Origin of the sequence: Streptomyces vulcanius (assembly GCF_042653945.1) — a bacterium.
Lineage (GTDB): Bacteria > Actinomycetota > Actinomycetes > Streptomycetales > Streptomycetaceae > Streptomyces > Streptomyces mangrovi.
In genome coordinates, this window is sequence record NZ_JBHSFK010000059.1 from 1 (window position 1) to 55,965 (window position 55,965).

General features: G+C 72.4%; 52 protein-coding genes (1 of these 52 only partly in view). 16 read left to right on the plus strand and 36 right to left on the minus strand.

Translation table 11 applies throughout. The annotated features are described in order from the left end of the window. From ACFPIH_RS50855 to ACFPIH_RS50870, 4 genes are all read right to left on the minus strand, one after another. On the minus strand, window positions 1-1,630 hold a 1,630-nt coding region (locus ACFPIH_RS50855), incomplete at its 3' end, for an AAA family ATPase (RefSeq protein ID WP_385879136.1). 237 nt (window positions 1,631-1,867) lie between these two features. Then, window positions 1,868-4,723 (minus strand): BTAD domain-containing putative transcriptional regulator, encoded by a 2,856-nt coding sequence (locus ACFPIH_RS50860; RefSeq protein ID WP_381179455.1) that lies wholly within the window; start codon window positions 4,721-4,723, stop codon window positions 1,868-1,870. Window positions 4,724-4,891: 168 nt separating this feature from the next. After that, complete coding sequence (locus ACFPIH_RS50865) at window positions 4,892-6,631, minus strand: HAD-IA family hydrolase (RefSeq protein ID WP_381179458.1); 1,740 nt, start codon at window positions 6,629-6,631, stop codon at window positions 4,892-4,894. Beyond that, window positions 6,628-7,791 carry a DegT/DnrJ/EryC1/StrS family aminotransferase gene (locus ACFPIH_RS50870; RefSeq protein ID WP_381179461.1) on the minus strand — a complete coding sequence of 388 codons (1,164 nt, stop codon included), beginning with the start codon at window positions 7,789-7,791 and terminating at the stop codon, window positions 6,628-6,630. Before ACFPIH_RS50870 ends, ACFPIH_RS50865 begins: the two co-directional genes overlap by 4 nt. 187 nt (window positions 7,792-7,978) lie before the next feature. Here ACFPIH_RS50870 and ACFPIH_RS50875 point away from each other — a divergent pair, with 187 nt between their 5' ends. Further along, the gene (locus tag ACFPIH_RS50875) at window positions 7,979-8,413 is read left to right on the plus strand and encodes a type II 3-dehydroquinate dehydratase (RefSeq protein WP_381179464.1); all 435 of its coding nucleotides are present in this window, start codon (window positions 7,979-7,981) and stop codon (window positions 8,411-8,413) included. Window positions 8,414-8,460: 47 nt separating this feature from the next. Here ACFPIH_RS50875 and ACFPIH_RS50880 read toward each other — a convergent pair whose 3' ends face one another. Both ACFPIH_RS50880 and ACFPIH_RS50885 read right to left on the minus strand, forming a co-directional pair. After that, entirely contained in the window at window positions 8,461-9,513 is a 1,053-nt protein-coding gene (locus ACFPIH_RS50880) for a 3-dehydroquinate synthase family protein (RefSeq protein ID WP_381179920.1), read from the minus strand. 161 nt (window positions 9,514-9,674) lie between these two features. Beyond that, window positions 9,675-10,466 carry a hypothetical protein gene (locus tag ACFPIH_RS50885; RefSeq protein WP_381179467.1) on the minus strand — a complete coding sequence of 264 codons (792 nt, stop codon included), beginning with the start codon at window positions 10,464-10,466 and terminating at the stop codon, window positions 9,675-9,677. Window positions 10,467-10,675: 209 nt separating this feature from the next. Between ACFPIH_RS50885 and ACFPIH_RS50890 the strand changes: the two genes are divergently transcribed. Both ACFPIH_RS50890 and ACFPIH_RS50895 read left to right on the plus strand, forming a co-directional pair. Then, the gene (locus ACFPIH_RS50890; RefSeq protein ID WP_381179923.1) at window positions 10,676-11,848 is read left to right on the plus strand and encodes a 3-deoxy-7-phosphoheptulonate synthase; all 1,173 of its coding nucleotides are present in this window, start codon (window positions 10,676-10,678) and stop codon (window positions 11,846-11,848) included. 134 nt (window positions 11,849-11,982) lie between these two features. Then, window positions 11,983-13,458, plus strand: a complete 1,476-nt coding sequence (locus tag ACFPIH_RS50895; protein ID WP_381179470.1) for an MFS transporter — start codon at window positions 11,983-11,985, stop codon at window positions 13,456-13,458. A gap of 209 nt (window positions 13,459-13,667) precedes the next feature. On the opposite strand, the gene ACFPIH_RS50900 is transcribed toward ACFPIH_RS50895, so the two are convergent. Further along, window positions 13,668-14,453: a thioesterase II family protein gene (locus ACFPIH_RS50900; protein ID WP_381179473.1), complete on the minus strand. Its 786-nt coding sequence runs from the start codon at window positions 14,451-14,453 to the stop codon at window positions 13,668-13,670. 146 nt (window positions 14,454-14,599) lie between these two features. Between ACFPIH_RS50900 and ACFPIH_RS50905 the strand changes: the two genes are divergently transcribed. Further along, window positions 14,600-15,559 (plus strand): ROK family protein, encoded by a 960-nt coding sequence (locus ACFPIH_RS50905; RefSeq protein WP_381179477.1) that lies wholly within the window; start codon window positions 14,600-14,602, stop codon window positions 15,557-15,559. A gap of 101 nt (window positions 15,560-15,660) precedes the next feature. Here the strand turns inward: ACFPIH_RS50905 and ACFPIH_RS50910 are convergent, their stop codons facing one another. From ACFPIH_RS50910 to ACFPIH_RS50990, 17 genes are all read right to left on the minus strand, one after another. Then, window positions 15,661-15,870 carry a DUF5988 family protein gene (locus tag ACFPIH_RS50910; RefSeq protein WP_381179480.1) on the minus strand — a complete coding sequence of 70 codons (210 nt, stop codon included), beginning with the start codon at window positions 15,868-15,870 and terminating at the stop codon, window positions 15,661-15,663. A 111-nt stretch (window positions 15,871-15,981) separates the two neighbouring features. Then, entirely contained in the window at window positions 15,982-17,199 is a 1,218-nt protein-coding gene (locus tag ACFPIH_RS50915) for a cytochrome P450 (protein WP_381179483.1), read from the minus strand. Between the two features lie 31 nt (window positions 17,200-17,230). Further along, window positions 17,231-17,941, minus strand: coding sequence for a DsbA family oxidoreductase (locus tag ACFPIH_RS50920; protein ID WP_381179486.1), 711 nt, complete (start codon window positions 17,939-17,941; stop codon window positions 17,231-17,233). A gap of 65 nt (window positions 17,942-18,006) precedes the next feature. Then, the gene (locus tag ACFPIH_RS50925; protein WP_381179489.1) at window positions 18,007-18,384 is read right to left on the minus strand and encodes a MarR family winged helix-turn-helix transcriptional regulator; all 378 of its coding nucleotides are present in this window, start codon (window positions 18,382-18,384) and stop codon (window positions 18,007-18,009) included. 547 nt (window positions 18,385-18,931) lie between these two features. Next, window positions 18,932-20,359 (minus strand): MFS transporter, encoded by a 1,428-nt coding sequence (locus tag ACFPIH_RS50930; RefSeq protein WP_381179492.1) that lies wholly within the window; start codon window positions 20,357-20,359, stop codon window positions 18,932-18,934. Window positions 20,360-20,503: 144 nt separating this feature from the next. Continuing rightward, on the minus strand, window positions 20,504-21,715 hold the full coding sequence (locus ACFPIH_RS50935; protein WP_381179495.1) for an acyltransferase family protein: 1,212 nt from the start codon (window positions 21,713-21,715) through the stop codon (window positions 20,504-20,506). Window positions 21,716-21,761: 46 nt separating this feature from the next. Next, entirely contained in the window at window positions 21,762-22,733 is a 972-nt protein-coding gene (locus ACFPIH_RS50940) for a PDR/VanB family oxidoreductase (protein WP_381179498.1), read from the minus strand. Then, a complete protein-coding gene (locus ACFPIH_RS50945) occupies window positions 22,730-23,620 on the minus strand; it encodes a fumarylacetoacetate (FAA) hydrolase (RefSeq protein WP_381179501.1) in 891 nt (296 codons plus the stop codon). The genes ACFPIH_RS50940 and ACFPIH_RS50945 overlap by 4 nt, the downstream gene beginning before the upstream one ends. Before the next feature lie 13 nt (window positions 23,621-23,633). Next, window positions 23,634-24,929 (minus strand): pyridoxal phosphate-dependent aminotransferase, encoded by a 1,296-nt coding sequence (locus tag ACFPIH_RS50950; protein WP_381179504.1) that lies wholly within the window; start codon window positions 24,927-24,929, stop codon window positions 23,634-23,636. 136 nt (window positions 24,930-25,065) lie between these two features. Further along, window positions 25,066-26,742 carry an AMP-binding protein gene (locus ACFPIH_RS50955; RefSeq protein ID WP_381179507.1) on the minus strand — a complete coding sequence of 559 codons (1,677 nt, stop codon included), beginning with the start codon at window positions 26,740-26,742 and terminating at the stop codon, window positions 25,066-25,068. After that, on the minus strand, window positions 26,739-27,881 hold the full coding sequence (locus ACFPIH_RS50960) for a Glu/Leu/Phe/Val dehydrogenase dimerization domain-containing protein (protein ID WP_381179510.1): 1,143 nt from the start codon (window positions 27,879-27,881) through the stop codon (window positions 26,739-26,741). Before ACFPIH_RS50960 ends, ACFPIH_RS50955 begins: the two co-directional genes overlap by 4 nt. A 36-nt stretch (window positions 27,882-27,917) precedes the next feature. Further along, window positions 27,918-28,481, minus strand: a complete 564-nt coding sequence (locus ACFPIH_RS50965) for a type 1 glutamine amidotransferase (RefSeq protein WP_381179513.1) — start codon at window positions 28,479-28,481, stop codon at window positions 27,918-27,920. Between the two features lie 34 nt (window positions 28,482-28,515). Further along, the gene (locus tag ACFPIH_RS50970) at window positions 28,516-29,319 is read right to left on the minus strand and encodes an amino acid kinase family protein (RefSeq protein ID WP_381179516.1); all 804 of its coding nucleotides are present in this window, start codon (window positions 29,317-29,319) and stop codon (window positions 28,516-28,518) included. Next, window positions 29,316-30,380, minus strand: a complete 1,065-nt coding sequence (gene argC / locus ACFPIH_RS50975; protein WP_381179518.1) for an N-acetyl-gamma-glutamyl-phosphate reductase — start codon at window positions 30,378-30,380, stop codon at window positions 29,316-29,318. The genes ACFPIH_RS50970 and argC overlap by 4 nt, the downstream gene beginning before the upstream one ends. Beyond that, window positions 30,377-31,225, minus strand: a complete 849-nt coding sequence (locus ACFPIH_RS50980; RefSeq protein WP_381179521.1) for an ATP-grasp domain-containing protein — start codon at window positions 31,223-31,225, stop codon at window positions 30,377-30,379. Before ACFPIH_RS50980 ends, argC begins: the two co-directional genes overlap by 4 nt. Window positions 31,226-31,256: 31 nt before the next feature. Further along, window positions 31,257-31,442 (minus strand): lysine biosynthesis protein LysW, encoded by a 186-nt coding sequence (locus ACFPIH_RS50985; RefSeq protein ID WP_381179523.1) that lies wholly within the window; start codon window positions 31,440-31,442, stop codon window positions 31,257-31,259. Between the two features lie 71 nt (window positions 31,443-31,513). Further along, window positions 31,514-32,638: an isopropylmalate synthase gene (locus ACFPIH_RS50990; RefSeq protein ID WP_381179526.1), complete on the minus strand. Its 1,125-nt coding sequence runs from the start codon at window positions 32,636-32,638 to the stop codon at window positions 31,514-31,516. 263 nt (window positions 32,639-32,901) lie between these two features. Here ACFPIH_RS50990 and ACFPIH_RS50995 point away from each other — a divergent pair, with 263 nt between their 5' ends. After that, entirely contained in the window at window positions 32,902-33,660 is a 759-nt protein-coding gene (locus ACFPIH_RS50995) for a maleate cis-trans isomerase family protein (protein ID WP_381179529.1), read from the plus strand. A gap of 157 nt (window positions 33,661-33,817) precedes the next feature. Here ACFPIH_RS50995 and ACFPIH_RS51000 read toward each other — a convergent pair whose 3' ends face one another. Further along, window positions 33,818-34,453 carry a TetR family transcriptional regulator gene (locus ACFPIH_RS51000; RefSeq protein WP_381179532.1) on the minus strand — a complete coding sequence of 212 codons (636 nt, stop codon included), beginning with the start codon at window positions 34,451-34,453 and terminating at the stop codon, window positions 33,818-33,820. A 432-nt stretch (window positions 34,454-34,885) separates the two neighbouring features. Here ACFPIH_RS51000 and ACFPIH_RS51005 point away from each other — a divergent pair, with 432 nt between their 5' ends. The 4 genes from ACFPIH_RS51005 to ACFPIH_RS51020 all read left to right on the plus strand — a co-directional run bounded on the left by ACFPIH_RS51005 (window position 34,886) and on the right by ACFPIH_RS51020 (window position 39,046). Next, entirely contained in the window at window positions 34,886-36,187 is a 1,302-nt protein-coding gene (locus tag ACFPIH_RS51005) for an IS701 family transposase (RefSeq protein ID WP_381179535.1), read from the plus strand. A gap of 130 nt (window positions 36,188-36,317) precedes the next feature. After that, on the plus strand, window positions 36,318-37,079 hold the full coding sequence (locus ACFPIH_RS51010; protein WP_381179538.1) for a response regulator transcription factor: 762 nt from the start codon (window positions 36,318-36,320) through the stop codon (window positions 37,077-37,079). A gap of 135 nt (window positions 37,080-37,214) precedes the next feature. Further along, window positions 37,215-37,829 carry a sigma-70 family RNA polymerase sigma factor gene (locus ACFPIH_RS51015; RefSeq protein ID WP_381179541.1) on the plus strand — a complete coding sequence of 205 codons (615 nt, stop codon included), beginning with the start codon at window positions 37,215-37,217 and terminating at the stop codon, window positions 37,827-37,829. A 5-nt stretch (window positions 37,830-37,834) separates the two neighbouring features. Further along, window positions 37,835-39,046 carry an MFS transporter gene (locus ACFPIH_RS51020; RefSeq protein WP_381179544.1) on the plus strand — a complete coding sequence of 404 codons (1,212 nt, stop codon included), beginning with the start codon at window positions 37,835-37,837 and terminating at the stop codon, window positions 39,044-39,046. A gap of 96 nt (window positions 39,047-39,142) precedes the next feature. Here the strand turns inward: ACFPIH_RS51020 and ACFPIH_RS51025 are convergent, their stop codons facing one another. The 3 genes from ACFPIH_RS51025 to ACFPIH_RS51035 all read right to left on the minus strand — a co-directional run bounded on the left by ACFPIH_RS51025 (window position 39,143) and on the right by ACFPIH_RS51035 (window position 41,572). Next, window positions 39,143-39,913, minus strand: coding sequence for an SDR family NAD(P)-dependent oxidoreductase (locus ACFPIH_RS51025; protein ID WP_381179547.1), 771 nt, complete (start codon window positions 39,911-39,913; stop codon window positions 39,143-39,145). Window positions 39,914-40,047: 134 nt separating this feature from the next. Beyond that, complete coding sequence (locus tag ACFPIH_RS51030) at window positions 40,048-40,830, minus strand: SDR family oxidoreductase (RefSeq protein WP_381179550.1); 783 nt, start codon at window positions 40,828-40,830, stop codon at window positions 40,048-40,050. A 103-nt stretch (window positions 40,831-40,933) separates the two neighbouring features. After that, complete coding sequence (locus ACFPIH_RS51035) at window positions 40,934-41,572, minus strand: ScbR family autoregulator-binding transcription factor (RefSeq protein ID WP_381179553.1); 639 nt, start codon at window positions 41,570-41,572, stop codon at window positions 40,934-40,936. 120 nt (window positions 41,573-41,692) lie between these two features. Here ACFPIH_RS51035 and ACFPIH_RS51040 point away from each other — a divergent pair, with 120 nt between their 5' ends. After that, window positions 41,693-42,640 (plus strand): ScbA/BarX family gamma-butyrolactone biosynthesis protein, encoded by a 948-nt coding sequence (locus tag ACFPIH_RS51040; RefSeq protein WP_381179556.1) that lies wholly within the window; start codon window positions 41,693-41,695, stop codon window positions 42,638-42,640. A gap of 46 nt (window positions 42,641-42,686) precedes the next feature. Here ACFPIH_RS51040 and ACFPIH_RS51045 read toward each other — a convergent pair whose 3' ends face one another. Together ACFPIH_RS51045 and ACFPIH_RS51050 are read right to left on the minus strand one after the other, a co-directional pair. After that, window positions 42,687-43,040 (minus strand): MazG-like family protein, encoded by a 354-nt coding sequence (locus tag ACFPIH_RS51045; RefSeq protein ID WP_381179559.1) that lies wholly within the window; start codon window positions 43,038-43,040, stop codon window positions 42,687-42,689. A gap of 26 nt (window positions 43,041-43,066) precedes the next feature. Further along, a complete protein-coding gene (locus ACFPIH_RS51050) occupies window positions 43,067-43,609 on the minus strand; it encodes a DoxX family membrane protein (protein WP_381179926.1) in 543 nt (180 codons plus the stop codon). A 113-nt stretch (window positions 43,610-43,722) separates the two neighbouring features. On the opposite strand from ACFPIH_RS51050, the gene ACFPIH_RS51055 reads away from it, so the two are divergent. Continuing rightward, the gene (locus ACFPIH_RS51055) at window positions 43,723-44,049 is read left to right on the plus strand and encodes a nuclear transport factor 2 family protein (protein ID WP_381179562.1); all 327 of its coding nucleotides are present in this window, start codon (window positions 43,723-43,725) and stop codon (window positions 44,047-44,049) included. 70 nt (window positions 44,050-44,119) lie between these two features. On the opposite strand, the gene ACFPIH_RS51060 is transcribed toward ACFPIH_RS51055, so the two are convergent. Continuing rightward, window positions 44,120-44,845 carry an ABC transporter ATP-binding protein gene (locus tag ACFPIH_RS51060; protein WP_381179565.1) on the minus strand — a complete coding sequence of 242 codons (726 nt, stop codon included), beginning with the start codon at window positions 44,843-44,845 and terminating at the stop codon, window positions 44,120-44,122. A gap of 53 nt (window positions 44,846-44,898) precedes the next feature. Beyond that, window positions 44,899-46,383 (minus strand): ABC transporter permease, encoded by a 1,485-nt coding sequence (locus ACFPIH_RS51065; RefSeq protein ID WP_381179567.1) that lies wholly within the window; start codon window positions 46,381-46,383, stop codon window positions 44,899-44,901. A gap of 235 nt (window positions 46,384-46,618) precedes the next feature. Between ACFPIH_RS51065 and ACFPIH_RS51070 the strand changes: the two genes are divergently transcribed. Beyond that, window positions 46,619-47,764: a D-alanyl-D-alanine carboxypeptidase family protein gene (locus ACFPIH_RS51070; protein WP_381179570.1), complete on the plus strand. Its 1,146-nt coding sequence runs from the start codon at window positions 46,619-46,621 to the stop codon at window positions 47,762-47,764. A gap of 221 nt (window positions 47,765-47,985) precedes the next feature. On the opposite strand, the gene ACFPIH_RS51075 is transcribed toward ACFPIH_RS51070, so the two are convergent. Then, window positions 47,986-48,756: an SDR family oxidoreductase gene (locus ACFPIH_RS51075; RefSeq protein ID WP_381179573.1), complete on the minus strand. Its 771-nt coding sequence runs from the start codon at window positions 48,754-48,756 to the stop codon at window positions 47,986-47,988. 161 nt (window positions 48,757-48,917) lie between these two features. On the opposite strand from ACFPIH_RS51075, the gene ACFPIH_RS51080 reads away from it, so the two are divergent. Then, a complete protein-coding gene (locus ACFPIH_RS51080; RefSeq protein WP_381179576.1) occupies window positions 48,918-50,558 on the plus strand; it encodes an alkaline phosphatase D family protein in 1,641 nt (546 codons plus the stop codon). On the opposite strand, the gene ACFPIH_RS51085 is transcribed toward ACFPIH_RS51080, so the two are convergent. From ACFPIH_RS51085 to ACFPIH_RS51095, 3 genes are read right to left on the minus strand one after another with little or no spacing between them, the layout of a single operon-like run. Continuing rightward, window positions 50,555-51,547, minus strand: coding sequence for a small ribosomal subunit Rsm22 family protein (locus tag ACFPIH_RS51085; RefSeq protein WP_381179579.1), 993 nt, complete (start codon window positions 51,545-51,547; stop codon window positions 50,555-50,557). The genes ACFPIH_RS51080 and ACFPIH_RS51085 overlap by 4 nt on opposite strands. A gap of 34 nt (window positions 51,548-51,581) precedes the next feature. Then, window positions 51,582-52,751, minus strand: coding sequence for a serine hydrolase domain-containing protein (locus tag ACFPIH_RS51090; protein ID WP_381179582.1), 1,170 nt, complete (start codon window positions 52,749-52,751; stop codon window positions 51,582-51,584). After that, entirely contained in the window at window positions 52,706-53,998 is a 1,293-nt protein-coding gene (locus tag ACFPIH_RS51095; RefSeq protein ID WP_381179585.1) for a multidrug effflux MFS transporter, read from the minus strand. The genes ACFPIH_RS51090 and ACFPIH_RS51095 overlap by 46 nt, the downstream gene beginning before the upstream one ends. An 87-nt stretch (window positions 53,999-54,085) precedes the next feature. On the opposite strand from ACFPIH_RS51095, the gene ACFPIH_RS51100 reads away from it, so the two are divergent. From ACFPIH_RS51100 to ACFPIH_RS51110, 3 genes are all read left to right on the plus strand, one after another. After that, a complete protein-coding gene (locus ACFPIH_RS51100; RefSeq protein WP_381179588.1) occupies window positions 54,086-55,081 on the plus strand; it encodes a Gfo/Idh/MocA family protein in 996 nt (331 codons plus the stop codon). A gap of 54 nt (window positions 55,082-55,135) precedes the next feature. Further along, entirely contained in the window at window positions 55,136-55,768 is a 633-nt protein-coding gene (locus ACFPIH_RS51105; RefSeq protein WP_381179592.1) for a TetR/AcrR family transcriptional regulator, read from the plus strand. 101 nt (window positions 55,769-55,869) lie between these two features. Further along, on the plus strand, window positions 55,870-55,965 hold the 5' portion of the coding sequence (locus tag ACFPIH_RS51110; RefSeq protein WP_381179595.1) for a bifunctional DNA primase/polymerase. Its footprint extends 630 nt past the window's final position; 96 of the gene's 726 nt are visible here — the first part of the coding sequence; the start codon lies at window positions 55,870-55,872; its stop codon lies beyond the right edge, outside the window.

Sequence of the window (55,965 nt, forward strand, 5' to 3'; positions counted from 1 at the left end):
GGGTCGGTGTCGGGGGTTCGGTGGGGTGGGTCGGTGTGGGGGGTTCGGTGGGGTGGAAGGTGGGTTCGGTTGTCGTCGGGGGGCCCGGCGTGAGCCGTGCCGGGGGTCCCGGCCAGGGGCGTGCGCCGGGTTCGGCCGCCGGGGCGGGGCCGGGGGTGCCCCGCGTCGGCGTCAGGGCCGACCCGTGGCGGGCGAGCCCGGGGTAGGTGAACCTCAGCCAGGAGTCCAGGCCCCGGGTCTCCGCCTGGAGCGCGGGGTCGGCCGCGGTCGCCTCGCGCAGGCGGGCGAGCACGGTCTCGGCGTCGGCCTGGCGTCCGTGCCACAGCAGCCGCCGGACCAGGCCGGGCAGCCGCTCGGGGCTCAGCAGACCGGTCTGCGCCGCGGCCACCAGCGCGGGGAGCCGGCGCAGCGCGGCGGACGGATTGAGCCGCCACTCCGCCTCGGCGAGCTGGTCGAGGAGCACGGCGCGCCCGGCGGGGTCCGGGCACGCCTCGTGGGCGAGTTCGAAGTAGCGGGCCGCACGGTCGCCGTACCCGGCGAGCACCTCCTGCTCCGCCGCCTCCGCCAGCACCGGCACCGCCCACGCCTCCACACGCTGCCGGGACTCGGCGAGATGCCGGGCCACGGCCGGGGCGCTCTCGCCGAGGGCGTGCAGCAACTGCGCCGCGCGTCGGTTCAGCGCCGCGCGCTCGGCCCCGGCGACCGTGCCCGCCACGGCCGCCGCGGCGACCGGGTGCGGGAACCTGCCGCCGTGCAGCACGCCCGCCGAGGTCAGCACGGCCAGGGTGCGCTCCACGGCCCCGGCGCCCGAGTCCCGGTCGAGTCCGGCCAGGGCGGCCACCCGGTCCGGCGTGCCGTGCTCCCCGAGCACCGCCAGCGCCCGTGCGATTCGCAGCACCCCCGCGTCCCAGCGCCGCAGCAGATCCACCACGGCGCCCCCGTACCCCTGCTCGGTGACGGTCCCGCCGTGCCGCCAGTCGTCCACGAGTGCCTTGAGCAGCGCCGGGCTGCCGCCGCTGAGCCGGTGGAACTCCGCCGTGAGCCCGGCCTCGTCCGGGACCTCGCCGAGCCGCTCCGCCACCAGCCGGGCCGTGCCCGCCGCGGACAGCGGCGCCACGTCGAGCCGGTGTACCCGGGGGTCGGACAGCAGCGCGGTGGCGAAGTCCTCGGCGAAGCCGCCGTCGTCCCGGCGGGAGGCCGCCACCAGCAGCACCCGCGCGGTGCCCAGCCGGCGGGCGAGGTAGAGCAGCCCCTGCACGGAGGCGGCGTCGGCGTGGTGCACATCGTCCACCGCGATGACCAGAGGGGTTCGTGCCGCCGCCCGTAGAACCGCTCGGCAGAACGCGTGATAGTCGGGAACCGCGGCCTCGGCCAGCTCACCGGGGTCCGGCAGACCGTGCACGAGCTGGCTCAGCACACTGCCCGTCAGCTCGCTCTCCAGGGGTGAGCAGGCCACTCGCAGTGTGAGCAGCCCGGCCCGCTCGGCCTGCGCCACCGTCTCGGCCAGCAGCGCCGTACGGCCGCCGGCCGCCACTCCCTCCAGGAGCAGCACCTGGCCCCGTCCGGCCAGGGAGTCACGGATCAGCGACCGGATCAGGGCCTGGTGGTCGTCTCGCTCGATCAAACGCATGAGTACTCTCCACAGCAATCCAGGTAAGCGAACTCGCCGTCGGCAAGAAGGAGTTGGTGCGCGACGACGAAGCTACGGAGCGGTGGATCGCTGATTCAACGGGCACTTGACGGCGAGTGGACCGGCGATTACCGGCCGGTTGGCGCGGGCGCCGACCGGTGCCGGGCAGTGGGCGTCACCGGACGTCCGCCGAAGGTGGAGGGGAGACAACGACGGGGCGAAGGGCGACGGGGGCCGTCAGGCGGGCGACTTCACCTCGTGCGGCCGGCGCAGCTGAAGCAGCCTCTGGGGGCGGCCCACGGCGGAGAACTCCTGGGCCACCTGGTAGTAGTACTCCGCGGCAGCCGCCGCCCCGCGCTCCCGGGCCAGTTGCCCTGCCTCCAGGAGCAGCGTGGCGGCCCGCCCGGAGACCTCGCCGGCGGGACGCCGGGCCGCCGCCGCGTGGTGCACCGCCCGGCGGCAGTGGTGCAGCGCCAGGGTGGGCGACCGGTCCGGCCGCCCGGCCAGCCAACGGGCGGCCCGCAGATGCCGGTCGGCCCGCACGGTGTGCGGCAGCCGCGCGTACGCGACCTCGGCGACCAGGTCGTGCACGAACTGGTACTCCACGGCGCTCAGTTCGGGGCAGCGTCGGCACCTGCGGAGAAAGCCGCGCCGCTCCAGCACCTCCAGACCGGCACGGACCCGGCTCTCGTCCCCGTCGCCGAGCGCGGTCAGTTCCTGGTCGAGGAAGCCGCCCTCGAACAGCGACGCGTCGTAGAGCAGCGACTTCTCCGCCTCGGGCAGGGTGTCGATCCGGGCCGAGACGACCGAGTGCACCACCGCGGGCACGGGCACCCGAGCCCCCGGACGGGGCCCGTCCTCGCCGGGACGCGGGGCGAGCGCACGGGCGTACTCGACGGCGAACAGCGGGTTCCCGCCCGCCTTCTCCGCGAGCGTCGCGTGCAGTTCCGCCGCACGGGCGTCCCGGGGCTCGGGCAGCAGCGCGGCCAGCAGGGCGTGGGTCGCCGGGCGCGGAAGCGGCTCCAGGGCGAGGACGGTGGTGTCCCGGCGGCCGGCGGCCCAGTAGGCGGGCCGGTCGGCGAGTTCCGGCCGGGCCGTGACCATTACGAGCAGCGGCAGCTCGCCCACGGCCTCGACCAGACCCCCGGCGAAGGCGAGCAGCGCGTCGTCGGCCCGCTCCAGGTCCTCCAGCACGACCACCAGGGGTTCCCGCGCGGCGAGTTCCTCCACGAATCCGCGCCAGGCGGCGAACACCGTGTCGTCCCCCTGCGAGGGGACCGCACGGCACGCCTGGCCCTCCGGACGGCCGAGCAGCCGCCGCAGCCCCTCGGTCAGCCGGTCGGCGACGCGTCCCGGCCCCGTGAGCCCGGTCACCGCCTCCCGCAGGCCCCGGTCCCGGCCGACCTCCGAGTCGCCGTCCACGACACCGGTGTACGAACGCACCACCTCGGCCAGTGAGACGTACGGGTCCTCGGGCGCGAGGCCCCGGGCGGCGCCGACCAGACAGCGCGGCCCGCCCTCCTCGGCCAGCCGGCGCCGGAACTCCCGCACGAGCCGGCTCTTGCCGATCCCCGCCTCGCCGAGCACGGTCACCAGGTGCGGCCGCCCACTGCGCCGTACCTCCCGCGCCCACCAGGCGAGTTGGTGCAGTTCACGGTCGCGGTGCACGAAGGGCGGTTCGGTACGAGCGTCCGGCGCCTGCGGCGGGTCGAGCCGCGCCACGGCGATGTCGTGGCCGCCGGACGCCTCCGTGGCCGGGACGAGGCCGAACCGCTCCCCGCACAGCTCCCGTGTCATGTCGCACACCCGGACCGTGTTCGGCGTCGCGGCGAACAGCAGGTCGAGCCCGGTCTGGAACAGCCGGCCCGTGACACCGGGGGGTTCGTCGTCCGTCGCGCCGTCCGCCACCAGCGCCTCCCCGGTGGCGACCGCGACCCGCAGCCGGAAGCCCGGCGTGCCGTGCCCGGCCAACTCGCCCCCGGCGCGGACCGCCCGCCGCGCGTCGTCCTCCCGGACCCGGTCGGCCCCGAACACGCACAGGGTGAGGGGGCCCAGCTGCCCCAGGGCGCGCCCCCCGGCCCGGCGCGCCCGGTCCCTTACGACCGCACGCGCCTCGGCGAGCACCTGCTCGACCACTTCCGGCGCGGTGACCCCGGCAGGGGTCTCGGTACGCACGAACAGCACGGACACCCGTTTCTGTTCGCGGTGTCCCGGGTCGGCGGAGGGCTCCTCGCGAGGAGCGGGGAGGGATGCCGGAGGGTCCGCGACGGTCCGCGCCGGCTCCGGCGCGCTCCCGGCGGACGCGGTGAGCCGTAACGGCGCCCCGCCCGACGGCAGGAGCGCCGGGTCGTGGTCGAGGATCGCCCGTTCCAGTTCCTGCAGTTCGGGACCGGGGTCGAGGCCCAGCTCCGCCACGAGCGCGGCGCGCGCGCGCCGGTACACGCCGAGCGCCTCGGCCTGCCGCCCCGAGCGGTACAGCGCCAGCATCAGCTGTCGGCAGAGGCGCTCGCGCAGCGGCTCGGCGCTGACGACGGCCTCCAGTTCGCCGAGGATGCCGAGATGGCGGCCGGCGGCGAGCGCGGCCTCCATGCGGTCCTCCAGGACGGTGGAGCGGTCGTTCCGCAGCGCGGTGAGCTCCGGCCAGTCGTAGCCGCCGTCGGCCAGGTCGGCGAGCGCCGGACCGTTCCAGAGCGCGAGCGCCCGGCGCAGTTGGTGGTCGGCCTCGTCCCAGCGGCCGAGGGCGAGCGCGCTCTGCCCGCGCCGGGCCAGCTCACGGAACTCGCACAGGTCGACGGCGGAGGGGTCGGCGCGCAGCAGATAGCCGGGGGCGTGGGTGAGGAGCACCTGCGAGCCCGTCCCGCCCGAGGCGGCGGTCAGGGTCCGGCGCAGACCGGACACGGCGTTCTGCAGGATCTTGCGCGCGGTGGGCGGCTGTTCCTCGCCCCACAGCGCGTGCAGCAGCTGCCCGGTGGAGACGACGTCGTTGGTGTGGAGGAGCAGATAGCCGAGTGCCGCACGCCGGCTCATTCCGCCCAGGGGAATGGGGACGTCGTTCCGCAGCACGTGCAGGGGACCGAGCACGCGAAACCTCATGACGGTGACTCTAACGCGCACGGGTTTGTTCCTCAACGGCCGTGGAATTCAGCGTCCCCCGAAAGCGAAGTCCATTTCTGGTTTTCTTCAGAATTTGTAAATCCATGACATTCCGCTGAGATATTCCGGGCGGAGCGGAAGGCGGATCGCACTCCGCTCCGCCCGGGCTCAGCGCAGCGCCGAACCGGCCGGCAGGCAGAACTCGGCCAGTTCCGCCGGCTTGCGTGCCACGAGGTCCGGTCCGGCCGCCAGCAGGGCCTGTTCGTCCGTCTCGCCCCACAGCGCGGCGATCGCCGGGACGCCCGCCCCGTGGGCCGCGGCCAGGTCGGTCACCGCGTCGCCGACCATGACCGCGTCGTCCGGGCCGACGTCCAGCAGCCGCAGGGCGCGCAGCACGATGTCCGGCGCGGGCTTGGCCCGGGGTACCTCGTCGGAGCCGATGACGTGGTCGAACATACCGTCGACGCCGAGCCGCGCCAGCAGCTGACGGGCTCGCCAGCCGGCCTTGCCGGTGGCCACCGCGGTCCCGATCCCGTGGTCCCGCAACTGCCGCAGCAGCGCTTCCACCCCGGGGAAGAGCGTGACCTCGCCGGCCAGTCGGGTGCTCTCCCGGACGAAGGGCTCCTCCATCTCCGGCGGCAGGCCCATGATCCGCATGATGTCCGGGAAGTAACGGCCCAGGTGGCGGTTGTACTCGGCGAACGGGGGCTCGCCCGCGCCGACCACCTCGCGGTAGGCGTGGGTGAAGGCCTGCCGCATCACACCGAAGCTGTCGACCAGGACGCCGTCGAGGTCGAAGACCACGGCCCGCAGCGGCCTTCGGGTCCGCCGCGCCGCCGGTGCGGGCGGGGCCACGGATGCGTACAGGCGTTCGATTGTGTCGACGGTGCGGCGCGCCTCGCCGATCGCCGCGCCCCGTACCGCCCGGTCCGACCAGCGGTTCGCGATGTCGTCGAGCAGCCGGTCGTACTCGGCGCCGACCGGTTCCCCGGCCACCGGCACCGCCTCCGTCGTACCGCGTCGGGTCAGGGTCAGGACCGGACCGCCCCGCCGGTCGGGGCTGAAGCCGAAGGTGCAGGTCAGAGACAGGACACCGGTACTGCCCTCGACGACCACGGTGGTGGCGTCGCTCGGCTGGTGCGAGGCCCAGCCCGCGGTGAGGGACACCGACACGCCCTGCTCGGTCACCAGGAACCCGCGTGCCGTGTCCTCGACGTCGCCCCGGCTCCCGGCGGCCGGATCACGGCGCCACCCGGCCCGCAGCCCGGGGTCGTTGATGAAGTCGTCCGACAACGACCCGACGACGTGCCGGAACCGGCCGGGCGGCAGCAGCGGCGCCACCACGTCCAGCAGGTGCCAGCCGAGGTCGACCAGTGCCCCGCCGCCGGACAGCTGCCGGCTGGTGAACCAGCCGGCCCCGTCCGGGATGCCCCGGGCACGGACCCAGCCGGCCGACATGTGCCGGATCTCGCCCACGGTGTCCGCCAGCCGCAGCAGCTCCCCCACATCGGCGCGGAACCGGGCAGCGCTGCCGGCCAGCAGCACCGCACCGCCCGCGGCCTCGGCCTCGGCCAGCCGGTCGGCCTCGTCGGAGGTCAGACAGACGGGCTTCTCCACGAAGACCGGTACTCCGGCCCGCAGCACCGTCTCCGCCACGGACGCGTGCAGATGGTTCGGGACCGCCACGATCGCCAGGTCGACCGCGTCGACGGGCAGCTCCGCGACCGAGGCGTACGACGGCAGGGCGCCCCCGCCCGCGGCGGCGCGCGCGTCCGGGGCGGGGTCGACGACGGCCGCGACGGTGAAGCCGGGGTGCGCGCCGAGCCGGGGCAGCCAGATGGAGCGCGCCGCCCAGCCCGCGCCGATGACCGCCACCCGCACCGGCGGGGTCGGCCGCCGGCCGGTCACAGCGAGCCCAGGGTGTCGGAGACGATCTCGGCGATCCGGTGCATCTGGTGCTCGGTGCCGAGCAGGGTGCGGTGGTGCAGCCAGACGGTGTCGGTGTACACGGCCTCCGTGACCGGGCAGCGGGCGGCCATCTCGTCCACCGTCTCCTGCGGGGCCCCGGTCTCCCAGAAACCCGGGCAGCGGTAGATCGCGCGGAACGCGGCGAACGCCGGGAGGCCCCGCTCGATCAGCGCGTCGACCAGACGGTTGCGGCGCTGCTCGGTGATGCCCGGAACGCGGAACATCATCATGTAGTGCGGATTGCGGTCGGCCCGCTCGTCCCGGGTCTGTACCTCGACTCCGTCGATCCCGCTCAGCAGTCCGGACAGCAGCGGGGCCCGCTGCTCGCGCGTCTCGATCTGGCTGTCGAGCCGGGCCAGCTGGGCCCGCAGGACGGCGGCGGAGAACTCGTTCATCCGGAAGTTGGACCCGGACGTCTGGTGGAAGTAGCCGCGGTCCGTCGGCGGGCGGCCGCAGCTGTGCCGCAGGAAGGCCTCGTCGTACAGCCCCTGCTCGGGGAAGGTCACCGCGCCGCCCTCGCCGGCCGTCATCAGCTTGCCGTTCTGGAAGCTGAACGCGGCGACCGAGCCGAACTCGCCGACCCGGCGGCCCCGCCAGCGGGCGCCGTGCGCGTGCGCCGCGTCCTGCACGATCGGCACCCCGCTGTCCGCGGACAGCTTCTCCAGCGCGTCCATGTCGGCGACGTGCCCCGCCATGTGCACCGGCATGATCGCGGCGGTCCGCGGGCCGACCGCCTTCTCGACGGCGGCCGGGTCGAGGCACAGCGTGCCCGGGTCGATGTCGACGGGCACCGCGACCGCGCCGAGGCGCTGGGCGGCCTGGGAGGAGGAGATGAAGGTGAAGGCCGGCACGATCACCTCGGTGCCCGGGCCGACTCCCAGGACCTGGAGGGCGAGCTCCAGGGCGTGGGTGCCGTTGGTCACCGCGAGGGCGTGCTCCGAGCCGTGGTACTCGGCGAACTCGCGCTCGAAGGCGGAGACCTCGCCGCCGCCCATCCGCCACCACTGGCCCTGCTCCAGGGCCCGGCCGAGTGCGACCCGCTCGGCGTCGTCGAACTGCGGCCACTCCGGGAATTTTGGAGCCTCTTGAGAAACGTCCACGGTCCCTGTCCTTCTGCTCGCTTCAGTTTTTCTGGGATTGCTTGAAACTAACGAGACGATCAGGCGTCGGCCCACCCCTGGAACCCCCCTGAATTCCAGCGGAAACCCCAGCGGGGGAGCGGTGTCCGGGGTTTTCCAGGAAGACTGCTGGAAACAGATCGGCAGCGTCGGAGAAAAGGGTGACGTCATGAATCGACTACTTCTGGTCAACGGTCCGAATCTCGGCATTCTGGGACGCCGTCAGCCCGAGATCTACGGCACCGACACCCTGGCGGACATCGAGAAGGCCGTCGCGGAGGAGATCGCCGGCCGCGGCTGGACGCTGACCAGCGTGCAGGACGACTCGGAGGGTGTGCTCGTCCGTACGATCAACGACAACCCGGACACCGTGGGCGCCATTGTGAACCCCGGGGCCCTGATGATGGCGGGCTGGAGCCTGCGGGACTCGCTGGCGGCCTATCCGCAGCCGTGGATCGAGGTGCACATCTCGAACATCCACGCCCGCGAGAGCTTCCGCCACGACTCCGTCCTCGCCCCCCTGGCCCAGGGCGTCATCGCCGGGCTCGGAACCCAGGGCTACCGGCTCGCGGCCCGCGCGCTCCTGGCCCTGGCGCAGGACTGACGGGCGGCGGGGAGGAGGCGCCCGGTGCCTCCTCCCCGCCGGGGTGTTCAGTCGCGCGGCATGGCGCCCAGACAGTCCCGCACCACCGCCTCGGGCACGTCGGCCACCAACTCGGCGCCGGACGGACCGTCGAGGACGAAGGCCAGCTGACCCGGTCCGCTCGTCGCGGCCTTCTTGTCGCGGCGCATGAGGGCGAGCAGCCGGTCCGGGTCGGTGCGCGCGGGCAGCCGCCACGGAAGCCGGTAGTGCCGTACGACGTCCAGGTGTTCGTCCACGCGAGAGCCGCCGATACGGCCCAGCGCCCCGGCGAGCCGGCCCGCGAACACCGTGCCCACGGCCACCGCCTCGCCGTGCCGGAGCCCGAACCCGGTCTCGCTCTCCAGCGCGTGGCCCAGGGTGTGCCCGTAGTTCAGCAGGTGCCGCACACCGGAGTCGCGCTCGTCGGCCGAGACGATCCGGGCCTTGCGCCGCACGCTCGCCGTGATCTGCTCGACGGTGCTCAGTCCGCGCAGATCACCGGCGCCGATGAAGTGACAGCGGGCGATCTCGCCGTAGCCGTTGCGCCACTCGCGCTCGGGCAGGGTGCGCAGATGGTCCGTGTCGCACAGCACCGCCCTGGGCTGCCAGTAGGCGCCCACCAGGTTCTTGCCCTCGGGCAGGTTGACGGCCGTCTTGCCGCCGGTGCTCGCGTCCACCTGGGCGAGCAGGGTCGTGGGCAGATGGATCACGGAGACGCCCCGGTGGTAGAGCGCGGCGGCCAGCCCGACCGTGTCGGTCGTCGTGCCGCCGCCACAGGAGACGACGACGTCCTCACGGCCGAGCCCCGCGTCGGCGAACTCGCGGCACAGCGCCTCAACCGTCGCCAGGGTCTTGTTCTCCTCGCCGTCCCGCGCCGCCACGAACCGGTACGGCACCCCGGGATCCGGCACCATCTCGGCGGGCCGCGCCGACACGATCACCGCCCGGCCCGCCCCCGTAGCCGCGACCGCCTCCGCGAGCCGCTCCCGGACTCCGGACCCGATGTGCACGTCGTAGGACCGCTCAGCCAACTCCACCCGCACCGTTCCGGTTCCGGCGCCGGCACGGGCCGCCCCCACCATGCCCTCGTCCCGGCGGCGCGGGGCGAGGGCATGGTCGTCGACGTGCGATGCCCCGGTCGTGCCTTCGTCCGGGCGGCGCGGGGCGATCCGCGTCGGCTCCGATCCGTCGGCGGGGCCGTGCGGCCGGCCCGGCCTGCCCGTCCGTGTGTTCGCGTCCATGTTCATACACGCTCCCCGGCATCCGCGGCGGGCACCCGGAACGCCCCCCGGACGACTTCGGCACGGACGGCGAGAGCGGCGGACGCGCTCACGGCCGCCGGGACACCCATCCGCTCCTGGGCCGAGGCGGACTGGCTGAACAGCAGATAGTGCTCGGGCAGTCCGCACCCCGGCCGCTGCCGGCGCACCCCCTGCTCGATGCCGTGCAGATACGTCTTGAGGGCCGCCGTGAGCGGTGCGGGCGCCGACGGTTCCGGCTCCCCCCACTCCGCCGACGTGGCCAGTTCCACCCGCCGCCCCGGCGACAGCCCCGCCGACCAGCGCTGCCAGCACTGGAACAGGAACCCCGCCCGCCCGTCCCGCGGCAACAGCCCGGTGAGGCCCCGCAGATGGGCGACCGCCAGGCCGTACCCCTCGGGCCCGTCCGCCGTCGTGCCGTCGGGCCGTACCGCCAGGGCGAACTCGCTCGCCACCGCGGCCAGTTCGTCGCGCACATCCCGTTCGCTCTCATGCGGATGGCCGACCGGCCGCTCCACCAGCCGCTCGGCCGACAGCCGCCATCCGGGCTCGGGCGCACCGCGCAGCAGCCGCGTCACCTCCCGCCGGACGTCGGCCCGCGCGTCCACCCACAACTCGACGGAGCGGCCCGTCGGATCGTCGGGCCGTGAGAAGAAACAGCACGCCCCCGGATCGCCCGTCCGTACGATCCGTGCCGCGCGCGGCACCACGGTGGGCAGACCCGGGGGCGCGTCGGCGCCGCCGTACAGGGACACGAACAACCATTGCCGAGCCATAGCGGTATCCACCTCGACCGTAGGGATGAGCAATTCGGTTGTCGACGGTAATAATCTCCTGACCGGGTGCGCAATTGACGACTGGTGATATCGGGCGGGGCAGGGGAACTAAGGGAGTTGTTAGGGGTACGGATAGGGGATCGGTCCGGAGTTCTAATGGCGATGTGTATTCGACTCTTTCCTCGCGGTCCACCGCGGAAGACGCCAACCTGCCGCCCGAATGGTCCGAAAGGATCACGGCGGCCCTCGGCAGGCCGGCTGCCCAGCAGCCGCCCTGGCCCGATCCCGGACAGACGCGGCCGGTGTCCGCGTTCCTGTCCACCCTGCCCCCGCTCGTCACTCCCGAGGAGGTCCGGGCCCTGCGCCGGCAGACCGAGCTGGTCGCCCGCGGGGAGGCCTTCCTCCTCCAGGGCGGCGACTGCGCGGAGACCTTCGACGCGACCCGGGAACATCTCGTCGGCACCGCTGCCACCCTGCTCAGGATGGCCGCGGTGGTGAGCGGGGCCACCGGGAAGCCGGTCGTCCCGGTCGGGCGGCTGGCCGGCCAGTACGCCAAGCCGCGTTCCGACGCCGTCGACGGTCTCGGGCTGCCCGTGTACCGCGGCGACCTCGTCAACGCGGCGGCGCCGGAACCCTACGGGCGCGTCCCGGACCCGGTCCGCATGGTCGAGGCCCATCGCGCCGCACGGGCCACCCTCGACCTGCTGCGCATCGGCCGTTTCGCCGGAATCCACACCAGCCACGAGGCGCTGCTGCTCGACTACGAACGCCCGCAGCTGACGGTGGATCCGGCCGACGGGCGGCTGTACGCCGGCTCCGCGCACTTCCTGTGGATCGGTGAGCGCACCCGGCGGCCCGACGGCGCGCACATCGCGTTCGCCGAACTGCTCGCCAACCCGGTCGGCGTGAAGCTGGGACCGGGCACCACGCCGGCCGAGGCGGCCGAGTACGCCGAGCGGCTCGACCCGCACGGCGAACCCGGCCGGCTCACCCTGATCAGCAGGATGGGCGCGGCCCGGGTACGGGAGGTGCTGCCCGCCCTGGTGGAAAGGGTCGCCGCCACCGGACGCCAGGTCGTCTGGCAGTGCGACCCGATGCACGGCAACACCCGGGTGTCCGCACTGGGCTACAAGACCCGGCACTTCGACGACGTCGTCGACGAGGTCGAGGGCTTCTTCGAGGTCCACCGGGCGCTCGGCACCCACCCCGGCGGAGTCCATCTGGAGTTCACCGGCGACCGGGTGACCGAATGTCTGGGCGGTCCCGGCGAGGTCACCGAAACGGATCTCGCCGGCCGTTACGAATCCACCTGCGACCCCCGGCTCAACGTCGAACAGGCCATGGCGCTGGCACAGCGCACAGCGCGGCTGATCGCCCGCTGAACGGAACACGGATGTTCCGGTGAAAGGAACATCCCTGTGTCCGTGGCACATCAAAGTGCCTTCTTCCGCGCTCACCGTCAGGCACGCATCATGGCTCCTGTAACAAACAATGCCCTATTGGAGGCGAACCGGATATGGGCCAGCCCGCCCCCCGCACCCACAGCTCACCCTGGTTGACCATCGCGGTGCTGTGCATCGGTCAGATGATGATCGTTCTCGACCAGAACATCGTGAACGTGGCGTTGCCGGCCGTCCAGCGTGGCATCGGCATCTCCGCCGACAACCTCGTCTGGGTCGTCAACGCATACGTCATTCCGTTCGGCGGTCTGCTGTTACTGGCCGGGCGCCTCGGCGACCTGATCGGCCGCAAGACCGTCTTCCTCACCGGAATCGCGCTGTTCGGAGCGGCCTCGCTGCTCTGCGGCTTCGCGACCAACGAGTCGTCGCTCATCGCGTTCCGCTTCGTCCAGGGCGTCGGCGGCGCGATCGCGTCCGCCTGCATCCTCGGCATGGTCGCGACCATGTTCTCCGAGCCGCGCAAGCAGGCCCAGGCCATCGGCGCCTACAGCTTCGCCTCGGCGGGCGGCGGCGCCGTCGGCCCGCTGCTCGGCGGAGTGCTCACCGAGTACCTGAACTGGCACTGGATCTTCTTCATCAACGCCCCGATCGGCGTTGTCCTCGTCCTGGTCGGTCTGCGCTCGGTCCCCGACGAGCGCGGCCAGGGTCTGGGCAAGGGCACCGACTTCCTCGGTGCGCTGCTGGTCACCGCGGGCATGATGCTTCTCGTCTACACCATCGTCGACGCCGACAAGGCCGGCTGGGGCTCGGTCCAGACGCTCGTCCTCGGCCCGCTCTCCCTGCTGTTCCTCGTCGGGTTCGTCGTCCGTCAGGCGCGGGTGGCCGAGCCGCTGCTGCCGCTCGGGCTGTTCCGCTCGCGCGGTCTGACCGCGGCGAACATCGTGCAGTTCATGATGATCGCGGGCATGTTCGGCCTGCTGTTCTTCGGCACGCTGTACGTCCAGCGGGTGCTCGGCTACAGCCCGCTGGAGGCCGGCCTGGGCTTCGTGCCCATCGCGGTCGTCATCGCGACCGTCTCCCTCGGGTTCTCGGCCCGTCTGATCACCCGGTTCGGGCAGCGGACCATGCTGTTCTCCGGGCTCGTCCTGGTCGTCGCGGCCTTCCTGATGCTCTCGTTCGCCCGTGTCGACGGCACCTACGCCGTGGACTTCCTGCCCGCGAGCCTGGTCATGGGCCTCGGCTTCGGTATGGCCGCGCCGGCCATGATGGGGCTGGGCATGGGCGCCGTGGCCCCCGAGGAGGCGGGCATCGCGTCCGGGCTGTTCAACACCACGCAGCAGATCGGCGGCGCGATCGGACTCACCGTCCTGAGCGCGTTCGTCACGGCCCGCACGGACTCCCTCACCGAGTCCGGCGAGAGCGAGGCGTCCGCCCTGCTCGGCGGCTACCACCTGGCCTTCCTCCTGGCCGCGGGGTTCGTCCTGGTCGGCCTGGTCATCGGCGCGGCCATGCTCCGCACATCCCGCCCCACCGAGCAGGGGCAGTCCGCCCGACAGGTCACCGCGGACCGGAAGGACGTCCCGGCGCTGTAACCACCTCCGACGGCTTCTGCCCCGCCCGCCGACCGGGCCGGGGCAGAAGCCGTCAACACCCCCGGCAACGGGCGCGTTCGCGTGGGCTGTTCCGCCGTCGCGGTGTTCCCACCCCGAGGGCCCGCGTCGGTGCCCTTTCCTCGGACGCGCGCGCAAGAGCTCCCGGCGGCGGGGCCACCCGCACCGTCGGGAACTCCTCGCGGACGGCGTCACACGTTCAGGCGGCCGAGCGTCTCGGAGAGCGTCGTCGCCACGGCGTCCTTCTCGCTCTCCAGGTAGAAGTGGCCGCCGGGAAAGGTGTGCGCCTCGAAGTGGCCGGACGTGTGGTCGCGCCAGGCCTGTGCCTCCTCGTGGGTGGTGTGCGGGTCGGCGTCCCCGACGAGAACCACCACCGGCGCCGCGACGCGGGCGCCGGCGCCCGCCCGGTAGCGGGCGACAGCGCGGTAGTCGCTGCGCAGCGCGGGCAGCACCATGCCGAGCAGCTCGGGATCCCCGAGGATCCGGGCGTCGGTGCCGCCCAGGGAGCGGATGTCGGAGACGATCTCCACGTCGTCGCGCGGCACGTCGGCCACCGTCCGGACCCGGCCCGGCGCCCGCCGCCCGGACGCGAACAGGGCCAACGGCCCCCGGGCGCCGTGCCGTTCCATCAGGCGGGCCACCTCGAAGGCCACCAGCGCGCCCATGCTGTGCCCGAACAGCGCCACCGGCCGCTCCGCCCCGCCGAGCCCGGCCCCGGCCAGCGCCTCGTACGACAGCCGGGCCAGCTCGTGGATGTCGTCGACGGGTGAGACCTGCCGCCGTTCCTGCCGCCCCGGGTACTGAACGGCCATCACGTCGACGCCCGGCGACAGCGCGGCGGACAGCGGAGCGTAGTACGGCGCGGAACCGCCGGCGTGCGGAAAGCACACAAGACCGGTCCGCGCTCCGGGCGCCGGGTGATAGCGGCGGATCCACTGCTGCGAAAAAGGAGTGGAAACAGAAGGGGAAAGGGGCATGGGTCGTCCTTTCGAGGGCTTTTCTCGTCACACCACGATGAATGCCGACGACGAGATGGACAACCCCTGACGTTTTCCCGGGAATTCCATAGGGACAGGGGTATTTCAGGGGTTGTCCGGCACGATTCCCGTTCCCTACCTTTCCGGTGTACCGAAAACGCGCCGAACGGAAGGGGACGACGATCAGTACCCTCGGATACCTCGGCATCGACATCGGCGGCACCAAGGTCGCCCTGCGTGTCCTGGACGACACGGGCGAGGAACCGGCGGAGGACACCTTCCGCTGGCCCGAGGCCCGCGACCCCGCCGCCGACCTGGAACTGCTCGCCGACCGCGTCAGGGCGCTGCTCGCCCGCGGGCCCGGCGTCAAGGGCGTCGGCATCGCCCTGCCGGCGATCTGCGACCCGGCCGGCACGGTGCTCACCTGGCCGGGGCGGCCGAGCTGGACGGGACTGGACCTGACGGCCGCGTGGGACGGCATGCTGCCCGGCGTCCCCGTCGTGCGCGCCGACGACGGCGACCTGGCCGCCCTCGCCGAGGCCCGCGCCGCCGGCTGCCCGAACGTCCTGTATCTGGGCGTGGGCACCGGCGTCGGCGGCGGCGTGGTGCACGGCGGCCGGCTGTGGCCGGGCCCGGAGCGGGGCTCCTGCGAGATCGGCCATCTCGTCGTCGACCTGTCCGGCCCCCGCTGCGACTGCGGCAGGACCGGCTGTGTGCAGGGCGTCGCCTCGGGACCGGCCACCCTGCGGCGGGCCGCCGCGCTGCGCGGCCGCTCGGTGGATTTCCCCGAACTGACCGCGGCCGTGCGGGCCGGCGAGACCTGGGCGACGACGGCGGTCGACGCGGGCGCACGGGCTCTCGCGGCGGCCGTGACCGGGGTGGCCGAGCTCGCCCGTCCCGATCTCGCCGTGGTGGGAGGCGGCTTCGGCATGGGCGTACCGGGCTATGTGGCGACCGTCGCCGCGCGGGTACGGGAGCTCGCCCGTCCCGGCGTCGCACCCGTTCCCGTGGTCCCGGCGGCGCTCGAAGGTCTGTCGTCCCTGTACGGCGCGGTACATCTGGCACGGGACACCTTCGGACCGGCACCGGCACCGGCACCGCGCTGAGCCGAGCCGGCCGTCCGGCACACCCGCACGCACGCGAAGGTCCCGCGGTCCGGAAGTCCGGGCCGCGGGACCTTCGTCCGGCGGGACGCCTGGCGTACGGGTCACTCCGCGATGGCGGTCCGGGCGGTCCAGCGGAAGACGGCCAGCTCCTGGCCCTCGACCGTCCTGAACTCCCCTTCGTGCACGAAGTGTTCGTAACCGGCCAGGAAGCGGTGCTTGATCTTCTCCGTCAAGGAGTGAGCGATACGGACGCGTTCCTCGGCCGGAAGGGCGGACGGACCGCCCACCAGCAGGGCCTTGACATTCGGCACGGCGCAAACCTCCGATGTGGCGAACAGTGGGACTGACGTCATGGTCACCCCGGACAGACCCGCCGAATAACCCCTATTCATCCCGTTATTTCCGATCGAGTGTCCTCCAGGTCAGCCGAACCGCAGGGGCAGTTCGTTCGGACCGGTGATGCCGATGGCAGGCCGCCAGGTGATCGGTCCGGCGACCGCCGGCGGGCCGAGCCGCTCGGCCAGCGCGGGCAGGGCCTCGCTCAGTTCCATCCGGGCCAGCGGCGCGCCAAGGCAGTAGTGCGGGCCGCCGCCGAACTGCAGCACCGGACTCTTCCGGGTGGCGGTGATGTCGAACGTCCCACCGCCGGGGAACACCCGAGGGTCGCGGTGCACCGCCTGCACGCCGATCATGAACATGGTGCCGGCGTCGAAGGTCTCCCCCCGGAACTCGAACGCGTCGCCCGCGTACCGGTAGACGGCGTTCGACGAGGGCGACCAGCGCATGACCTCCTCGACGGCGCGCGGGGCGAGTTCGGGCCTGCCGCCCAGCAGCGCCCACTGGTCGGGGTGCTCGGAGAACGTCACCATGGCGTTGGCCAGCTGCAGCCGGGTCGTGTCGTGGGCCGCGAAGACCATCGTGACGACGAGGTTGCGCAGTTCCTCCAGGGTGACCGTGCCCTCCGCCCGCTGCGCGGCGACCAGCGCGGAGATGAGGTCGTCGCCGGGGGCGCGGGCCTTGTCGGTCATCAGCGCGTCGACGTACCCGTACAGGCCCGTCACCGCGGCCTCCACCCGGGCCGGGATGTCGCCGCCGAGGGCCAGGCTGAAGACCAGCCCGATGTCGGAACTCCAGCTACGGAAGACGGGGAAGTCCTCGGCGGGCACCCCGAGCAGCTCGGTCATCACCACGAGGGGCAGGGCGTCGGCGAACTCGTCGAAGAAATCGACCTCGGCACGCTGCGCGAGTTCGGCGGCGAGCCGGCGCGAGGTGTCCCGGATGAGCGGGCGCAGCCCCTCCACCATGCGCGGGGTGAACGCCTTGTTGACCAGTCCGCGCATCCGGCGGTGGCTCGCGCCGTCGTGGTTGACCAGGGCGGGCACGAACCAGTCCCAGATGGGGCCGCCGGTTATGCCGTTCTGCTCCATGAAGCCCGTGCCGTTGTGGGTCAGCCGGCCGTCCCGCACGAGCTCCTGGGCCTCGGCGTACCGAAGGACCAGCAGTCCGACGGGGGTTCGGGCGTACCAGTTCTCTGCCTGGGCCCGGGCCACCTCCGGGGTGTCGAAACGGAACGCGGGGTCGAGGACGTCGAGGAACGGGATCTCCTGGGAGACCGCCGCGGCATCCGTGGGCGCTGTCATGTCTCACTCCTCATCTCGTCGAAGCGCGCTGTCAGTGCGGGACCGGGCAGCCGTCGGGTCCGCAGACGTGCGCGTCCACCGCGCCGGCGACGACCCGCACGGGTGAGCGGCTCTGCCACGCCTGGTCCAGGGCCCGGGCGAACATGTCCGTGGACTGGGCGCCGGACACGCCGAACTTCCCGTCGAGCACGAAGAACGGCACGCCGTTGGCGCCGACCGCCCGGGCCGCGCGGAGGTCGGCCCGCACGTGCGCCGCGTAGGCGTTCGGGTCGGCGAGTACGGCACGGGTGGCGTCGGCGTCGAGACCTGCCCGTACGGCGATTTCGACGAGGCGTTCGTCGTCGTCGTAGACCGAGCGCTCCTCGGCGAAGTTGGCCCGGTAGAGCAGACCGAGCAGTTCGTGCTGGCGCCCCTCTTCCCTGGCGAAGTGCAGCAGGCGGTGCATGTCGAAGGTGTAGCCGTGGTCGCGGCCCATGACGTAGGGGAGGCCCTCGGCCGCCGACTGCTGCCTGAGATTCTCCTCGTTGGCCAGCGCCTGGGCGCGGGTCCAGCCCTTGCCCTTCATGAGGTGGCCGACGATGGGCTCGGCGTCGCCCTTGACGCGGCGGGGGTCCAACTGGAAGGAGCGGTGCACCACTTCGACCTCGTCGCGGTGCTCGAACGCGGCGAGCGCCTTGTCGAACCGGGCTTGGCCGACGTAGCACCAGGGGCAGCTGATGTCCGTCCAGATCTCTACTCGCACAGCGGTGTTCTCCTCTTCGGGGTTCGGGATTTCGGGGACCAGGAACGGGGGGCGGGGCAAGGCGGTCAGGGCCCCGGCGTCGGCGCCTGGAGGGCGGCCACGTGCGCGTCGAAGGTCGCCGCGGCCGCGTGGACCGTACGTCTGCCGGGGTCGGTGATCCGGACGACGGCGGCGCGGCGGTCACGCAGGTCGGCCCTGCGGCCCACCAGGCCGCCCCGTTCGAGGCGGTCGAGCAGACGGCTGACGGCCGAGGGGGAGAGGGCGACCGCTTCGGCCAGGTCCTTGGACCTCAGCCGGGTACCGGCCCGGTCGAGCGCGGTCAGGACCAGGAACTCGGACAACGTGATGCCGTGCCCGCGCACCAGCGCGCGGTCGAGTTCCTGCGCCACCCGCCAGGTCTCGACGATCCGCTCCCGCCACCGGCCCGACTCGACCACCGTCATGACCACACCTCTCCTGAACTCGTCCGACAACACCCCACCCACCCCGACACCAGCCCCCCGGCCCCGGCACGCGACGCCCGGAGCCCACACCCGCGCCCCGCCCCGGCCGCCCGGGCCCCGGCCGCGGGTCCGGAGCCGGCCCGGGACCCGGAACGGGCCCCGGAGCTGGATCCGGACCCGGGCTTGGAGTCGGGCCCGGCCCCGGAGTCGGCTGGTGGTGCGTGGTGCCCGGTGGCCGTGGCTCTCGCGCCGGGCCCAGGAGCCGGCCCGGCCCGGGAGTCGGATCCGGCCCCGGGCCTGGACCCGGGCTTGGAGTCGGGCCCGGCCCCGGAGTCGGCTGGTGGTGCGTGGTGCCCGGTGGCCGCGGCTCTCGTGCCCCGCCCGGAGCCGGCCCCGCTCCGGAGTCGGCCCCGGCCCCAGTCGGCTCGGGTGCCCGATGGGCGGTGGGTGTGGTTTTCGGTGGGTGGGGCGTCACGTCGGCCGGGTTCCGGGGCGGGGCCGGGGTGTGGTGTCTGCCGTCGGACGGGTTGTGGGTTTCGTCGGTTGGTCAGCCGAGGGCGTGTTGGGTTTCCGGCTCCGGCTGGGTGTCGGGGGACGCCGCGGCCGTCACCGTGGGCTGCTTGGGCTGCTTCCTGATGGCCAGGGCGAGCAGGCCGCCGAGGATCAGCAGGCCCGCGCCGATCAGGCCGGCCAGACGCAGGCCCTCGACGACGTCCGCCGGGTCGGCGTCGGCGTACGAGCCGGTGAAGGTGGAGTTGGCGACCGCGACAAGCACCGCGAGCCCCACCGCGCCGCCCACCTGCTGGGCTGTGGAGGCCATGGCGCTGGCCACGCCCTGCTCCTCGGCGTCGACGCCGGAGCCCGCCGTGGCGAACACCGACACGAAGACCAGCCCGCCGCCGACGCCCCAGACGAACGAGCCCGGCAGCAGCGCCCAGAAGGAGCCGCCGGTGGTCATCACCACGACGGTCAGACCGATGCCGATGCCATTGACGATCATGCCGGTGAGCAGTGTGGTGCGAGGGCCGAAGCGTTCCATGAGCTTCGGTGCCAGTTGCCCGGAACCGATGATCGAGGAGAGCGTCAGCGGCAGGAACGCCAGGCCCGCCTGGATCGGGGAGTAGCCGAGGACCGGCTGGACGTACGTCGTGAAGACGTAGTACGCGCCCGCGAGCGCCGTCTGGAACACCAGGAGCACCGCCATGGCGACGACCAGCGGCCGGTTGCGCAGCAGCCGCAGCGGCATCAGCGGGTTGCGGGTCTTCGCCTCGGTGAGGAAGAAGGCGACGAGCAGGACCACGCCGGCGGCCAGCGCCAGCACCGGCAGCGAGTCGGTCCAGCCGTGGTCGGGGCCGGTCACCAGACCGGTCACGATCGCGGAGACGCCGACGGTGGACAGCAGCGCGGCCGGCACGTCGAAGCCGCCGGAGGTGTTCGCGGGGCCGTCGGGGCGCACCGCCTTCGGCGCCGGGATCAGGATGACCAGCGCGAGCGGGATGTTGATGAAGAACACCCAGCGCCAGGAGGCCATGTCGGTCAGCACACCGCCGAGCAGTGCCCCGGCCGCGAGGCCCAGCGAGCCGGCCGCGCCCCAGACCGCGAACGCCTTGGTGCGCTGCTGTCCTTCGAAGGAGGTCGCGATCAGGGCCAGCACGGCGGGGAAGAGTAAGGCGCCGCCCATGCCCTGCACCAGCCGGGCCCCGATGAGCACGGCCTGGCTGGAGGCGAGTCCGCCGGCCAGGGAGGAGACCGCGTAGAAGACCAGGCCGGTCATGAACAGCCGGCGGGCCCCGAGCCGGTCGACCGCGCGCCCGCCGAACAGCAGCAGCCCGCCGAAGGAGACGGCGTATGCCGAGACGACCCATTGCAGGGACTGGGCGGAGAAGCCCAGCGCTTCGCCGATGTCGGGCAGCGCGACGTACACGATGTTGTAGTCGACGGAGATGATGACCTGGGAAAAGGCCAACAGGAACATTACGAGTCCGGCTTTCCTGGCCGGTGTTGCAGTCGTCACGAGACCCTCCTCTAGGGCTGACGGTCAGTCAGCTTCCACGTGGTGTGCGCCGGAGTCCAACTGGGCCGCGAAGGGCAGCCCTTCCCTTCGCTCCTGTGACCTGAGTCACACGCGAGCCCGGCGGGAGCGGGACCATCTGCGGGTCACCGGCCGCTCGACGCAGACGTACAGCGCCCACGCCAGCAGCACGGACACGGCGAACTGCGCGGCCAGCAGGCCGATCGCCGCGGGCGTGCCGAAGAGCCGGTCGCCGAGCAGCTTTCGCGTGTACTCCAGGACCGTGAAGTGCACGAGGTAGAAGGCGAAGGAGATGTCGCCCAGCCAGACCAGGAACCGGTTGCGGAACACGCTGGAGGTTCCCTCGTTGTCCGCCATCGCCCCCGCCGCGATGACCATCACGGCCGGAAGCAGACACGCCACCCGTAAGCCCCACAGCATCGGCACGTTCAGCGCCACGACGTACGACACCACCAGCAGCGCCCCCGAGCCGGCCAGCCCGATGTTGCGCCAGCGCCCCAGCATCACCGCGCGCGCCACCAGCATGCCCAGCACGAAGTCCAGCAGCCGGGTGGGCGGGAAGATGTACGCGAACCAGAAGTAGTTGGCCGACTGCGCGGGCTCGTTGGGCACCACGGCGGTACCGACCGGCACCACCGCGTAGGTGAGCAGCGGCACCGCGCAGATCGCCAGCACGACCCCGCCGATCCAGTACTTGAGCCGGGCGGCCGGGACGCGTCGCACCAGCGGGTACAGCGCGGGGAACGCGAGATAGAAGAACGCCTCGGTGGACAGCGACCAACTCACGTTGTTCACCGCGAAGTTGGTGGGCACGTCCGGCACCCACGACTGGAGCATGAAGAAGCTCAGGAAACTCTGGGCCGTCGTGGTGTGGGCCCCGTCGGCACCGTCGACCAGCACCCGGGCCAGGATCCAGCCGACGATGTACGGCGGCACGATCTTGACGTAGCGCCGCCGCCACCAGGCCGCCGGCGAGGGGTTCCCGCGGTGCGACCACACCAGGATGAACCCGCTGAGCGCGAACCAGAACGGCATGGTCAGGCCGCCCACCTGCGCGACGGCCCGGTAGAACCCCTCGGCCTGCGAGTCGTCGGCGAGCAGCCGGATGCTGGGGAACAGCAGCGAGGCGTGGAAGAGGAACACGGCCAGTGCCACCGGGGCGCGCAGCCCGGTGAGGGTGGGAAGCCGGGAGGCCAGGGGCCGCCCTGGAGGGGCCTGCCCGGCGCCGGGCGGGGCCGTGGGCGCCACGGCGACCGGCGGACCGGGCACGGCCCGGCCGGTGAACTGCTCGGTGCTCATGAACTGTCACTCCTTGAGAGGATCGCCGGGTGGGGGCCGGCCGGGGTCAGAGGTCGAGCACGAGGCGCTGCGAGCGGCAGCGCGCGACACAGACGAGCACCGTGGCGTTCGCGGCCCGCTCCTCGTCGGTGAGGACCATGTCCCGGTGGTCGGGCTCGCCTTCGAGCACCGGGACCTCGCAGGTTCCGCAGACGCCGTCCCGGCAGGACGCGTCGAGCACGACGCCCACGTTCTCCAGGGCGTCGACGATCGACTCCTCGGGGCCGACCGTGACGGTGACGCCGGAGCGGGCGCACTCCACCTCGAAGGCCCGCTCCTCGCCCTCGTTCTCGGCGGCGGCCGAGGCGGCCGAGGAGAAGTGCTCCACGTGCAGCCGGCACCCGACGCCGAGCGCCGCGCATCCGGCGCGGACGGCCGAGGTGAGCCGCTCCGGGCCGCAGCAGTAGACCAGTGCGCCCGCCGGCGCCGCGGCCAGCACCCGGTCGAGGTCCAGCCGCCCGAACTCGTCCTTCGGGTGGAGCACCACCTGGCACTTCGCGTCCGCGAGCACGCTCAGCTCCTCGCAGAACGCCATCGACGCACGGCTGTGGCCCGCGTACCAGAACTGCCAGGACCTGCCGCGTTCGCGGGCCTCGCGGGCCTGGGTGAGCAGCGGTGTCACCCCGATGCCGCCGGCGACGAAGACGTAGGACTCGGCGTCGGCCAGCTCGAAGTGGTTGCGCGGTCCGCGCACGGCGACCAGCCCGCCGGGCCGCAGCGTGTCGTGCACATACGCCGAACCGCCCCGCGAGTCCGGGTCCCTGAGCACCGCCACCCGGTAGCGGGAGGCGTCGGCCGGGTCGCCGCACAGGCTGTACTGGCGTACCAGCCCGCCCAGGCTCAGATCGACGTGGGCGCCGGGGGTCCAGGCCGGCAGGGGCTTGCCCTGCGGATGCACCAGGTCGACGGAGAGGACACCGGCCGCCTCCCGGGTCATCCGGTGCACCAGCAGATCGGACTGCTCCTGGGCGCCGCTCATGACGTGACCGGACCGCCGAACCGGACGTCGTTGCCGAAGACCACGTCGTGGCTCTTCACGTCGATCGTGATCCGGTCGCCGTCCGCGATACGGAAACCGTCGTGGAAGCTGGCCTTGTCGGCGCCGAGCAGTACGTAGTTCACCAGGCCGGGCCGGCGCACCGCGGGGAACGAGAACAGGTGGTCGGCCATGTCGCGGACCCTGAAGTACAGGGCCTCCTCGCCGCAGTCGAAGCCGCCCTCCCAGACGGCGGCGCCCTCCCGCTCGACGGTGACCCGGCCGCTCGCCGTCGCCGGCGGCTCCCCAAGGAAGAGCCATGGGGCGACGGAGGTGTCGCAGAGCTTGCAGTACGGGTTCCAGCCCGGGTTGCTCAGATGGAGCCCGATGTCGCACAGGTCGTTGCCGAAGGTGTAGCCCGCGTAGTGCGGAGTGCCCTCGTCGTCGTTGACGTAGACGAGCACCACCTCGGGCTCCTCGATCAGCGCGACCGGTCGGGCCGGGACGACGAGGGTCTCGCCGGGCAGCCGCAGCCAGGAGCCGAGGCCCTTGAAGAACCAGTTCGGCGGGACGAACTCCTCGCCCTCCCGCGGCTCGGTCTCGAACTTCGACCGGTGCGTCCGCATGAATCCGCTCACCAGCGAGTCGCCGGTGGCCGTGGGCAGCAGCGGCGGGAGCAGCCGCAGCGCGGGATCGTCGGCCGCGACCGTGACGCTCTCGGCGCCCGCGGTGACGGCCTCGGCGATCTCCTCCGGGCCGGCGCCCGCGGCGAACGCCGTCCGCAGCCGGTCCTCACCGGTCTTGTACAGGGTCAGGTGCTCGCCCGGCGCCGGCTTGCCGAAGCCGACATGGCGCTCACCGTCGTAGAGGCTCTCGAACAGGACGGACATGGTGACGTGCCTCCTAGCGGTCGTGTGGTGCTGTCTCGGATGTGAGGTCGGTCAGTGCCTCGGCGACGCGGTCCAGGGACTCCCGGACCCAGGGCAGCCGGCAGGGGTCGTCGGCCGTGAGCGCGGCATGGCGCTCCTCGTCGGTGTCGCCGTAGAGGCGGCTGGTGGCGGCGCGCACCCGCAGGGAGCCGGCCGGCTCGCCGAAGGCGCTCGCGGGCAGCAGCCCGACGCCGTGCCGGGCCACGAGCAGCTCGGCGAGCGCGGCCCCGGTGCGCACCCCGTACGCCCGTTCCAGCAGAGTCCGGTGCGGCTCGAAGTCCGGGTACAGGTAACAGGTCGCGCGCACGGGAGCCACCAGGGCTCCCGCCGCCGCGAACAGGTCGGCCACCGCACGGGCCACCTCGCCGTGCAGCCGGCGGCAGGCCGCGATGTACTCGGTCACCTCGGGCGGCTCGTCGAAGGCGTAGGCAGCCGCCTCCTGGGCCGGCGCCGAGGCGCTGGACCAGATCTGGCTGGCGACGCCGGTGAGACGTTCACCCAGACTCCGGCCCAGCTCGCTGTCCGGGAGCCTGGCGACTCCGAGTCGCCAGCCGCCCAGGGCCAGGTTCTTGGTCAGGCCGGTGGTGACGACGGTGCGTTCGGGGGCGTGCAGGGCGGGGGACTCCGCCCGGGTCGCCGGGGCGAGGACCAGGTCGCGGTAGATCTCGTCCGAGACGATGACGAGGTCCAGGTCACGCGCCACCGCGCAGAGCCGCCGTACGGTGTCCGGCTGCGCCACGTCGCCGGTCGGGTTGTCCGGCAGGGTGACCACGACGGCGCGCGGGTCCCGGTCGGCGGCCCGGGCGGCGGTGACCGCCCGGCGCAGCCGGACCGGGTCCGGGACCCCGCCCTGGCCGGGCAGGACGGGAACGGGGATCGGGCGGGCGCCGACGAGTCTCGCCTGCGCCGCGTAGCTGACCCAGCTCGGTACGGGGACGACGACATCGCCGCCGACGGCCAGCAGCAGGCCGAAGAGCAGCGGCTTGCTGCCCGGTCCGCACACCACCTGGTCCGGCCAGGTCTCGAGCCCGCGGCGCCGCCAGTACCCGGCGACGGCGGTGCGCAGCCGGGTGCTGCCGGCCACGGGGCCGTAGGAGTTGAGGTGCGCGGCGGCCGCCAGTTTCTCCCGGAGCACCGGCAGCACGGGCAGTCCGATCTCGCCGCTCGTCATCGGGATCACCTGCTCCCCGGCCTGCCGGCGGCGCGCGATCGCCTCGTCGGCGGCGAGAGTGGCCGACATCGTCACCGGAGGGGATATGGACATGGGCATGACTGGCTCCCTGAGGGCAGTTCACGAAGAAGGGAGTGCGCGGAGCCGGAGGGCGCGGAGCCGGAGGGCGCGGAGCCGGAGGGCGCGGGGCGGGCGAGGCGTCCGCCCCGCCCGCACCCGGCGCCCCGGGCACCGCTCACACTCCGCCGAACCGCTGCCGCAGTTCCGCCTTGCGGACCTTGCCGGTCAGCGTCTTGGGCAGCGAGGGCAGGGACTCCAGACGGTCGGGCAGGAACCGCTCGTCCAGGCCGGCGGCGCGCAGATGGTCGCGTAGCTCCGCCAGGGACGGCCGCTCGGGACCACTGGGCACGATCATCGCGAGAATCGGGTCCTCGACCCGGCCGGCCGGCCCGACCAGCGCCGCCTCCGACACCTGCGGATGCCGGCACATGATCGACTCCACCTCGGCCATCGGGACGACCATGCCGTCCCGCATCACGGCGTCCTTGGCACGGCACAGCACCCGGATGCCGCCCCTGCCGTCGTCCCGCGCCACGTCACCCGTGTCGAACCAGCCGTCGTCGACCAACTGCTCCTGGAACACGCCGTCGCGCTTGTAGTACGTCAGGGCCTGCGACGCCCCCCGCACCCGCAGCCGCCCCACGGGAGCGCGCTCCGTCGGATTGAGGCACTTGTCGATCCGGATCTCCATGGCGTCGATCGGCCGCCCGTTGCTGTACGCCGCCCAGTCCTGGTTGTAGTCGAGCCGGGTGATGGTCACCGGACCGTTCTCCGACATCCCCCACAGCGAGTACGTGCGCGCGCCGAGCGTCGCACGGAGCTCGTCCACCAGCGGCTGGAGCACCGGCGCCGAACCGGTCACCACGTGCCGCAGCGTGGACACGTCCCGGGGGTCGCGCCGCTGCGACTCGGCGATGTCGGTCAGCGTCGGCGGCGGCCCGTAGACCAGCGTGCCGCCGTAACGTTCCACCAGATCCAGCAGCGCGTCGTTCCTGCGCACGTCCTGGAAGACGATGGTGCCGCCCAGCATCACGCTGGCGAGGATGCCCTGGGCGAACCCGGAGTAGTGCACCAGCGGGGTGGTCACCACCGCGACCAGACCGTGGTCGAGCAGAAACGTGTCGGCGTAGCCGCGGATCGCCGAGTGAACCGTGTTCTGGCTGTGCAGGACGCCCTTGGACTCTCCCGTGGTGCCCGAGGTGAACAGCACCACGAACGGTTCGTCGGGCCTGAGTTCGCGGCCGGAGAGAGCGTCGTCGCCGTGCACGTCCTCCCAGCGGGTGGCGACGAAGTGGTCGTGGAACTCCAGGGCGCCCTCGGGGGCGTGCCCGTCCACCACCACGACGTGTTCCAGCGTGGGCAGTTCCGCCTTCAGCCCGGTGACGACCTCGGCCAGCGGGGTGCCGTCCCACTCCGGCACCGTCACGCACACCCGCGCCTCGGTGAGTGCCAGCCGGTGGCGCAGTTCCTCCTCCGGACAGACCGGCGAGATCGGGCAGACCACCGCCCCGACCCGGATGCACGCGTAGATCAGCGGCACCATCTCCCACCGGTTGGGCAGCTGCACCGCCACGAAGTCACCGCGCCGCACGCCCAGTTCCACCAGTGCCGCCGCGAACCGGTCGGTGATCCTGCGCAGTTCCCCGTAGTCCAGGGTGTCGGTGCGGGCCTGCGCGATCCGCCGCCCGGCCACCGCCAGCTTGTGCGGACGCAACCGGCTCTGCCGGCGCAGGTCGTCGAGGAAGGTCTCGTCCCGCCACCAGCCGCGCTGCCGGTACAGCGCCTCCCGGGCCGGCCGGTCGTGCGGCAGCGGTTCGGTGATCGCCACCGTCTCCAGCGCCGGAGCCGTCATCGGTACTCCTTCCGGCGCGCCGAGACCAGGGCCGGCAGCGGGTCGTTCTGCGGGTCCGCGGCGGCGATCTCCAGCAGGTCCAGGGTGTTGCGCCGCACCCGCTCGCCCACCCAGTCGAACACCCACTGCCTGCGCGGCTCGTCCGCCAGCTCGAACGGCACGACCCGGGCCAGCGCCAGCCCCGCCGCCGCGGCCCCGCCCACGTTGGCGACCACGTCGGGCACCAGCGTCGCGCCCGCCACGGCCATCTTCAGCTTCGCCTCCGGGCTGACGGTGATGTTGCCGCCCTCCACCACGAGCCGCGCCCTGAGCCGGTGCACGTTGTCGGAGTTGACCGCGTTGTGGTTCGCCGCCAGCACCAGCACGTCGGCGTCCACGTCCAGCCAGGCCTCCGGCTCGTCCGAGTCGACGACGTGCTGCGGCAGCCGGGAGCGGTCGATGCGCCCGAAGCCGTCCGTCAGCGCCAGCAGGTCGTCCACCGGCAGCCGGTCCGCGCTGATCGTGCCCTGGATGTCGGCGACCGCGACGACATGGTGCCCACGGCGCTCCATGAAGCGCGCCACGGCCCGCCCGACACTGCCGAAGCCCTGGATCACGACCCGGCGCGGGCCGCCCCCGCCCCGCAGCCGCTCCAGCGCGGCGACGGCGGCGACCCCGACGCCGTGGCCGGTGCAGTCCACCAGCGGCTCGTAGTAGGTACGCCAGTCGTACGGCATGTCGACCGCGCGGTTCTTGCGTCGCGGGTCGTAGTCCGCCTCGGCGAAGAACACGGCCCGGTCGGCCGGGGTCACGCCCAGGTCGCAGCCGAGGTGGATACCGCCGTGCAGCAGCGGCGCGACGGTACGGCCGAAGGTGCGCATGGTCTCCTCGCGCCCGGTGCCGTCGGAGACGATGCCCGCCTTGGCGCCGCCGATCGGCAGTCCGACCAGCGTGAGTTTGGCCGTCATGCCGCGGGCCAGGGCGCGTACCTCCTCCTCGCTGACGTCGGAGGTCATCCGGGTGCCGCCCATGGCCAGCGAGTCGACCAGGGAGTCGACCACGACCCAGCCTTTCAGGGGGCCGCCGCTACCGTTCAGGGACACGGTGAAGGCAGGCTCCCGGCCGGCCTCACGCATCGCCCGGTCGTCCAGAACGCTCATTTCGTGAACCTCACGATCCATCCGGTGAAGAAGTGGTCAGCGGTACAGGTCGGCGAAGCCACGCAGGATGTGCTTGCCGTCCTGGCGGAACTCGAGATGGGCCTGCGCCCCGTGGATACGGCCGTCCGCCGAGCGCAGGAACTCGACCGGGGCGTGCGGGGACCGCCCGATGGAGCGGAAACCCTCCGGCGCGGCGCGCAGGTAGAGCGTGTGCCGCTGGAACACCGTGACGGTCGGTTTGACGTAGGAGAACAGCGGTTCCCCGGTGTCGACCTGGACGTCGAACCCGCCGACCCGCTGCGGCCCCCCGGCCAGTTCGGCGCCGTTCGCCACGGCGATGATCTGCATGCCGCCGCAGATCCCGAACACGGGAACGTCGGTCGTCATGACCAGGTCGATCAGCCGGCGGTAGTGGTCGCTGTCGTAGGCGCGGACCTTGGTGCCGCTCAGCACGATCGCCTGGTAGCGCCCGTCCGTGCGGGCCGGCACCGAGTCGGCGTCGACGGCGTCGGTCTCGGAACCGAGTTCCTCGAACCGCCTGCGCAGCTGTTTCAGGGACAGGGTCCCGTTGTTCACCACCAGAACCCGGGAAGTGGCCACGAATAGCACTCCTCTCGTTGTCGTCGTCGGACGCTCAGGTCCGGGTGATGGCCGTACCGGTGCGCCCGGCCAGCAGATCCGTCACCGGTGCGCTGCCGAGGACGACCCGGTCGACGCCGCCGTCCAGGGCCTCGCCGGCCGCCCGCAGCTTCTTGCGCATGCCGCCGACCGCCCGCCGGTCGCGGAACGCGGCGGCCGCCTCGGCGGTGATCCGGGTCACCGGCTCACCGTCCACGAGCAGATGGGCGACGTCGGTGACGAGCACCAGGTCGGTGGCGCCGGCCGCCGCCGCGAGCGCGGCAGCCGCCCGGTCGGCGTCGGTGTTGACCTCCCGGCCCGCGGCGTTGCGGGCCAGCGGGGTGACCAGGACCGCGTGTCCGGGCCGCAGCTCCTTGCGCAGCGGCTCGGCGTCGACGTGGGTGATGGGGCCGACGAGGTTGTCCAGCTCGACCAGTTCCTTGCCGCGCCACCACCACCGCTCGCCCTCGCCCGCGAACACCAGCCCGTCCGAGCCGATCAGCCGCCGGCCCGTCAGTCCGAGGGACTCCAGCCGCCCCACGACGTTCGCGCCGAGGTCGGCGCTGACGGTCTTGATGTCCTCGATGACCTCGGGTGTCGTCCACCGGCTCTGGTTGCCGTAACGATCCCGCAGGACGGCCGAGGGGTCCGTGTAGCGGGCGCCCAGCCGCCTGAGCGGCTTGGACCAGCCGTGCACCAGCACCAGCGGACGGCCGCGGCCGTGCCCGGCCAGGTCGTCCCACCAGCTCCCCGGCAGGTCCTCCAGGCAGCTGCCGCCGAGCTTGACCACCAGCGGTGCGAGACCGCTCGCCGCGCTCACGCCGGCATCACGGGCTGCATCGTCAGCCCCGTCTCCTCCGGCAGCGAGAACCGCCGGTTGAGTGCCTGCACGGCCTGCCCGGCCGCACCCTTGACCATGTTGTCCAGTGCGGCCAGGACGACGATCCGGCCGTCCTCGGGATCGTGCAGCACGGTGACGTCGCAGTAGTTGGATCCCAGTACCGCCTGCGGATCCGGCACCGGGATCAGCGTCTCGGTGTGCCGGCGCACCCGGACGAACCGGTGCCCCCGGTAGAAGCGGAGGTACGTCCGCTGCAGCGTGCGCTCGTCCACCGCGTCGTCCGTGAAGACATACGAACTGGCGAGCAGACCCCGTACATGGGACACCCCGTACGCCGACATGGTCAGGGAGCCGATCCGGCCCGGCTTGCCGCGCTGGAAGAAGTCGCCGACCTCGGCGGCGTGCCGGTGCCCGAGCGGCGCGTACGGTGCGATGGCGCCGTTGCGCAGTGGGTGCAGATCGGCCGTGCGCAGCCGCAGACCGCCGCCGCTGGAGCCGCTCTTGCCGTCCACCACCACGGTCCTCAGCTCCAGGCCGAGCTCCAGGACCAGAGGTGCCAGGCCCAGCGTGATGGCGGTGGCGTAGCAGCCCGGCAGCGAGATCAGCGGAGCGTCGACGAGCTGGTCGCCGATCAGCTCCGGCACCCCGTAGACGAAACGGTCCGCCAGCTCGGGGCGCCGCCGCACCTTCGGATACCAACGGTCGTGCAGGTCTTCGGAGCGGATCCGGAAGGCGCCGCTCAGGTCGATCACGCACGGCACCCGGTCGGCCAGCCGCCCGGCGAGCTCCGCCGACACCGGCGCGGGCGTGGCGAGGAACACCACGTCACAGCGGTCGGCGAGGTCTCCCGCGCGCTCACCGACCGGCTCCACCGTCAGCCCGAGGTCGAGCCGGAGACCCGGGTGGAGCTGCGCCGGGCGTTTTCCGGCGCTGGACGAGCCGCCCAGAAAGGTCAGTTCCAGCTCGGGATGCTGGGAGACCAGCCGGATCAGCTCCCCGCCGGCGAAGCCGGAGGCGCCGACGACTCCGACGCGGATCATCCGAGGACCTCCACCACATGGCGGGCCACGGCCGAGGGGATGTCGACGCCGGTCGCCGAGGCCACCGCCCGGAAGGCGGGCGCGTGGTTCACCTCGTTGACGACGTAACCGGACGCCGTCTCGAACAGGTCGACGCCGTAGACGCCGCTGCCCAGCACGTCCACCACACCGTCCACGATCTTCAGCAGTTCGGGCTCCTGCTCGACCTTCCGTGTGCGGTTGCCGAGCGCCGCGTTGTTGCGCCAGTCCAGGCCGCCGCTGACGAACCGCGCCACGGCCACCGGCTCTCGCCCCACGACCAGACAGCGGATCGAGCCGCCCTCGATGTACGGCTCGACGAGACAGGCCTGTTCGAAGGCGTGCCCCAGGTCCTCGACGTAGTCGTACACGGACTGCGCGGTGTCGGGGTGCCGTAGCAGCGTCACCCGCTTGCCCATGCCGCCGAAGACCGGCTTGAGCACCAGGGGAAGGGGAAGCTGCTCCAGCGCCTTCACGAAGTCCCGGCGCGAGAGCACCAGCCGGAAGTCGGGAACCGGGACACCCGCGGCGCGCAGCTCGGTGCGCAGGGCCAGCTTGTTCTCACACGCGTGGATCGCCGACGCCGAGTTCAGCGTGGGAATCCGGGACGCCTCGGCGAGGCTCGCCAGCAGTCCGCCGCGGGTGTAGCTGCGGCTGCGCACGAGCACCGCGTCGAAGTCGCTGAGGGATCCGGCGTCCGGATCCCCGAGGCACAGGGCCTCGTCGTTGACCCACTCGACATCCAGATCAAACGCGCCGGCGGTCTCGATCAACTGGCGTTCCTCCCAGCCGACGCGGTCCGCGACGATGGCTACTTTGCCGCCCATGACAGGTCACTCCTCCATGCGCCTCGGGCGCTCACTGGCCCCAGTCGCGGAGCTGGACCTCGACCATCTGCAGGGAGAGCACGCCGCCGCTCGCCACGTCTTCGACGCGGAGCGTGAGCATGCACTCGGGGCAGGCGAGGGTCTCGCCCTTGACCATCGGCGGGGTGGACAGATCGGTCTCGCACTCGGGGCAGGCACCCGTAAGGGTGGTGGACATGTGTGGTCTCCAGAACGGTTGGCCGGGCTCGTACGGCCCGGATCGGCTCGTGTGTCGGCGGGAGGGGGTGCTCAGACCGCCCGGAACTCGATCGCGGCCTTGCGGACGGCGTCCCGGTCGAGCAGCGGGCTGCCGTGCTCCTCCTGGCGTGCCGTCAGCCAGCTGGTGAAGGAGTCGATGTCGAGGTCGGTGGCCTCGTCGGCGAGGGCCCACCCGACCAGGGCCGGGGTCAGCCTGGACCGCACCCGCAACTCGCGTGCGTTGCCCACGAGTTCGGCGGGCAGCGTCTCGTACGCCTGCGGATGGCTGAGCTGTCCGGGCAGCTCGTAGGCGAAGGCGTGCGGTGTGGTGGGCCCGGACTGGAAGGCCTCGCCCAGCCCCGCGCCGGCGAGTGCCACCCGGGACAGTTCGGTGAGGTGCTGGAGGTCGAAGCGGGTGTCGTCGTGCACGACCCGCAGCGAGGTGAGCAGCTCCGCGAGGGGCGCGTTGCCGCCGCGCTCGCCGATCCCGCCGACCGTGGCGGAGATCCACGCGGCGCCGGCCCGGACCGCGGCCAGCGAGTTGGCCACGGCCATGCCCAGCATGTTGTGCGAGTGGATCTCGATCTCGGACCCGTCGATCGCGGTGAGTTCGGCGATCTTCTCCTCCATCTGCCAGGGGGAGAGGTACGCGACCGTCTCGGCCAGCCGGAACCGGTCGGCCCCCGCCGCGAACCCGGCGGTCACGTAGGGCACCAGGCGTTCGCTGGGGGTACGGGCGCCGTCCTCGCCGCTGAACGTGACGTGGAAACCGCGCTCCTTGGCCGCCTCGATGGCCGCGCGGGCCACCGTGTGCAGGTACTTCGCGCTGGGCGAGCCAAGCTTCAGCGCCGCGTGCTGCTCGGAGGTGGGGATCGAGAACATCACATGGGTGACGCCCAGGCGCAGCGCCTCGTCCAGCGCCGCGGTCACCTGCCGGCGGTCCCTCACCACCACGAGGGACATGCTGCGCTCGGGTCCGATCGCCTCGTGGGTGGCGAGGATGAGGTCCTCGTCCTTGGACGCCGGGCCGGAGATCATGCCGACCTCGACCAGGGCCACGCCGGTCCGCACCAGCAGGCCGGCGATGACCGCGGCATCCTTGGGGGCGAATTCCACGCCCGCCATGTGCGCGGAATCCCGCAGGGTGGCGTCGGATATCTGGGGTGGTATAGGCATCGCATTCACTCCTTTTCACTCCTTGGGAAAAACCGAGAAGCAGAAAACTGGGGTGCCCGAACAGCTTTCCGAAACTTGGCGATCTGCGTCAAGGGCCTTGATGTCAGGGGTATGTAAGACATCGTCAGAGCGGAGTGAGAGAAAGAAAGGCGCAGCGGAGAGAGGTGAGAACTGCGGTAATTAATCGGCGAATTGATGGCGCGGGCGGCCGGGGGGAATTAGTGTCGGACCCGGTTCGACCGACCGATGATTGGTGATCCGTCATGGATATTTCCGAGACCCCCAGGCTCGGTGTCGTGGTCCCTCCGGAGAACCCCACCGCCGAGCCCGAGTTCCACCGCCTCGTCGGAGACCGGATGAACGTCTACGGTGCCCGTTTCCCGGTGACGCCGGGCATGGCGCTGCGCGACATGCTGGAGACCTACAACGCGGTACTGCCCGAGACCCTGGCCCGTTTCGGCGGGATGCGGCTCGACGCGGCGGTCGTGGCGTGCAGTGCCTCGCACTACCTGCTCTCACCCGAGGGCGACCGCAGGTTCTGCGCCGAGCTCAGCGGGCGCACGGGTTTCCCGGTGCTGTCCTCCACCCAGGCCATCCTCGCCGCGTGCGAGGCGCTCGGACTCACCCGGCTCACCCTGGTGTCGCCCTACGAGCCATGGCTCACCGACACCTCCCGCCGCTTCTGGGAGGAGGCCGGCCTCACCGTCGTACGCGCGGTCGTGGTCCCGGCCGGCGACGAGGGCCGCTTCAATCCGTACGAGGTGACGACCGAGGCCATCCTGCGGCGCGTCCGGGAGCGGATCCCCGCCGACGGCTCCGCGCTGCTCTTCACCGGCACCGGCATGTACACCCTCGCGGCACTGGACGAACTCGCCCACGAGACCGGCCGAGTGCTGCTGACGTCGAACCTGGCCAGCGCCTGGTGGGCGCTGCGGACGACAAGTGCCGCACCGGCGGACCCTCAAGGCGAGCACCCGTTGCTGCGACGGCTGTCCCGCGGCGCGCCTGCGAGCGCGGCGTGACCGGGGGAGCGACGGACCACCTCCGCACGCTCGGCACCGCCGTTCTCCGACTCCACTGACCAGCCGTCCCATCCACCCCCTCCTTTTGGGACGGCACCCCCGGCACGGCCGTGACGCTTGGGCGGGCGTCACGGCCGTGCCCCTTGCGCTGTGCCCGTCAGGACACCAGCTTCCCTTCCCCCTGGCCCCGTTCCCCGGCCCGTGCGTCGTCCGCCACGCCCCGCAGGACGACCCGCCAGATGTTGGTGAGCTGGGCCTCCGCGCTCTCGCCGCGGTCCCGGGCGCCGTTCGCGTTGCAGCGGATCTGGGCCTCCGCGCCGGTGATCAGGTGCACCACCAGCGCTCGTACCGCCTTCGGGTCGATGCCCTCGCGCAGGTCCTGCTCGGCCGCGCTGGCGAGCAGCCGATCGACGGTGGGCAGCCAGGCCGCCTGCCAGTCGGCCGACACGCTGCGGCGTTCTCGGGTGAGCCGGGCCGCCGCCCGCACGATCGCCTCTTTCTCCATCAGCCGGGCCAACTCCAGCGTGATCCCGACCAGTGTCCGCAGCGGCCGCCCCGGCTCGGTGTCCACCCGGTCCAGCGCCTCCTGGGTGATGGTCCCGCCGCGTACCTGGATCGCGTCGGCCAGATCGTCCTTCGCGGGGAAGTGGAAGGTCAGCGCGCCCACGGAGATGCCGGCCGCCTTGCTGACCCGGGACAGCGTCGTCAGGCCGTAGCCGTCGCGGTCGAAGAACTCGGCTGCCGCCTGCATCAGGGTCTCCCGCGTGCGCGCGGCCCGCTCCTGCTTCACCATGGTCCGTCTCCAGAACTCCACCGCCGGAGCGGCGGTACGCCGTCGCCGTCGCCGTTGCCGTTCCCCGTCCGCCCGTCCAACTCGGCGGCGGCCGGCGTTCCTTCCCGTCGCGCGGGGATGCCGGCAGGTCGGCCCGGTGTGGTTGCGGCAGCGAACAATCTACCTGTGGCGCCAGGCGCCCTGCTCGCGGCGACCGTTGGTCGAACAACTGTCTGTGAGCACGTATGTCCTTCGGCGACTCGGACGCTCAAGTAACCCGATCTCCCGCACTGGTTAGCTTCTGCACAACATCAACACCGCACCGGTACACGCTGTTTCGCCGTCTCCTCAACACCGCATGTCACCGGCCGACTTGGCAAAGGTGCTGATTACTACCACAATAACAAAGAGAACGTTCGTTATGGTTTTGGGGTCGTCAGGAAGGAACGCACCATGACCGAGCACTACGCGACCTCCGACCGCAGGCCGGTGCGGCCCGCCGGGTCGCCGACCGAGGGAGCCGAGGGCGTGACGGCCTTCGCGGAGACCCTCTTCGGGCATCTGCCGAGAGCCGACCAGCGACGCTGGGCCCGCCTCTATCTGCGGGGTCTGCTCACCGCCCCGGGCCGTAAGTCCGTCCGGCACCTGGCCGCCGCCGTCTGCGCCTCGCCCACGGCTTCCCAGTCGCTGCACCAGTTCCTCAACGCCAGCCCCTGGGACTGGGCGCCGGTCCGGAGCGAGCTGCTCGGCTGGACCGAACGGCGGACCACCGTGCGGGCGCTGAGCATCGGTACGGCGATCCTGCCCAAGCGCGGGGAGCACAGCTGCGGGGTGCACCGCCGCTTCGTGCCCGCGCTCGGCCGTACCGTGAACTGCCAGGTGGGCCTCGGTGTGTTCGTGTCCTCGGAGGACGGGGACATACCGGTGGACTGGCGCCTGCTGCTGCCCCGCCAGTGGGACGAGGACGAGCGGCTGCGTGAGCGGGCCCGGATCCCGCGGGGGGTGCGCAAGGTGCCCCTGTGGTCCCACGCCGTGTCGCTGATCGAGGACGTGGCGCCGTGGGGGGAGCGCCTGCCGGTCGTCGCCGAACTGGGCGACTGCCTGGAGGCGGGTCCGCTCGCGATCGTCCTGGACCGGCGCGGACATGACTTCGTCATCGCGGTGCCTCCGGATCTGCGGGTGCTGCCGGCCGACGGCGACCTCGGGCTCCCGGTGGCCGCCCGGCGGGGCGCGATGCCCTCCCGGGAGGCGGTGCCCGCCCTGGCCCTGCTGCACCGGCGGGGCCGCGCACCGCTGCCGGTCCACCAGCGCGGCACCGCCCGCCCCCGCTCCGGCGGGACCCGCTCCGACCGCGGCTCCGACCGGACCCGCTGGGCGCTGGCACGGCTCCCGGGCAGTCACCATGTCTTCCGCCTGTTCACCGAGGTCCACCCGGCCGAGGGTCCGTATCCACGGGTCTGGATCAGCAACCTCCTGGACCGGCCCACGGGTCACCTCCTGGATCTGGCGCGCCGCCACCACGGCACCGGCCTCGCGCTGGACCGCCTGGAACGGGACTTCGGAATGCTCGACTTCGAGGGCCGCTCCTATCCCGGCTGGCACCACCACATGACCCTGATCTCCGCCGCGTACGCCTACGGCCTCCTGTCCGGCGCGCGCGAGCGAACCCGCGAGGAAGCGCGCGAACGAACCCGCGAGGAAGCGCGCGAACGAACCCGCGAGGAAGCGCGCGAACGAACCCGCGAGCCGGTCTGAGAACCCCGCACCGCTCCGCCGTCCATGCCACTCGGCGCCTCGGCGCACCGCACACCCGCGCGCGTCCGCCCGGGCTCTCCTGTCCGGGCCCGTCCCTCTTTCGGCCCGTCCCTGGGAGTCAGTGAGTCGTATGGTCAACGTCCTCGTCGTCGACGAACACACCGCAGCAGCCGAGTCCACCGTGCACGACCTGCGCCTGCAGGGGTACGACGCGCGCAGCGTCGACACCGGAACCGCGGCGCTGAACCTCCACCCGGCCGCCGACCTCGTGCTGCTCCACCTCGAACTGCCCGACATCGACGGCCTGGAAGTCTGCCGGACCATCAGGTCCGTCAGCGACACTCCGATCATCTCCGTCACCGGCCGGGACACGGAACTGGACCGGGTGCTGGCGCTCCAGGCCGGCTCCGACGACTGCGTGGCCCGCTCCTGCGGCTCCCGCGAGATCATGGCCCGGATCCAGGCGGTGATGCGCCGCGCCCGCCCGCGCTCGGCCGGTGCGCGCACCCTGACGGTCGACGGGCTGCGCATAGACGGCGGTTCCCGCGTGGTCCAGGTGCGCGGCCGCACCGTCGAGGTGACGGCGAAGGAGTTCGACCTCCTCTACCTGCTCGCGTCCTGCCCGGCGACCGTGGTCTCCCGCCGGGAGATCATGACCAACATCTGGGAGAGTGACCGGGTGGCCTCGAGTCGCACCCTGGACACCCACGTCAGCAGCCTGCGGGCGAAGCTCGGCAGCGACTGGATCGTCACGGTGCGCGGCGTCGGGTACCGCATCGGCCGCGGCCGTCCGGACGATGCCGGGGCGGACCGGCCGCGCCCACTTCGGCAACTTCCCGAGGTCGCGCCAGAACCGCCGCGCGCGAGAAGTAACCGAACGGTAGCTATGTAATCTCGGTGATCGCCCCCAGCCCTCCCCCCTCCTTCCGTGCGCCGTCCCGCGCCCTCCGGTCGCGCCGTACACGCGCGGCGCCCCGCCGCCGCCCAACGCCCGGACCCGCAGGACGTACTGATCGCAAGGACTCTGATGACGGACATGACCACGGCGCCGGCGGCCGAGACGGACGCACAGCGCTCCGCCCGCTTCGAGCGGGACGCACTCGCCCTGCGCCTACCGCTGTATGCCCAGGCCATGCGGTTGACCCGGAACCCCGCGGACGCGGAGGACCTGGTGCAGGAGACGTACGCCCGGGCCTACCGGGGCTTCCAGCGGTTCCATCCCGGCACCAACCTCAGGGCCTGGCTCTTCCGGATCCTGATGAACACCTACCTCACTTCCTACCGCAAGAAGCAGACGGAACCACGCTGCACCCCCGCCTCCGACATCGACGACTGGCAGCTGGTCAGCGTCGCCTCGCACACCTCCCGCGGACTGCCGTCGGCCGAGGCGCAGTTCATGGACCTGGTCCCGGACCCGGAGGTCAGCCGCGCGCTGATGGCCATCCCGGACGGCTTCCGCGTCGTCGTCTACCTCGCCGACGTCGAGGGCCTGCCCTACGAGGAGATAGCCGACCTGGTCGGCATCCCCGCGGGCACGGTCAACTCCCGCCTCCACCGCGGCCGCAGACGTCTGCGCAGCCTTCTGGCAGCCCACCACGCCCTGACCACACGAGCCGGCCCGCCCCGACCGACGAAGGTATGACGCCCATGACGACCACGACACCCGCCGGCTCCGGTTCTCCTCCCCTCGCCGAGCCGCCCGGCAGGCTTCCGCTCTCCGCTCTGCTCGCCCTGGCGACAGCCGTCTTCATCACCAGCCTCACCGAGACGCTCCCGGCGGGCCTGCTGCCCTCGATGAGCGCCGGGCTCCACGTCAGCGAGTCGGCGACGGGCCAGACCGTGACCGTCTACGCGATCGGGACCGCCCTGACCGCCATCCCGCTGACCGCCGCCACCGCTTCCTGGCACCGCAAGCGTCTGCTCCTCACCGCCGTGGCGGGTTTCGCGGCGGCCAACACCGTCACCGCGCTCTCCTCCGACTACGTGCTGACGATGACCGCCCGCTTCATCGCCGGCGTGGCCGCCGGCCTCGCCTGGGCGCTCCTCGCCGGCTACGCCCGCCGCCTCGCCCCGCCGCACCTGCAGGGCAGGGCGCTCGCCATCGCCATGGCGGGCATCCCTCTCGCGCTCTCGCTCGGCGTCCCCGCCGGAACCCTCCTCGGCACCGCCCTCGGCTGGCGGACGGCGTTTCTGGCGATGACCGCCCTCACCGTCGTCCTGATCGCCTGGATCACCGCCGCGGTCCCCGACCACCCCGGCCAGAGAGGGAGCCGGGTCCCGATGGCACGCTCCCTCACCGTCCCCGGAGTCGCCCCGGTCCTCGTGGTCACCCTGCTCCTCGTCCTGGCCCACACCATCCTGTACGCCTACATCGCGACCCTCCTGGGTGACCTCGGCCGGGGAGACGACACGGATCTGGTGCTGCTGGTGTTCGGCGCCGCCTGCCTGGTGAGCATCTGGGTGGTCGGCGCGCACATCCATCGTCGGCTGCGGAGCCTGACCGTGGCGTCTGTGCTGCTCATCGCCGCGGGCGCCGGACTGTTCGCGGTGGACGCCGGCGACTTCGCGGTCGTCTGCGCGGCGGCCGTGCTGTGGGGCCTGGGCTGGGGCGGTGTCCCCACGCTGCTGCAGACCGCGGTGGGCAACGCGGGCGGCGACCAGGCGGACGGCGCGCAGGCGATGCTCGTGACCCTGTGGAACGTGGCGATGGCGGGCGGCGGCGTCGTGGGCGGCGTCCTGCTGGACACCCTCGGCGCGCCCTCCCTGCCCCGCGGCCTGCTCGTCCTGCTGGTCCCCGTCCTGGCGACGGTCGTGGTCGCCCGCACCCACGGCTTCCCGGCCCGGCACGCGGACGACTGAACGGTGCTCGCGGCTCGGACTCCGCGGCCCTGTACACCGGGCCGCGGAGTCCGACGTGCCGTGCCGCCGCGCTGTCGTGAGCTCAGGGCACGGACCTCACCGTGCCGTCCAGCCTCCGTCCACCGCCATCGCCGTGCCCGTGACGAAGGAGGACCGGTCGCTGCACAGCCAGACGGCCGCCTCGGCGATCTCCCTGGGCGCGGCCATGCGCCGCTGCATGGACCGGGCGATGAACGGCTCCGCCAACTCGGGCTGGTCTTCGAGCACTTCGTTCATGAGCTCGGTCCGGGTGGAGCCCACGATCAGCGAGTTGACCCGTACACCCCGCTGTCCGTACTCGTCCGCCGCCGCCCGGGTCAGGCCCACCACCGCGTGCTTGGCCGCGATGTAGGGGGAGACGGTACCGGTGGCCATCACGCCCGCGACGCTCGCGGTGTTCACGATGGATCCGCCGCCGTTCGACTCGAGCATGGCCGACACCTCGTACTTCAGGCAGTTCCAGACCCCGCGCAGATTGACGTCGATGATCTGGTCGAACACGTCGTCGGCCGTCTCGTGCAGCGGCGTTCCCGCCGTGGCCCACCCCGCGTTGTTGAACGCTCCGTCCAGACGGCCGTATGTGTCGACCGCGGTCCGCACACCCCGCCGTACGTCCTCGGGGCGCACGACGTCCCCCGGCACGGCGGTCGCCCGGCCGCCCGCGGCGACGATCTCCTTGGTCAGCACCTCCAGCATGTCGGCGCGGCGGGCCAGCAGCACCACCGCGGCACCCTCGGCCGCGAACAGCCGGGCGGCATCCGCCCCGATACCGCTCGACGCGCCGGTCACGAACACGACTTTTCCGTCCAGCATCCCTCGTACGTCCATTCCCCGTCCTTAGGCCACACCGCGAGTTCGCCGAGCCCCCCGCGGCGATGTGAGAAGTACAGGACCGTGTGCGACTTCCTGGTGCACCCGGAGCGGCTGGTCCGTCCTTCGAGCCCGCCCCCCGGGAACTCGTGTCAGGCCAGCGACTGTCCCCCGTCCACGGTCAGCACGGACCCTGTGACGTAGGGGTGGGCCATGACGAACAGCGCGGCCGCGGCCGTCTCCTCGGCCGTCCCGAACCGCCCGAGCGGAAGATGCCGGCCCGCCTCGGCGACGGCGGCGTCGGCCTGCGCGGGATCAGCCTGGGCCACCCCCAGACGGCGCCGCAGCGGCGGGGTGTCGACGACACCGGAGCGCACGGCGTTGACCCGCACCCGACGGGGCGCCAGTTCCACGGCGAGCGCACGCGCAAGCCCCTCGCAGGCCGCGCCCGAGGCGATCGCCGCGGCGGCCCCGGCGATCGGCCGCACGGTGTAGACACCGGACATGAACGTGATCGAGCCACCGGCGGGCAGCCGTCCGGCCGCCGCGCGGGCGGTCGCGTAGCCGCCCCAGAACCGTACGTCGAAGCTGTCCCGTACCCGGGAGGGCGCGGCGTCCGCCAGCGGCGCGCGGGTCGCCGCGCCCGCCGTGAGCAGCACGTGGTCCAGCGGCCCGGCCCGCTCGAAGACCTCGGCGAGCCTCACCTCGTCGGTCACGTCGGCCGCCATGACCCGAACCCGGGCCCCGTCGCCGAGCGACCCGGCGGCCTCCTTCAGCCGCGTCTCCTCCCGGGCGACGAGACACAGCCCCGCCCCGGCCTCGGACAGCAGCCGGGCAGCCGCCAGGCCGATGCCCGAACTGCCTCCGACGATCAGGACGTTGTGCCCGGCGAGCGCCGCGGGCAGCGGCGAGCGGATGGGAACGGGCGCACTCACACAGACCTCCGGGGCCAGGGCGACGCAGTTGTCCGGACGGGATGCTCTCGGTGCCTGTGGCGGTGGCCGGGACGGTTCCCGGCACGGATGCGCCGCCTCGTGCTCAGGTGGAGATGGCGGCCAGCGCGTCGGCGCGCCGGACGCTCACCTTGATCTGCCCCGCCACTTCGGCGACGGCCACTCCGGGGACCAGCAGTTCCCACATCGTCACGGTGCGCTGGGTCAGGTCGCTCCGCCGGTACAGCAGTTCGGAGTAGAGCTGCACTCCGGTGCAGGCGCCGACGAGGAATCCGGCCATGGTGCTGGGGGAGACGTGGTCGCGCAGCTCACCCCGCTCGTGGGCCACGAGCAGGCACTCCTCGAAGATCTTCTCCCACCCCTCGTACGAGGAGGTGTCGCGGAAGTCGAGTCCGGACTGTTCGACGGCGAGCCGGACGCCGGCCCGCAGTGCCACGTCGTTCTGGAGCTGGCGCGACCAGACGAGGGTGATGTCCACGGCCTGTTGCAGGCCCCGCGAGGTCAGATGAGGCAGGACGCTGTCTGGTTGGCTGTTCATGACCTCCCGGGCGATGGCCTCCTTGTTGGGGAAGTGGAAGTAGACCGCGCCCAGCGTGACCCTGGCGCGCTTCATGATCTCCCGCATGCTCGCCCCGTTGTATCCGCGCTCGTCGAACACCTCTGCCGCCGCACGGATGATCTCCTCCCGCGTCCTGATGGCGCGATCCTGCCTGGGCTCCGGCATCGAACTCCCGGCCTCTCTCGACAAACAAAAAGAACGCACGTTATGTTAACGCCCTCGGTCCTGCCCCACCAGAGTCCGATGCACTCGACCTGGCTGAAGTCACCGTTCCTGGAGAGCCTGATGACTCACACTGCCCAGCCGAGCCACGCCTTGTCCACCTCGTCGCACACCGTCGCGCAGGACGACGTCCACAAGAGAAAGCAGGTCGAAGTACTGCTGGCCCGTTGGGAGCGCACAGGGTCGGACACCTTCACCGTCACCGCGTCCTGGCCGTCGGACCACAGCTTCTACCAGACCGCGGACGGCCTCTACGACCCCCTGCTGTTCGTGGAGACGGTGCGGCAGAACGTTCCGCTGATCTCGCACGTCGGCTACGACGTTCCGCCCGGGAGCCATCTCATCTGGCAGACCCTCACCTGCGAGGTCAGTCCGTCGGCCATGCGGATCACCGGCACGGCCGCGACCATCGAACTGCGTATCTCCTGTTCCCAGGTGATCCGCCGCGGCTCCCGGATGGCGGCCCTGACCATGGACGTCGTCGCCCTGCGCGACGGACTGCTGCTCGGTACCGCCCGCGCCCGCTTCACCTGCAACCCGCCCGCCGTCTACCGGCGGCTGCGCGGCGCCCGCGGCGACCTGGAAAGCGTCCTGGCCACCGCGCTGCCCCCGGCCCCGCCGGTGGACGCGGAACTGGTCGACCGCGTACGGCAGACGGACGTCGTCCTGTCCGCCAGCGAGTTCCCGCACCGCTGGCTGTTACGCACCGACCCCACCCATCCGATCCTCTTCGACCACCCCGTCGACCACGCGCCGGGCATGCTGCTCCTCGAAGCGGCCCGCCAGGCGACGCACGCGCTGTCCCCCGCGGCGTATTCGGCACCGGTGCGACTGGACGCGACGTTCACGCGCTACGTCGAACTGGACCAGCCCTGCTGGATCGTCGCGGAGACCGACCTGCCCGATCTGACGGGCCGTCCTCGCGCCGTGGTCACCGCCCTGCAGGCCGGCGAGACCGCGTTCTCCTGTTCGGTGGCCACGCGGGCACCGGCCCTGTACAGGGCGGCGTGACCCCCGTCCCGGGCGCGGTCCCGCCACCTGGGGCCGTCCGCACCGGTCACGGACTCGGCACCGCCCGGCCCGCCTCCAGGGACCGCTCCGCCACCCTCGCCAGATGCTCCCCGAACACCGCCTCCGCCTCCGGCGTCAGCGTGCGCAGGGCCACCAGCGCGGTGATCGCCACGTCGCAGAGTTCGGACTGGACGTCGTCCCAGGTGTGGGTGGTGCCCTTGCGGGGGTTCTGGCCCGTCGCGCCGATGACCGCCTGGGCGACCTCGCCCACCTCTTCCGAGAGTTTCAGCATGCGCAGCAGGAGGCCCTCGCGGCCGGAGACGGGCCGGTCGGACTCCAGCCAGGTCCACAGGGCGTCGACGGTGGGCCAGAGGTCCGAAGAGCGGGGCTCAGGGTTCATGGACGCAGCCTGCCAGGCGCCGCCCGCTAGTCGAAGAGGGCCTCCTGCTCGCCCTCCTGCCGCCTGCGCAGCCGCTGCTCGCGCAGGCCGACGATCACCGCCGTGGCCGCCGCCGTCACGCCGAGCGCGGCCGGGACCATCCAGCCGCGGTCGAGGACATGGCCGAGGGCGTGGTCCAGGGAGAGGCGGCCGGGGCCGGTGACCGCGAGGCCGGTGGCGGCCAGGGCCAGGGTCGCCGCGTACTCGTAGCCGCCCTCCGCGTTGAAGAAGCCGTTCGGGGCGTGGACCGCGGACGCGCCCGCCATCGCCCCGGCCGCCGCCGCGCCCGCCGCCGGGGTGGCCAGGCCCAGCGCCAGCAGGGTGCCGCCGCCCGCCTCGGCGAGGCCCGCCGCCGTCGCGCTGGCCTTGCCGGGCGCGTAGCCGACGGACTCCATGAAGTGGCCGGTGCCCTCGATGCCGTGGCCGCCGAACCAGCCGAACAGCTTCTGCGCGCCGTGCGCGGCCAGTACGCCGCCGGTGCCCAGCCGGAGCAGCAGCAGGCCCAGATCACGTCGGTCGTAACAGGTCACGGTCACGGTCCCTCCAGGTTCGGAGTCCCACCGTCGCATCCGGTACACCGGGTCGGCTCCTCCTGGGCGCCGTTCGGGTGGCGGGGGCCGGAGCGCGGTGTGACGCTGCCCGTATGACGATCCAGACCGGAAAACTCACCGACCCGGCCGTCCGCGCCTTCGTCAACGCGGTCAACGGCGGCGACGAGCAGGCCCTCCAGACCATTCTCACCGACGACGCGACGATGGCGGACGACGGCTCCGACCGCGACCTCGCCCAGTGGATCGACCGGGAGATCTTCTCCTCCCGGGGACGCATGGACGTCGTCAACGAGTCGAACGGCGGCCACGACCTCGTCGTCAACTACCGCAACGACACCTACGGCGAGATGCGTACCAGATGGCACTTCGACGTCACCGACGACGGCCACATCTCGCGGTTCGAGACCGGGCAGGCGTGACGGCATGACGGCATGACCAAGGGCCGTTCACCCGGCAGCGGGTGAACGGCCCCGAAGAGAACACGAAGGCTCAGTAGCTCTGGGTGCCGGACTCGGCGTACGGCTGCTGCTGCCCGTACTGGCCCTGCTCGGTCAGCGTGATCCGGCCCTCCTTGATGGTGGCCAGGCGCGGGGCGCGGCGGGCGATGGAGGAGTCGTGGGTGACCATGATGAAGGTCAGCCCGTACTCGTGCCACAGGCCCTCCAGCAGGCCCATGATGTCGTCGCGGGTGCCCTCGTCGAGGTTGCCCGTGGGCTCGTCGGCCAGCAGCACCTTCGGCTTCTTCACCAGCGCGCGGGCGATGGCGACACGCTGCTGCTGGCCGCCGGAGAGCTCGGACGGGGCGTGGCCGAGGCGCTCGCCCAGGCCCACCGAACGCAGGGCCTCCGCGGCCCGCTCGCGCCGCTCGGCCGGCTTCACGCCGAGCGGGACCAGGGCCGTCTCGACGTTCTCCTGCGCGGTCAGCGTCGGGATGAGGTTGAAGGACTGGAAGATGATGCCGATCTTTTCGGCGCGCATCCGGGTGAGCTTCGCCTCGCTGATCCGCGCGAGGTCGACGCCGTCCAGCTCGACGCTGCCCTCGGTCGGCCGGTCCAGGCCGCCGATCATCTGCAGCAGGGTCGACTTGCCGCCGCCCGTCGGGCCCTGGATGACGAGCTGGTCGCCGTCCTCGATGGTGAGGTCGACGCCGCGCAGTGCCTCGATGGTCTCCTTGCCCCGCTTGTAGCGCTTGGTGACGCCGGTCAGTCTGTACATGGGTACTCCGTAGCTCCGTAGCCGCGTAGAAGAAGAACGAGGGGGGTCACGAGTTACGACACGCTGCGCAGCGCGTCCGCCGGGCGCATCCGGGAGGCCCGCCAGCCGCCCATCGCGCCGGCGATCAGACCGCCGGTCACGGCCAGGCCGACCGCGAGGGCGATGGTCGTGACGGAGACGGGGGCCGAGAGCGCGATCTCCATCGTGTTGGAGGCCGTCTGCCCGCCCGGGCCGCCGCCACCGCCGGGGCCGCCGCCCATGCCGCCGCCACCGCCGCCGGTGTTGCCCAGCTCGGCCGTCAGCTTGGGGCTGACCGCGGTCACCGCGTACGCGGCGGCCAGGCCCAGGCCGATGCCGAGGGCACCGCCGAGCAGACCGTTGACCATGGACTCGCCGACGACCTGCCGGGTCACCCGGCGGCTCGGCCAGCCCAGCGCCTTCAGGGTGCCGAACTCACGCACCCGGCGGGACACGGCCGAGGAGGTGAGCAGCGCGGCCACCAGGAACGCGGCGGCGAGAACGGCGATGGACAGCCACTTGCCGACGCTGGTCGCCAGGTTGGAGGCGGTGGACAGGGAGCCGGAGACGGTCTCGGCCAGATCGGCGGAGGTCGTCACCGTCGTACCGGAGATGTTCTTCTGGATCGCCGCCTTGACGGAGTCGATCTGCTGGGAGTCGGTCGCCTTGACGTAGATCGTGGTGACCTGGTTCTTGGCGTCGCCGAGGGTCTGCGCCTGCTTCAGCGGCAGGTAGACGTCCGTGGTGGACTCGCTGCTCTCGGGCGTCGCGATACCGATGACCTTGTACTTGGTGCCGGAGATCTTCAGGGTCGAGCCGACCTTGTACTTGTTCTCCTTGGCGTACGACTTGCTGACGACCGCCACCTTCGCATCGGTCTGCGCCGACGTGAACGTCTTGCCCGAGGTGATCTTCGAGCCGGCCAGCGGGCCGAGGTCCTGGTCGGTGACGTCGACACCGGCGACCGAGTACGAGTTCACGTCGAAGGAGGCACCGCCGCCCTGCACCTGCGGGGCCGCGGTGGAACCGCTGCCCTGGCCGCCGCCGGGACCGCCGCCCTGGTTGCCGCTGCTGCTGCCGCTTCCGCTGCTGCTCTGCGCCTGGCCCTGGGTGAAGGAGCCGTTGACCTTGGTGACGTTCAGGGTGAGCGCGCCGACCGCGGACGCCACGCCCTTCTGTTCCGTGACCTCGGTGACCAGCGAGGACTTCAGGACCTGACCGCCCTGGGTCGTCACCCGGTCGGAGCTCTGCTCGGTGTCGTCGTCGTTCGACGACGCGTCGAAGTCGAATCTGGGGCCGCCGGAGGCGTTCCCCGTGGGCGCCGTGCGCGCCTTGGTGACCGTCATGTCGGTGCCGAGACCGTACAGCGACTGCAGGACCTTGTCCTGAGCCTGTGTCATGCCCGCCGACACCGAGTTCACGGTGATGACCAGAGCGATACCGAGCGCCAGACCCAGTGCGATGACCAGGGCCGCCTTCTTGCGCCGGCCCAGCTCGCGCTTGAGATAGATGCCAAACATCCCGTTCCTCGAAGGTTCTTGGCGCCCGCTGTGGGCGCGGCATCAAGCTAGGGAGGAACCTTTGACTCGAACTGAGTAAAGGATGTGCGAGGACTGAGAATGCGGGCCGAATCCGGGCCTCCGGATCAGAATTCCGTCAGACAGCTGATTCCTAAGCCGCGGAGGGCGTTCTCCCAGGTGGAGCGGGTTGGATGCGCGTTTGGACGCACACAGGACAGCCTTGTACCGTCCCGCCGTGCACGCTTTTCCGCGCCTTTCCCGGCGCTCCCTTCTCGCGCTCGCCGCGACCGCCCCTCTCGGCATTCCGGAGGCCGCCGCCGGCACGGTCGTCGGCGGCTCGCGGCTCGCTCGTGACGGAGTCCAGACGACCGTCACCGCCGGGCTGCCGAAGAAGCTCACCGCCCGGGCCTGGCTGCTCGCCGACCACGACAGCGGCGAGGTGCTCGCCGCCTACCGCGCGCACCGCCGCCTCGCGCCCGCCTCCACCCTGAAGATGCTGTTCGCGGACACCCTGCTGGGGAGGTTCGAGCGCACCGAGCGCTACCGGGTGACCGACGCGGACCTGGCCACCATCCCGTCCGGCTCCAGCCTCGCCGGCCTCAGGCCCGGCGTCACCTACACCGTCGAACAGCTGTGGCAGGGCGTGTTCCTGCGCTCCGGGAACGACGCCGTGCACGTCCTCGCCCTCATGAACGGCGGCGTCGCGAAGACCGTCGCCGAGATGCGGGCCAAGGCGGCCGACCTCCAGGCCCTCGACACGCATGTGGTCAGCCCCGACGGCTACGACCACACCGGCCAGTTCTCCACCGCCTACGACCTCACCCTCTTCGCCCGCCACGGCCTCGAGGACGCCGGCTTCCGCGCCTACTGCGCCACCAAGGCCGCCGACTTTCCGGCGGGCGGGCGCCGGACCTTCCGGATCGAGAACACCGACCGGCTGTTGTCGGGGACGTACGGGGTGACGCCGTACCAGGGGATGATCGGCGTGAAGAACGGCTACACCAGCCACGCCGGCAACACCTTCACCGGCGCCGCCACCCGCGACGGCCGCACCCTCCTGGTCACGGTCCTGCACCCGGACAGCGGCCACAACGCCGTCTACGAGGAAACGGCGGCACTGCTCGACTGGGGCTTCGGGAAGGGGAGTTCGGCGGGGCCGGTGGGGGTGCTGGCAGACCCGCTGAGCGAGGGCGGCGCTAAGGTCACCCCACATCCCGGCCCCCAGGCCGCGAAGCCGCACAAGGATTCGGGCGACGGCTGGGGCGTGACGGCGGCCGCGGCAGTGACGCTGCTGACGGCCGGGGTGTACGCCGTCCGCAGAAGGCGCTCCAAAGGGGCGCGGGGAACCGAGCGACCAGCCACAACGGACCCGCACCCCTGAGACCACGGCAGCCGTCCCACGACCCCGGTGCTTTCCTCGCGGTCCCGGCGAGGTCCACCCCCACCCGGTGTCGTGGGACGACTGCCCTTCCCCCCTCGATGTGGTCCAAGGAGCGGAGCGTCAGTGCTCCAAGTGTGAAGCTCTTGTGTAGGAGAGTCGAGCATAAGTCCGCGACCGGCCGTAACGGCACGGACGGTCGCATTCCGTTTGTGTACGTTGTGTCAGCCCCGCCCCACGTACGGCATCGCGGTCGCCAGCACCGTCGCGAACTGCACGTTCGCCCCCAGCGGGAGCTCCGCCATGTGCCGCACGGTCCGCGCCACATCCGCGACGTCCATCACCGGCTCCGGCGTGACCTCCCCGTTGGCCTGCAACACGCCCGTCCGCATCCGCTCCGTCATGTCCGTCGCCGCGTTGCCGATGTCGATCTGCCCGACAGCGATGCCGTACGCCCGCCCGTCCAGGGAGAGGGACTTGGTCAGGCCGGTGAGGGCGTGCTTGGTCGCGGTGTACGGCGCCGAGAGCGGGCGGGGTGTGTGCGCCGAGATCGAGCCGTTGTTGACGATCCGTCCGCCCCGCGGGTCCTGCTCCTTCATCAGCCGGAACGCCGCCTGCGCGCACAGGAACGCGCCGTTGAGATTGGTGTCCACCACATGCCGCCAGGCGTCGTAGGGGAGTTCCTCGAACGGCACCCCGCCGGGCCCGGAGGTCCCCGCGTTGTTGAACAGCAGATCCAGCCGCCCGAACCGCTCGCGCACGGCGGCGAAGAGGGCCGTCACCTCCTCCGGCCGTGAGACGTCCGTCCGTACGACGAGACACTCGCCCTCGGGTGACAGTGCCGCCGTCTCCTCCAGGGTCTCCGCGCGCCGGCCCGCCAGCGCCACCGACCAGCCCGTACGCAGCAGTTCCAGGGCGACGGCCCGTCCGATACCGGACCCGGCGCCGGTGACGACCGCGGTCTTCTTCTGCTCGGCAGTTCGCTTCGCATTCATGGGCCCGCAGCGTAGGGCAGGCGGCCGGAAGTCGCCGTCCGGCATGCGGAAGCCCTTCGTCCGCCATCTGACTGTTGTGTACGCGACAACACCCCGATGCCCCCGGGCCGTCCCCGGCCACTCCAATGCCTCCTGCCACCACTTTTCAGGGGAGGACCGGAATGACACCCGCCGCACACCAGTCCCAGCACGCCCCCGAACTCCGCGAGGCCGCCCGGCACTTCGGACGCCGCCGCTTTCTGACCGTCACCGGCGCCGCCGCCGCGCTCGCCTTCGCCGTGAACCTCCCGGCCGCCGGCACCGCGGCCGCCGCCGAACTCGACCCCGCCCGTATCCCCGACGACCCCTTCACCCTCGGCGTGGCCTCCGGCGACCCGCTGCCCGGCTCCGTACTGCTGTGGACCCGCCTCGCCCCGGCCCCCTACCAGCCCGACGGCGGACTGCCCGCCGAACGCGTCACCGTCCACTGGGAACTCGCCCACGACGAGAACTTCCGCCGGATCGTCCGGCGCGGCACCGCCACCGCGCACCCCGAGTTCGACCACACCGTCCATGTCGAGGTCGGCCACCTCGCCGCCGACCGCGTCCTCCACTACCGCTTCCGCGCCGGCGCCTGGACCAGCCCCACCGGCCGCACCCGCACCGCGCCCGCCCCGCACGCCCGCGCGGCCGGACTCACCCTCGCCGCCGTCTCCTGCCAGGCGTACGCCGACGGCTACTACACCCCCTACCACCACCTCGCGCAGGACGACGTCGACGTCGTCTTCCACCTCGGGGACTACCTCTACGAGTACCCGATCAACTCCGTCGGCAACGACCGCAAGTACACCGACCGCGTCCTCCCCGACCTCTTCAACCGCGAGACGCTGACCCTGGAGGACTACCGGCTGCGCTACGCCCTCTACAAGTCCGACCCCGACCTGATGGCCGCGCACGCCGCGCACCCCTTCGTCGTCACCTGGGACGACCACGAGACCGAGAACAACTACGCCGACGACACCCCTGAGAACAATGTTCCGCCCGAGGAGTTCCTGCTGCGCCGCGCCGCCGCCTACCGCGCCTACTGGGAGAACCAGCCGCTGCGCCGCACCCAGCTCCCCACCGGGCCCGACATGCGCCTCTACCGCCGCCTGCACTGGGGCGACCTCGCCCAGTTCGACGTCCTCGACACCCGGCAGTACCGCTCCGACCAGGCGTACGGCGACGGCGCGCAACTGCCCGGACCCGACATCGACGACCCGGCGCGCACCATGACCGGCGCGACGCAGGAACGGTGGCTGCTCGACGGCTGGCGCAGGTCACGCGCGCTGTGGAACGTCATTCCGCAGCAGGTCACCTTCTCGCAGCGGAAACTGGACCTGAACCCGGTCGCCAAGCTGTCCATGGACTCCTGGGACGGCTACCGCGCCTCCCGCCGCCGGATCCTCGACGGCGCGAAGGCCGCCGGCGTCGAGAACCTGATGGTCCTCACCGGTGACGTCCACGTCGGCTACGGCCTCGACATCAAGGACGACTTCGACGACCCGGCCTCCCGGACCCTCGGCACCGAGATCATCGCCACGTCGATCGCGAGCGGACGCGACGGCGCGGAACGCCCCGCGAACTGGAACACCTACATGACCGCCAACCCGCACATGAAGTTCTACAACGGGCGGCGCGGCTACGTCACCGTCGCCCTCGGCCGCGACCTCGCCCGCGCCGACTTCAGGACCGTCCCCTACGTCACCACCCAGGGCGCCCCCGTCGGCACGGCCGCGTCCTTCGTCACACAGGTCGGCGACCAGGGCCTCCAGCCCGTCTAGCCCTCGGTGTCCGGCGGCCAGGGGTCGCCCCAGGCCGCGTCCCGGGCGGCCCTGTACAGCTCGCCGTGCCGCTTCGTCACCGTCGTACGGTCCAGCCGCTCCTCGGCCTCGCACAGGTCGAGGAGCACCTGGCCCTTGCGGATCTGCGGCCGGCGCACCACCCGGGAGGGCACGGGGGAGACCGGGAAGCGGGCGGCGGCGACGTACGCGAACTTCTCGTCCTCGTACGGCAGCGAGCCGCCCTTGACCTGCCGGTGCAGGGAGGAGCGGCTGACCCGCGCCGAGAAGTGGCACCAGTCCGTGCCGGGCACGATCGGGCAGCCGGCGCTGTGCGGACAGGGCGCGGCGACCCGGAATCCGGCGGCGACCAGCCGGTCCCGGGCCTCCATCACCCGGGCGTAGCCGTCGGGCGTGCCCGCCTCCACGATCACCACCGCCTGCCCGGCCGACGCGGCGGCGTCCACAAGGGCGGCACGGTCGGCGGCGGCGAGTTCGTTCAGGACGTAGGAGACCGTGACCAGGTCCGCGCTCTCCAGCGACAGGGACGGGCCGATACGGGCGCGCTGCCAGCGGGCCTCCCGCAGCGCCGGGTTGGCGGCGGCCAGCTCCCGGCCGAGGGCCAGGGCCGGCTCCGCCCAGTCCAGGACCGTCACCGGACGCGTCCCGTCCCAGGTCGCGCTCACCGCCCAGGTCGCCGCGCCCGTCCCGCCGCCCACGTCCGTGTGACTGCCGGGCGTCCAGTCCGCCGCCGCGTCCGCGAACGCCTCCAGGGCCGAGCACACCGCCCCGAACGTGGCCGGCATCCGGTACGCGGCGTAGGCGGCGACGTCCGCCCGGTCGCGCAGGATCGGCGCGTCGGTCGGCGTCGCCCCCCGGTAGTTGGCGATGAGCCGCGCCACGGCCTGCGCGGCCTGCCTGGGCGGAAGGCCGTCGAGGAGATCCCCGAGGGCGGCACGCAGGGTCTCGGCGGGGGATACGGAGACGTTCACAAGAAGATTTTCGCAGGTCTACCCGGAACAGCTCTCACCGCACGGCTGCCTTCAGACGCGACCCCGCCTGCGCCCTCGGCGTACTGTCCGGCGGCCTGCGCACGGGATGCACCGTATTCGCCAGGAGCACCACGAACGTGTCCGTCGCCGGGTCCAGGACCAGGGACGTGCCCGTGAACCCCGTATGCCCGGCCGCGCCCCGCCCCGCCAGCTCGCCCATGAACCACGGCTGGTCGACGACGAAGCCGAGCCCCGGCGGGGCGAGGAGGAGTTCCACGAAGTCGGGGCCGAGGATGCGGGCGGGCCCGTAGGAACCGCCCGAGAGCAGGGTGCGGCAGAACACCGCCAGGTCGCGGCCGGTGGAGAACAGGCCCGCGTGACCGGCCACCCCGCCCAGCGCCCACGCGTTCTCGTCGTGCACCACGCCCCGCAGCATCCCCCGGTCCGCCTTGGCCCACGGCCGTCGCTGGTCCTCGGTGGCCGCCGCGCCGGGACAGGGGCCGAATCCGGTGGACGTCATCCCCAGCGGCCGGGTGATCCCCTCCCGCACCAGCGCGTCGAGGGTGCGGCCGGTCAGCCGCTCGAGCAGGTGCTGGAGGAGGATCATGTTCAGGTCGGAGTACAGGTACTCGCCCGGCTCGCCCACCGGTGCCTCCGCGCGCAGCAGCTCCAGGCGCTCCGTGCCGTCCGCGCAGTCGTACAGCGGCAGTTCGGGGCGGAGCCCGGAGGTGTGGGTGAGGAGTCGGCGGACGGTGACGCCGTGGGCGGCCGCCGCCCGGAAGTCCGGCAGATACGCGCCGACCCGGGCGTCGATGCCGAGCGTGCCCCGCTCGATCTGCTGCACCGCAGCGACCGACGTGAACAGCTTGGTGAGGGAGGCCAGGTCGAAGGGCGTGCCGACGGTCATGGGGACGCGCTCGGACACCGGCAGCCCCACGCCGGCGTCGACCTCCGGGTCGTAGGCCGCGTACCGGACCGCCCAGCCCGCCGCCTCCTGCACGGCGATCACCGGGCCGCGCCCGGCGACGACCACGGCGCCCGCCGCCCACGGCCGGTCACCCGTCGTCAGGTCGATGACATCGCGCGCGAGGAGGCGCGTTTCCACGGGGTCGAGCCCGGCCCGTTCCGGGGTGTCGACGCGCAGTCTCGGTGCGCTGCTCAGCTCTCGGCTCCTTCCGCCCCCGACTGTTTCCAGGGACGGCACATTCCCACGAAGCAGGCCAGCGCCACCACCGAAGCCGCCAGTTGGACGACGGCCATCGGGACGGCGGTGTGCTCACCGGCGATCCCGACGAGCGGCGAGGCGACCGCGCCGATGAGGAACGAGGAGGTGCCCAGGAGCGCGGAGGCGGAACCGGCGGAGTGCCGTACCCGCAGCAGGGCGAGGGTCTGGGCGTTGGGCATGGTGACGCCCATCGCGGACATCAGCACGAACAGCGCCGCCGCCACCGGGGCGAGCCCCACCTCGCCGAACACGCCCGACGCCATCAGCAGCAGCGCCGCGGAGGCCACGATGACCACACACAGACCCACCGCCAGCACCTTGTCCAGGCTGACCCGGCCCACCAGCACCTTGCCGTTGATCTGCCCCACCAGCACGAGACCGACCGAGTTCACGCCGAACAGCAGACCGAACGTCTGCGGGGACGCGCCGTAGATCTCCTGGACCACGAACGGCGAGGCCGCGATGTACGCGAACAGCGCCGCGAAGATGAAACCGCCGGTCAGCATGTACCCGGTGAAGGAGGAGTCGGCCAGCAGCCGGCGCATCGAGCGCAGCGCCTCGCCCACCCCGCCCCCGTGCCGGTCGGCGGGGTCGAGGGTCTCCGGGAGCCGCGCCCACACCAGCCCGAACAGCGCCGCGCCCACCACCGTCAGCAGCACGAACACACCCCGCCAGTCCGTGCCCCGCAGGATCTGCGCGCCGATCAGCGGTGCCACCACCGGGGCCACTCCGGAGATCAGCATCAGGGTGGAGAAGAACCGGGCCATCGCCACACCGTCGTACAGATCGCGTACGACGGCCCGCGCGATCACGATCCCGGCCGCGCCCGCGAGCCCCTGGGCCAGCCGGAACGCGATCAGCGCCTGCACGGTCGGGGCGAGCGCGCACAGGACCGTCGCCACGACGTACACCGCGAGACCGGCGAGCAGCGGCCGCCGCCGCCCCCACCGGTCGCTCATCGGCCCGACCACCAGCTGCCCCAGCGCCATCCCGGCCAGACAGGCGGTCAGCGTCAGCTGGACGGTCGCGGCGGGCGCGTGCAGCGCGTCGGTGACCTCCGGCAGCGCCGGGAGGTACATGTCCATGGAGAGCGGGGGAGTGGCGGTCAGCCCGCCCAGCACGAGGGTGACGAGCAGCCCGGCCCGGCGCTGCGCGCGCAGAGGCGCTGCAACGACCGTCGCCTCCGACACCTTCGGCACCTTGGGTATCGCCCCGCCCTCGGGCATCCGGCCGCCCCTCCCTCTCCGACGTCTTCGCCACCTATGCTCTCAGCTCGGACGGACCGCTGGTACGGCACGAGAGACGGGCAGGGTATGACGACGGACACGGTGCGGTGGGGAATCCTGGCGACCGGCGGGATCGCCGCCGCGTTCACGGCGGACCTGATCGACCTGCCGGACGCGGAGGTCGTCGCGGTCGCCTCGCGCACCGAGGCCTCGGCGAAGGCGTTCGCCGACCGCTTCGGCATACCCCGGGCCTACGGCGACTGGGCCGCGCTCGCCGCCGACGAGGACCTCGACGTCGTCTACGTCGCCACCCCGCACGCCGCGCACCGCGCCGCCGCCGGACTCTGCCTGGAGGCAGGCCGGAACGTCCTCTGCGAGAAGGCGTTCACGCTGAACGTGCGCGAGGCCGAGGAACTGGTCGCGCTCGCCCGGGAGCACGACCGCTTCCTCATGGAAGCCATGTGGATGTACTGCAACCCGGTCATCCGCCGCCTCAAGGCCCTCGTCGACGACGGCGCGATCGGCGAGGTGCGCACCGTGCAGGCCGACTTCGGCCTCGAAGGCCCCTTCCCGCCCTCGCACCGGCTGCGCGACCCCGCCCAGGGCGGCGGCGCCCTGCTCGACCTGGGCGTCTACCCCGTCTCCTTCGCTCACCTCCTGCTCGGCGAACCGTCGGGCATCTCCGCCCAAGCGGTCATCTCCCCCGAGGGCGTCGACCTCCAGACCGTCCTCGCGCTGTCCTGGGACTCCGGGGCGCTGGCCGCCCTGCACTGCTCCGTCACCGGCGGCACCGGCACCACCGCCTCCGTCACCGGCTCGCGCGGCCGGATCGACATCCCGTCCGGCTTCTTCCACCCCGACCGGCTGGTCCTGCACCGGGCCGGACGCGACCCCGAGGAGTTCACCGCCGACCCGGCCGACGGGCCCCGCAACACCTTCCGGCACGAGGCCCGCGAGGTCATGCGCGCGCTGCGGGCCGGCGAGACCGAGTCCCGCCTGGTGCCGCTCGACGGCACCCTCGCGGTGATGCGGACCATGGACGCCGTACGGGAGCGGATCGGGGTGCGGTACCCGGGCGAGTAGCCGGACCGGTCCTTGGCGAGACGGGGCGTCTCCTCCGCTTGGTACCGTCGAACCATGGTCACCCAGCCCGCCAGACCCGCCCCGGACACCACCCGGCGCAGCGAGAGGTCCCGCCGCGCGATCTACGCCGCCGCCCTCGCCCTCATCTCCGAGGTCGGCTACCCGAAGACCACCATCGAGGGAATCGCCGCCCGCGCGGGCGTCGGCAAGCAGACCATCTACCGCTGGTGGGGGTCGAAGGCCGACGTCCTCCTCGAGGCGTTCCTCGACCTCAGCGCACAGGCGGCGGAGGAAGCCGGGGCGTCGGAGCAGGAGCCGTACGCCATCCCGGACACCGGCGACCTCGCCGCCGACATCAAGGCCGTGCTGCGGGCCACCGTCGACCAGCTCACCGACCCCCGCTTCGAGGCCCCCGCCCGCGCCCTGGCCGCCGAGGGCGTGGTCAACGAACAGGTCGGCCGCGAGTACATGGCCAACCTCATGGAACCGAGCATCCAGCTCTACGTCGACCGGCTGCGCTCCGCCCAGGAGGCCGGCCAGGTCCGCCCGGGCATCGACCCGCGGATCGCCCTGGAGTTCTTCATCTCCCCGCTCGCCCAGCGCTGGCTGCAGTACACGGGCCCCATCACATACGACTACACGGACACCCTCGTCGACTACGCGCTGTACGGCCTCGCCCCCCGCTGAGCCCTACCCTTTGCCCCCATTGGGGGCCGAGCACCCCCGATGCGCAGGATGATGGGACCATGAGGCATGCTGTCCGCACGACGGCGAGGGCGAGGCGATAGATGAGCGCGGAGTACGGCGGCCCGAACGGCCTGCGGGCGAGGCTCACCCAGTGGCTGCGCGGAGGCGGTGGGACGGAAGCCGCCGACGACGGCGGC

Coding starts and splice junctions, on each gene's coding strand:
- ACFPIH_RS50860 (WP_381179455.1), bottom strand. CDS start 4,723: ATGAGGTTTCGCGTGCTCGGTCCCCTGCACGTGCTGCGGAACGACGTC.
- ACFPIH_RS50875 (WP_381179464.1), top strand. CDS start 7,979: ATGAATCGACTACTTCTGGTCAACGGTCCGAATCTCGGCATTCTGGGA.
- ACFPIH_RS50880 (WP_381179920.1), bottom strand. CDS start 9,513: ATGGTGGGGGCGGCCCGTGCCGGCGCCGGAACCGGAACGGTGCGGGTG.
- ACFPIH_RS50885 (WP_381179467.1), bottom strand. CDS start 10,466: ATGGCTCGGCAATGGTTGTTCGTGTCCCTGTACGGCGGCGCCGACGCG.
- ACFPIH_RS50895 (WP_381179470.1), top strand. CDS start 11,983: ATGGGCCAGCCCGCCCCCCGCACCCACAGCTCACCCTGGTTGACCATC.
- ACFPIH_RS50900 (WP_381179473.1), bottom strand. CDS start 14,453: ATGCCCCTTTCCCCTTCTGTTTCCACTCCTTTTTCGCAGCAGTGGATC.
- ACFPIH_RS50915 (WP_381179483.1), bottom strand. CDS start 17,199: ATGACAGCGCCCACGGATGCCGCGGCGGTCTCCCAGGAGATCCCGTTC.
- ACFPIH_RS50925 (WP_381179489.1), bottom strand. CDS start 18,384: ATGACGGTGGTCGAGTCGGGCCGGTGGCGGGAGCGGATCGTCGAGACC.
- ACFPIH_RS50930 (WP_381179492.1), bottom strand. CDS start 20,359: ATGTTCCTGTTGGCCTTTTCCCAGGTCATCATCTCCGTCGACTACAAC.
- ACFPIH_RS50935 (WP_381179495.1), bottom strand. CDS start 21,715: ATGAGCACCGAGCAGTTCACCGGCCGGGCCGTGCCCGGTCCGCCGGTC.
- ACFPIH_RS50940 (WP_381179498.1), bottom strand. CDS start 22,733: ATGAGCGGCGCCCAGGAGCAGTCCGATCTGCTGGTGCACCGGATGACC.
- ACFPIH_RS50945 (WP_381179501.1), bottom strand. CDS start 23,620: ATGTCCGTCCTGTTCGAGAGCCTCTACGACGGTGAGCGCCATGTCGGC.
- ACFPIH_RS50950 (WP_381179504.1), bottom strand. CDS start 24,929: ATGCCCATGTCCATATCCCCTCCGGTGACGATGTCGGCCACTCTCGCC.
- ACFPIH_RS50955 (WP_381179507.1), bottom strand. CDS start 26,742: ATGACGGCTCCGGCGCTGGAGACGGTGGCGATCACCGAACCGCTGCCG.
- ACFPIH_RS50960 (WP_381179510.1), bottom strand. CDS start 27,881: ATGAGCGTTCTGGACGACCGGGCGATGCGTGAGGCCGGCCGGGAGCCT.
- argC (WP_381179518.1), bottom strand. CDS start 30,380: ATGATCCGCGTCGGAGTCGTCGGCGCCTCCGGCTTCGCCGGCGGGGAG.
- ACFPIH_RS50980 (WP_381179521.1), bottom strand. CDS start 31,225: ATGGGCGGCAAAGTAGCCATCGTCGCGGACCGCGTCGGCTGGGAGGAA.
- ACFPIH_RS50985 (WP_381179523.1), bottom strand. CDS start 31,442: ATGTCCACCACCCTTACGGGTGCCTGCCCCGAGTGCGAGACCGATCTG.
- ACFPIH_RS50990 (WP_381179526.1), bottom strand. CDS start 32,638: ATGCCTATACCACCCCAGATATCCGACGCCACCCTGCGGGATTCCGCG.
- ACFPIH_RS50995 (WP_381179529.1), top strand. CDS start 32,902: ATGGATATTTCCGAGACCCCCAGGCTCGGTGTCGTGGTCCCTCCGGAG.
- ACFPIH_RS51000 (WP_381179532.1), bottom strand. CDS start 34,453: ATGGTGAAGCAGGAGCGGGCCGCGCGCACGCGGGAGACCCTGATGCAG.
- ACFPIH_RS51005 (WP_381179535.1), top strand. CDS start 34,886: ATGACCGAGCACTACGCGACCTCCGACCGCAGGCCGGTGCGGCCCGCC.
- ACFPIH_RS51010 (WP_381179538.1), top strand. CDS start 36,318: ATGGTCAACGTCCTCGTCGTCGACGAACACACCGCAGCAGCCGAGTCC.
- ACFPIH_RS51015 (WP_381179541.1), top strand. CDS start 37,215: ATGACGGACATGACCACGGCGCCGGCGGCCGAGACGGACGCACAGCGC.
- ACFPIH_RS51020 (WP_381179544.1), top strand. CDS start 37,835: ATGACGACCACGACACCCGCCGGCTCCGGTTCTCCTCCCCTCGCCGAG.
- ACFPIH_RS51025 (WP_381179547.1), bottom strand. CDS start 39,913: ATGGACGTACGAGGGATGCTGGACGGAAAAGTCGTGTTCGTGACCGGC.
- ACFPIH_RS51035 (WP_381179553.1), bottom strand. CDS start 41,572: ATGCCGGAGCCCAGGCAGGATCGCGCCATCAGGACGCGGGAGGAGATC.
- ACFPIH_RS51040 (WP_381179556.1), top strand. CDS start 41,693: ATGACTCACACTGCCCAGCCGAGCCACGCCTTGTCCACCTCGTCGCAC.
- ACFPIH_RS51045 (WP_381179559.1), bottom strand. CDS start 43,040: ATGAACCCTGAGCCCCGCTCTTCGGACCTCTGGCCCACCGTCGACGCC.
- ACFPIH_RS51055 (WP_381179562.1), top strand. CDS start 43,723: ATGACGATCCAGACCGGAAAACTCACCGACCCGGCCGTCCGCGCCTTC.
- ACFPIH_RS51060 (WP_381179565.1), bottom strand. CDS start 44,845: ATGTACAGACTGACCGGCGTCACCAAGCGCTACAAGCGGGGCAAGGAG.
- ACFPIH_RS51065 (WP_381179567.1), bottom strand. CDS start 46,383: ATGTTTGGCATCTATCTCAAGCGCGAGCTGGGCCGGCGCAAGAAGGCG.
- ACFPIH_RS51075 (WP_381179573.1), bottom strand. CDS start 48,756: ATGAATGCGAAGCGAACTGCCGAGCAGAAGAAGACCGCGGTCGTCACC.
- ACFPIH_RS51080 (WP_381179576.1), top strand. CDS start 48,918: ATGACACCCGCCGCACACCAGTCCCAGCACGCCCCCGAACTCCGCGAG.
- ACFPIH_RS51095 (WP_381179585.1), bottom strand. CDS start 53,998: ATGCCCGAGGGCGGGGCGATACCCAAGGTGCCGAAGGTGTCGGAGGCG.
- ACFPIH_RS51100 (WP_381179588.1), top strand. CDS start 54,086: ATGACGACGGACACGGTGCGGTGGGGAATCCTGGCGACCGGCGGGATC.
- ACFPIH_RS51105 (WP_381179592.1), top strand. CDS start 55,136: ATGGTCACCCAGCCCGCCAGACCCGCCCCGGACACCACCCGGCGCAGC.